The sequence below is a fragment of the Proteiniphilum acetatigenes DSM 18083 genome, from assembly GCF_000380985.1.
GTDB classification, from domain to species: domain Bacteria; phylum Bacteroidota; class Bacteroidia; order Bacteroidales; family Dysgonomonadaceae; genus Proteiniphilum; species Proteiniphilum acetatigenes.
Genome location: NZ_KB905704.1, coordinates 57,672 through 115,342, shown reverse-complemented (window position 1 = coordinate 115,342; position 57,671 = coordinate 57,672). Strand labels below are relative to the sequence as shown.

Sequence of the window (57,671 nt, the reverse complement as noted above, 5' to 3'; positions counted from 1 at the left end):
CGTGAGAAAGGGTTACTTCACGTTGTGTTTTCGGAGAATTGGGAGTACGTCCGGAAACTAACCATGGATTTACACCATAGCATCCGCAGATAAGGATATCTTTGGTACCGTAGAATATCACACCACCACCCTGATCATTTAGGTTCTTACCGGCGGGAACACCTTCAGGACGCATAGGAGTCAAACCTCCGTCGTACCAGGTCACCTCAACTTCGGGCATACCCACTTTGGGCAGGTTGTCGCGTTGCGGGAACACATATTTCACCATCTGTGCATTAGGAGCACAGTCGGTAAGCAACATGGTGGATGATCCCTGTACTTTTGTGGGATATCCCAGGTTCAATCCTTTAAATACCGGGTGAAGGATATGACAAGCCATATCACCCAGAGCGCCGGTTCCGAAGTCCCACCATCCGCGCCAGTTCCATGGATGATAAATTTCATTGAACGGACGTTTTTTAGCCGGGCCGATGAAGAGATCCCAGTTCAAGGTAGAAGGAACTTTATGCGCTTGCTTAGGAGTCATTAATCCTTGCGGCCAGATAGGTCTGTCGGTAAATGCTTCTACTTTCGTTACTTCACCGATCTGCCCGTCTCTGATCCAGTCGATCACCTGCCGAACACCGGGGCCGGAAGAACCCTGGTTACCCATACTGGTAGCCACTTTATGTTTGGCGGCAAGTTTTGTCAACAGACGCGATTCGTACACGCTATGAGTAAGCGGTTTCTGTACATACACATGTTTGCCCATCGTCATAGCGTCTGCGGCAATAATCGCGTGTGTATGGTCGGCAGTAGCCACCACTACACCGTCGATGGATTTACCCAACTCATCATACATCTTCCTGTAGTCGTAATATTTCTTCGCATTGGGATATTTGTCGAATACACGCTTGCTGTATCTCCAGTCTACATCGCAAAGCCCGATGATATTCTCACTCTGGAGCTGGTTCAGGTTAGCATTACCCATCCCTCCAACACCAACACCTACAATGTTGAGTTTATCACTCGGAGCCTTGTACCCCATACTCTTTCCCAGTACCGAAGAAGGTACAACTGTGAGACCGGCTGCTGCAATTGCGCCGGTTTCTAAGAATTTTCTTCTTGAAATTTTTGATGACATAAGTACTTTTTTTGGATTAAATTTTAACGTCTTTGATATTTATTCTCTGGTTATCTCTTCTTTATCCTTATCCCAATACATTGTCCTTCCTTCAAGGTACGCCCGTGTTCCCATATGGGCGGTAATAGCTTCCTCGAATCCCTGATCGATACCGCAAGAGGGTTGTTTACCGTTCCTGATGCAATCGAGCCATTCTTTCAGATGCAGGAAAGTAGTGTTGTAACGCTTTCCACTGATGAATGAATAGAGAAGGCCCCGTTCGGCAAAATATCTCTCGGTGGCGGTCGACACAGCATCTACACTCTGCCCCGGAAGATAGGTATAAAACGGTTCGTCTAATTTCACAATACCCTGGTCGATCTGACTACGATACTGTTCTGACTGAGGGTCCACAGTCACCTTGAGCGTGTTGCCCACTTCCATGGTTGCATCGTGCCCCATGATTTTCCGGCTACGACTGAACTGGTTGGCCAACGTAGCTGAATACAACATGGTGAGTTCCTTATCTCTGAACTCAAATACCGTTTGTAATACATCGGGTACGGTACGGCCGTCCTTAAAGAAATAGACTCCTCCCGAAGAGGTGGCCGATGAGGGAATACCCAGATGAAGGATCTGGTTCATCGCATCATACTCGTGTGTCAGCAGATCGCCGCTCAGGCCGGTACTGTAATCCCACCAGCAGCGCCAGCGGAAAAATCTTTCCAGGCTGAACTTCTCACGGGATTCAGGCCCCACATACTTCAACAATCCTGCCGAAGTCATATAGTCCATATATTCTTTAATCCTGTCCGGATTTCCTTCAAACTGCTGCCAGTCAATGGTTTTTTGATTGGCATCCTTATGGATTGGATAAACCCATGCGCCATTGGGGTCATTGCGGTTGGTACCGGTCTCTACCAGAGAGATTTTCCCCAACAGCCCTCTTTCGATGATCTGCCGTGCCCTCTCGTAAGCTTCTATCTGTCTGTTTTGATGTCCCAACTGAAATACCAGTTGAGGGTTGCTTCTCGCCAAAGAGCGAAGCTCATAAGTTTCGGGAACCGTCCATGTCATCGGCTTCTCCACATAGACATGTTTACCGGCCCTGATAGCATCCATAGCCATGGTACCGTGCCAATGATCAGGCGATGCGATTACCACGGCATCCACATCGGGCGCAGCCAATAATTCCTTATAATGGCGATATCGCCTGGGTTTAGGGCCTAATGTCCCTCCCACTCCCTCTCTGTGGATATTGGCTCCGGCAAGTACAGCCTCTTCACCGTAAGTATCAAAAATATCGCACACCGCAGTAATCACTACCCGCAGATCATCCTGCTCCATAAAATCCTGGTAACGGGTATTCTCCGGGTTTATTTTCGATTGCTGGATCAGACCTTCCACATATTCGGGAGTGGCAAAACCCAACCCCTGTACCAATTGTGTTCCCCTGATACCGAAACCGATGATACCTATCCGGATTGTTTCCGCATCGGGAGAGGGTGGCGAGTAAGGTACCACATCCGTACGGAAACGGGACATCTCCGCTGCGTTACGGTGGGTACTTTCTGCTTTTTTCTTCCTGTAAACCCCATAAGCCATAGCCCCCAATACCGGTACGGAAACTATAGCCTTAAGCGCATCACGGCGACCCTGAGAAACCTCTTTTTCTGATGGAGTCTTATCTTCTTTTTGATTGTTAATCTCTTTTTCTTCTTCCTTCATAAAAATAATAATCTACCTACTTTTACGAAATAGTAAGCTGTCAAAACTAATAGCCCTGGAGGCCGGAAACAACATCAATACTGCTACTGTCACCAATAAAATCAGATTCTTATCAACCCATAGATAAGATCCTTCTGCGGGCAGAATATATTCTGCAAATAATAAAGGAGGGTGTGAGAGGTAGTAGAGCAGCAAAAAGATCATGGCTCCTATATAGCCGATATTCGTAAAAAGCCCTAAAACCAACATCAAGCCAACGATTGTCAATCCCCAGATATTGATAAAATTGACGACTTCAAGCGATGCCGGATTTTCTGCAAGCCGCACGAAAAACGACGCAAACATACCTTTTGAATCCATCAGGTAGCCAAATGCCGACCAGTTCGGGGTAAATACCTTTGCCAAACCCTCATATAAAAAATACCATCCTATCAGAACACGTAAAATAAACAGCGCGTATCGTTGTAATTTGCTATAATGTATTGATTGCATCTCTTATCTGACTAAAAATTTTCACCTCATTCCATAATTCAGGTGTAAAATGCATCTGTAAAAGTAAAACAAATATTTTTGAAAATGAAATTTTATTACAGTAATTGAGTAAAATTAGATATTTTATTTCTAAGAAAGAAAAAATTCCGACATTTGTAACAGATATAAACAAACAAATCGTTTAACCGATTGTTTCTAAAAATATAAAAACTCTGAATGTTAATTTATTGAATATTGAAAAGATGAATCAAAACACCTTTCTGGGCTTGATTGAACAAAGTATTCGCAATCACTGGGAAATGCCGGCCATGACCGACTTCCAGGGTAAGACTTTCTATTACAAGGATTTTGCCTGTGAGATTGACCGGTTACATGACTATTTTAAGGCTGCCGGTATTCAGCGTGGGGATAAAATCTCCATATGCGGTAAAAACTCTGCAAGATGGGCGATCTCCTTTTTTGCCACACTCTCTTATGGTGCCGTGGCGATAAGTATCCTTCACGAGTTCGACAAGGCCAGCGTACAGTTTATCGTGGATCATTCCGATTCAAAGATGTTATTCGTGGACGACAGCATTTGGAACGAAATTGATGAGGAAACCATACCGAAAGTGGAAACCGTTTTTTCCCTCGAAAACTTTTTGTTGCTGAAATCGACTTCAGACAGGTTAAAGCAGTTCGACGCAGATGCTCCGGCCTATTTCGTGAAAAAATATGAAAAAGGCTTTTTTGTGAACGATATTGTTTTCCGCACTGACAAGCCGGAAGAACTGGCTGTGATCAATTATACCTCCGGTACCACCAGTAGCCCCAAGGGGGTGATGTTACCTTACAGAAGCCTGTGGTCGAATACCAAATTTGCCAACGATAACCTCTGGTTCATCCACTCGGGCGACAATATTGTCTGTATGCTGCCGATGGCGCATGCTTACGGCCTCGCTTTCGAGATACTCAACTCCATCTCGATGGGGTGCCATATCCATTTCCTGGGAAAAACTCCTTCGCCGCAAGTATTAATTGAAATGTTTTCCAAAGTAAAACCCAAACTGGTACTGGCCGTCCCTCTTATCATAGAAAAGATCGTCAACCGGAATGTACTCCCGAAACTACAGCAGGGAGCGACAAAGACCCTTATCAAAATACCTCTGCTGAACAGTGTTGTTTATAGTAAGGTACGGGGCTCGATGATCGGGTTCTTCGGCGGAGAACTGGTAGAAGTGGTGATTGGCGGCGCAGCGCTCAATCCCGACGTGGAAAAGTTCTTAAGAAAAATCAGATTCCCTTACACTGTGGGATATGGGATGACCGAATGTGGTCCGCTAATCTCCTACGCCTACTGGACTAAATACAAAGAGCGTTCCTGTGGAAGGGTGGTAGACAGGATGGAGGTGAAGATATATTCGGATGATCCGCAAAATATCGTAGGTGAAATCCTTACCCGGGGCAGCAACCTGATGCTGGGATACTATAAAAACGAAGAGGCCACCAAACAGGTATTCACAGAGGATGGCTGGTTAAAAACCGGAGATTTGGGAACTATGGACAATGACGATTTCATCTTTATCAGAGGACGAAATAAAAATATGATACTGGGTCCTTCCGGACAGAATATCTATCCCGAAGAGATTGAAGAGAAGATCAACAGTTCTCCGTTTGTAGGCGAATCACTGGCTATCAGTGAAGATCAAAAGATCACCGCCCTGATCGTGCCCGACAAAGATGCCTTGAAGGAAAATGGATTGACAGACCAGGATATGAACACCCTGTTCCAACAGGTGATTACAGAGGTGAACAATCAATTGCCTTCATACAGCAAGATTACCTCTTTCCGTCTTCAGGAGGAAGAATTTGAAAAAACGCCCAAACGAAGTATCCGGCGATTCAAATATGTTTAGATTTAGAATTCAAGATTCCAAATTCAAGATTCAAGATTTTTGGAGTCATAGCTTTTAGATAAAAGACACGTGAACCAAGGCATTATAATCCCGGTTCTCGTGTCTGTCTTTTTACGGTTCTTTAATACTCGTTCCAACTCTTGATCTCGAGATCTTCCTGATCCAAATTGCAGAAGGCCGTGATAAAAGCGCTGGCAAGTCGGGCATTGGTGATGAGCGGGATATTAAAATCGACCGCACCACGACGAATGATATATCCGTTGGTAAGCTCCCGTTTCGTGACGTTTTTGGGAATATTGATGATCAGGTCGAACCGCTTGTCAACGATCATCTGCCTGATATTGTTTTCCCCATTCTCGTCCGGCCAGTTCACATCGGTCGCTTTAATTCCGTTTTCTTCCAGAAATTTTTGCGTACCGTGGCTGGCATAGAGATCATAGCCTTTCTCACCCAGCAGCTTGCATGCTTCCAGCAGGTCGACTTTCGACTTCATCTCTCCCGAAGAGATCAGGATACCTTTTTTGGGTATTTTGTATCCTACCGAGAGCATCGACTTGAGGATCGCATCCGAGAAATCTTCCCCGATACATCCCACCTCACCGGTGGAGGACATATCCACTCCCAGGACCGGATCAGTATTCTGCAAACGGGAGAAAGAGAACTGCGACGCTTTTACTCCGATATATTCCAGGTCGAACACCGAGCTGTCGGGTTTGCTGAAAGGCGCACCCAGCATGATGCGGGTAGCGGTATCAATAAAATTGTGTTTCAACACTTTGGAGACAAAGGGGAAAGAGCGGGATGCCCGCAGGTTACACTCAATCACCTTGATCTCGTTATTCTTGGCAAGATACTGGATGTTGAACGGCCCGCTGATATTCAATTCCTTCGCGATTCGCTTGGATATTTTCTTCACTCGGCGCATGGTCTCGAAATAGATCTTCTGCGCGGGGAATACCAGAGTGGCATCGCCCGAATGGACACCGGCAAACTCTACATGTTCCGAAATGGCATATTCCATCACTTCACCCTCACGGGCTACCGCATCGAATTCAATCTCCTTGGCATTCTGTAGGAAGGAAGAGACTACTACGGGATACTCTTTCGATACATTGGCCGCCATTTTCAGGAAAGCATGCATCTGTTCCTTATCGTAACAAACGTTCATGGCAGCCCCCGAAAGCACATAAGAAGGACGGATCAATACGGGGAAGCCCACTTCGTCGATAAAAGCATCGATCTCTTCAAAGCTGGTCATCTCTTTCCAGCGGGGTTGGTCGATTCCCAACTCGTCGAGCATGGCAGAGAACTTATGGCGGTTCTCAGCCCGGTCGATCGACAAAGGAGAGGTACCCAGGATGGATACATTCTGCCGGTACAACTTCATGGCGAGGTTGTTGGGGATCTGTCCCCCTACCGAAACGATCACCCCTTTTGGATTTTCTATATCGATCACGTCAAGTACACGCTCGAACGACAATTCATCGAAATAGAGCCGGTCACACATATCGTAATCGGTCGATACCGTCTCGGGATTATAGTTGATCATTACCGATTCATAGCCCAGTTCGCGGGCAGTCTGCACGGCGTTGACCGAGCACCAGTCGAACTCCACCGACGAGCCGATGCGGTAAGCACCGGACCCCAGCACAATGACGGACTCTTTTTCACTTTTACCGGGTGTAAAAGCTTTATCTGAATCATACGTAAAATATAAATAATTGGTCTTATCAGGATTTTCGGAGGCAACCGTATTGATACGACGAACTAACGGCATTACCTGCAGCGCTTTCCTGTGGTTGCGTACCCTGATCAGATCTTCTTCTAACGTACCCTGCGGATCTTCTACAAACCTTGCGATCTGGAAATCGGAGAAACCAAGGCGTTTTGCTTTTTTGAGTACATCTTCCGGCAAATCTTCAATCTTATTATAGGTCTCAAGGACTTTTGAATAATTATAAATATTTTCCAGTCTCTCCAGGAACCATAGATCGATTTTAGTCAATTCTTCAATCTGTTCGACCGAATATCCTTTTTCAAAAGCATCGGCAATAGCGAAAATACGCATATCGGTCGGTTTTGAAAGTGCCTCTTCCACATTGTCGAAAGTCATTTCCCGATTTCCAACAAAGCCGTGCATCCCCTGCCCGATCATACGTAATCCCTTTTGGATGATCTCTTCGAACGATTGTCCGATGGACATGATCTCACCGACCGATTTCATGGAGGAGCCGATCTCGTGGCTGACGCCGTAGAATTTATTGAGGTCCCAACGAGGGATCTTCACGATCATATAGTCTACCTTTGGAGCTACATAGGCGGAGTTGGGCGTTCCCATCTCCCCTATCTGGTCGAGCGTATACCCCAACGCCAGTTTTGCCGCCACAAAAGCCAGGGGATATCCCGATGCTTTGGAAGCGAGGGCAGATGAGCGGCTCAGACGGGCATTGATCTCGATAATACGGTAATCGTTGGTCTCCGCATTGAAAGCATACTGGATATTGCATTCTCCCACGATGCCGATATGGCGTACCACACGCTGTGCGATATCTTCGAGCATGGCAATCTGCTCTTTGCTGAGTGTGATGATGGGCGCCACTACAATGCTTTCACCGGTATGGATACCCAGCGGGTCGAAGTTTTCCATCGGTACGACCGTGAAGCAGTGGTCGTTCTTGTCGCGGATCACTTCAAACTCAATCTCTTTCCACCCTTTCAGGCTTTCCTCTACCAGTATCTGGTTAGAGAAAGAGAGGGCACTCTTGCACAGCTCTACAAACTCCTCCTGATTCGTGCAGATACCCGAACCTTGTCCGCCTAATGCATATGCCGAACGCACCATAATAGGAAATCCCATCTCCCGGGCTGTCGCCAGCGCGTCTTCCAGACTTTCCACTGCCCGCGATGCAGGTGTTTTGGCATCGATCTCATTCAATTTCTTCACAAACAAATCCCTGTCCTCCGTGATCATGATCGCCTCTACCGACGTTCCCAATACACGTACGCCATATTTATCGAGTATTCCGCTTTGGTATAGCTCGGCGCCACAGTTCAGCGCCGTCTGCCCGCCAAAAGCCAGGAGGATACCATCCGGTTGCTCTTTCCGGATTACCTTCTCTACGAAATAGGGAGTAATTGGCAGGAAGTAAACCCTGTCAGCCACACCTTCCGACGTCTGGATGGTAGCAATATTCGGATTGATCAACACTGTTTCTATTCCCTCTTCACGCATTGCTTTCAAAGCCTGCGAACCGGAATAATCAAATTCTCCCGCTTGTCCGATCTTCAGGGCGCCGGAACCCAATAAAATAACTTTTTTAATTGATTTGTCCATGAATTGAATTATATGATTTTTTTGATTGAATCAGATTGAATCAGATTGAACCAGATTGAACCAGATTGAATCAGATTGAACCAGATTGAACCAGATTGAATCAGATTGAACCAGATTGAATCAGATTGAATTAGATTGATGGAGATTGATGGAGATTGATGTAATGAGTGGTTCATTTGAGTTTACTAAAAGCGAATTTACACATTCATTGTCAATTATCAATTGTCAATTGTCAATTAATTATACTCTCCCCAATGTTTGATTTCTATTTTATCCTGCGATATTCTACAGAAGGCTTTGATAAAGGCACTTGCCAGGCGGGCATTAGTAATAAGCGGGATATTGTAATCTATGGCTCCGCGACGGATCTTATATCCGTTTGTCAACTCCCTCTCGGTAAGGTTTTTAGGAATATTGATGATCAGATCGAATTTCCTTTCGGCAATCATCTCATCCACCTTCAGTTCCGCTCCTTTCTCATCGGGCCAGGCCACATAATGACTTTTGACACCGTTCTCCTCCAGGAATTTCTGCGTCCCACCGGTAGCATACAGGTTGTAACCGTGTTGTTGCAAAAGACGGCAGGCATCCAGCAAGTCGACTTTCGAGCGGGATCCTCCTGAAGAAACCATGATATTTTTCTGCGGAATACGGTAGCCTACTGCCAGCATAGAAGTAAGTAACGCATCATCAAAATGGGTTCCGATAGCTCCTACTTCTCCCGTGGAAGCCATATCTACTCCCAATACGGGGTCAGCTTTCTGTAGCCGGGTAAAAGAGAACTGAGGTGCTTTTATACCCACATAATCGAGTTCGAACGCCGATTTTTCCGGTTTCTCCACCGGAATATCAAGCATCACTTTCGTTGCGAGTTCTATAAAGTTAATTTTCAACACCTTGGATACAAATGGAAATGATCTTGACGCCCTCAGGTTACACTCGATCACCTTGATAGCGTTATCCTTGGCCAGAAACTGAATATTGAACGGTCCGGTAATTTGCAGGGCTCGTGCAATCTCCCGCGTGATCTGTTTAATTCTCCTTACCGTTTGCACATAAATTTTCTGCGGCGGGAACTGAATGGTGGCATCGCCGGAGTGTACACCTGCAAATTCCACATGTTCGGAGATGGCATAGACGATCAGTTCGCCGTTGCATGCTACCGCATCCATCTCTATCTCCTTGGCATTTTCGACAAATTCCGATACTACCACCGGGTATTTGGCCGATACTTCAGTTGCCAGCGTAAGGAAATGTTCCAGTTCCTTTTCGTTGGAACAAACATTCATGGCTGCTCCCGAAAGGACATAGGAAGGGCGTACCAGCAGCGGGAATCCCACTTCTTCGGCAAATTGATGGATATCACTGAGGGTGGTGAGCTCTTTCCAGCGCGGCTGGTCGATACCCAACCGGTCGAGCATGGAAGAGAACTTGTGCCGGTCTTCTGCATTGTCGATACTTTTGGCACCTGTACCCAGAATATTCACACCCGACTGATCCAACCTTACTGCCAGGTTATTGGGGATCTGTCCTCCCACGGAGAGGATGACACCATGCGGATTCTCCAGTTCGATGATATCCATTACCCGTTCGTACGACAACTCATCAAAGTAAAGCCGGTCACACATATCATAATCGGTCGACACCGTTTCGGGATTGTAGTTGATCATCACAGAGCGGAACCCTTCCTTACGGACTGTGTTCAACGCATTGACCGAGCACCAGTCGAATTCCACCGATGAGCCGATACGATAAGCACCCGACCCAAGCACGATGACCGAGCGGTGATCCCCCAGATAATGTACATCATTTTCCGATCCGTTATAAGTGAGATAGAGGTAATTGGTCTGGGCGGGATATTCCGCGGCAAGTGTATCTATCTGTTTCACAAATGGCAGGATACCCAGTTTTTTCCGGTATTCACGTATTTGAATGAAATCATCTTCTTTCATTTTTTCCTTCCGGATAGCCCGTGCCACCTGAAAATCGGAAAATCCCTGTTGTTTGGCTGTTTTCAGTATCTCATCGAACCCGGGATTATTTTCTTTTCCAAGATCAATTGATTCGTCCGTATAATTTTCCAATGTTTCCGCAGTCTTTACGATATTATACAGTTTCTGCAGGAACCAGCGGTCTATTTTTGTCAGGTCATGGATCTGGTCGATAGTATATCCTTTTCTAAATGCCTTGCTGATGACGAAGATGCGCTGGTCGGTCGGCTCCCGGAGCGCTTTGTCTATATCGTCGATCTTCAGTTCCTTGTTCTCCACAAAGCCATGCATTCCTAAACCGGTCATGCGAAGCCCTTTTTGTATGGCTTCTTCAAAGGTGCGGCCGATCGCCATGATCTCACCGACCGATTTCATCGAGGAACCGATCTCTTTGGAAACTCCGCTGAATTTTCCCAGATCCCAGCGGGGTATTTTCACGACGATATAATCGAGTGCCGGTTCAAAGAAGGCACTGGTCGACCGGGTCACCGAATTCTTCAGGTCGAACAGGCCATATCCTAAAGCGAGTTTGGCCGCGACGAATGCCAGCGGATAGCCGGTCGCCTTGGATGCCAGTGCCGACGAACGGCTCAGGCGGGCATTGACCTCGATCACCCGGTAGTCTTCAGAGGCGGGATCGAAAGCGTACTGCACGTTACATTCTCCCACGATACCGATATGACGGACAATCCTGATCGAGAGTTCCCTTAACTTGTGATACTCGGAATTGGTCAGCGTTTGCGAGGGAGCCACCACAATACTCTCGCCGGTATGTATGCCGAGCGGGTCGAAGTTCTCCATGTTACAGACGGTGATACAGTTATCGTACCGGTCACGCACCACTTCATATTCGACCTCTTTCCACCCTTTAAGGGATTTCTCCACCAGAAGTTGGTCGGAGTAGTTGAATGCTTTGGAGGCCAGCGATTTCAGTTCTTCTTCATCGTTACAGAAACCTGAACCCAATCCCCCAAGCGCATAAGCGGCACGTACAATGATGGGATAACCCAGTCGGCTTGCAGCCTGTAAAGCATCTTTGGTTGTAGAGACAGCATAGCTTTGGATAGTTTTCACGTTGATCTGGTCGAGTTTTTTCACGAACAGATCGCGGTCTTCGGTATCCATAATCGACTGTACCGGCGTTCCCAGCACAGCGACATTATATTTTTCAAGCGTACCTGCAGTATATAACTGTACACCACAGTTCAGCGCGGTCTGCCCTCCGAAAGCCAGCAGGATACCATCGGGCCGTTCTTTTTCGATTACCTTCTCTACAAAATAAGGCGTTACCGGCAGGAAATATATCTTATCGGCTGATCCTTCCGAAGTCTGCACTGTGGCTATATTCGGATTGATCAGGATGGTCTCTACACCCTCTTCCCGCAATGCTTTCAGTGCCTGCGAACCGGAGTAGTCGAACTCACCTGCCTCACCGATCTTAAGTGCGCCGGACCCAAGGATAAGCGCCTTTTTTATCTTCAGCCGCCCTTCTCCGGATGAGGGAGTTATATCTTGCATAAATAAATTATTATTCATCATTATTATAGAAGTTGGAAATTAGAAATTAGAAGTTGGAAGTGGAGAAGTCCAGGAAGTGAAGAAATCTTGACTCTTGGTTCTTAATTCCAATATTCATTTTTCAATATTCATTTTTCACTTTTAGTTTTTAGTTTTTAGCTTTTAGTTTTTAGCTTTTAGCTTTCAAATCATCTTCACAAACTCTTCAAAGAAGAAACGTGTATCGGTCGGCCCGCCGGTCGCCTCAGGATGGAACTGCACCGAATAGAAAGGTTTCGTTTTGTGCCGGATTCCTTCGTTGGTACCATCATTCATATTCACGAACCAGGGTTCCCACTCAGCACCCAACTGCGATTCGTCCACTGCATAGCCATGGTTCTGGGAAGTAATATAACAACGGCTACTCCCCACCTTTTGTACCGGTTGGTTATGACTGCGGTGCCCGTATTTCAGTTTGTAGATATTGGCTCCGGCCGCTTTCGACAGCAGTTGGTTCCCCATGCAGATCCCGAAGATAGGTTTCTCTTTCTTCATTGCTTCACGGATATGGGCGACGGTGATTCCGCAATGATCGGGGTTTCCCGGGCCGTTGGAGATCATCACTCCATCGTAGTCGATCCTGTTGAAATCGTAGTCCCATGGAACACGGATCAAACGAACTCCCTGCTTTATCAGTTCCCGTACGATATTCAGTTTGGCACCGCAATCGATCAGGACCACCTTCTTTTCACCCTGCCCATATTCGATCACTTCACGGCAGCTGACTTTGGCTACAAGGTTTTCAGTCTCGGGATCGTAGAAATCCACTTCACCATCTTCCTCATATACTATCTTCCCCAGCATGGATCCTTTTTCCCGGAGCACCTTTGTAAGCAGACGGGTATCGATTCCGCAGATACCGGGCACCCCTTCTTCCTTGAGCCAGTCACCAAGACTTTTCACCGCGTTCCAGTGAGAATGTTCCCGGGAGTAATCCTGCACGATCAAACCGCAGGCGTGGATATGCTCAGACTCAAAAAAATCGGAAATTCCGTCTGTTTCGCTGTGAGCGGGAACTCCGTAATTTCCGATTATAGGATATGTGAGTGTTAAAATTTGTCCTTCGTAGGAGGGGTCTGTCAGGCTCTCGGGATAACCGACCATTGCCGTGTTGAAAACTACCTCTCCCGATGTTGCCTTTTCGGCTCCAAAAGATTGCCCATGAAAAACCATCCCGTTTTCAAGGATCAATCGCACCGGTTTGTATCTGTGCATAGTGCGTTACATTATTTGTAGAGTTGATAATTGTATGATATTAGGACACAAAGTTAGAAAAATTCCGGAAATAATGCAACTAATTCCGTAGTTCCCTTTTTATTTTGTCTGAATTACTTTATTCTGAGGCGGAAGAGTCTGCTGTTATTTCATCTTCTTCCGGATCCGGCTGTAAGCCGAATTCATAGTGCAATAGATCTTTCGCAATACTGACGATATCTCCCGCGATATCGGGCCAGAATCTAAGCCAACAGGGAGAGTCTATGACATAAGATTCAAATTCTGTCAGAAATTTTGTTTGATGATCAGATATCAAACGATCTATATCCTTGGTGAATTGATTAAAATTGAAGGCCAATGCAAACTTATTGGGGATCAATACACTATTTTTCCATTTTTTCTTTTTCCATTGAATATCGAACCCACCCAGAAGCGTGTGAGTCGGAGCCTTAAGCAGAGCGAGAATTTGTAAAACAAACTTTCCGGTAAAACGGACATTTTCCTGTTCAATCAATTGCCGGATTCGATCATCGTCCTGCCAAATAATCTCTGTATCGCCGATCAGCTCTTTATAAGAGTTCCAGTCTTTTTTATTTTCCGTAAAGAGATTTTCTGCAGAAAAGAAATGCTTAAAGGCGCTGATCTTGATTTGCCTGACCCGTTCCCTTGAGATGCCATATCTGATACTCAGTTTCTCAAGGGGTTGGGGTGTATCTTCCTCGAATATGTGAAAACTATGCATGAGAATATCTATGTTTCTGCCAGGATGCAAGGTAATCATCCGCTCAAGAATCCAAAACATGGGCAGATATCCGTATTGGTCATAATAGTTGTATAAAAAATAGTTCCGGAGCCACTCACCCTTTTGGAGTATCATTTCTTCTATCATGAAGAAAATCTCCGGCAGATGAATGATTTTGAAAAATTCATCAATTAGTTTTCTTTTAAAATCAATGGCTTCCGGCAACAAGCGCAGTCCGAGATGCCGGATCTCCAAAAGCGTTTCATCTCCCTGGCACAGGTATTCCTTTACAAACTCCCAAAAACCCACAGCATGCAAGACGTTCTTCAGACGAAGGATAGAGCAGGAAGCAACCAACTGGTTATACTTTATTGTAAGAATATCTATCTGTTTAGAAGATAGATAACCCAACAATTCACCCGAAGAGATTCGTTTTCCTCTAATGGCAAGGTAGAAATCCGTCTCTATCAACTCCTTCACTTCCGCATCCCTGTTGATTACTTCTGCGTCTTCTTCTTTACTCCTCTCTTCTAACTTTTTTATCTGGGAGATATAGCTTTTGCACAACTCCTCCAATTCAAGAGATGTTTTACGACCGGCATTCTTTATTTCCAGAAAAGAACCCTCCTTCTCGTAATAGGAGATGATTTCACGGACTGTAGCCAGGTCTGCAATACTACAGCAATTCAGCGCGCGGATAGATAATTGTCCCGTTTTATAGAGATCGTAAACTGAAATAGCCTGTAACGATTCTTTTAACATAGAACTTTTTCATTAAAACCCAACTTCACATAGTCGGCATGGTAAGTCAAAATATCTATTCTATTTTCGCCTAAATATACACCATTTTTTATAGAGAAAAAAAATCTTTTCTACTTTTTTATGGTTTCTGAAGCAATCCATTTGCGGGGTGTCATATTAAAACGATTTGCCCCAGCTTCATGCAAAAAGGTGTCGAATTCGACACCTTTAAAGGCGGTAGGTAAGGGGTAGAAACTCCCGTATGTGCTTGCAAACGGTACGATAACGGGCAAAAGGACCCTGCGCCGGACTGTAGCCTAGGACTACCCTATTTGGCACCTACAAAACTCAACACTCCTTGTTTGTAAGTCCTTCCGATGGGTATCTCCCGATTCGCTACCATAAGCCGGTTTCTGTTGAGGAATTCAATTTTGTTTTTCTGTACTATAAAAGAACGATGCACCCTGATAAATAAATGGGTGGGAAGTACCTTTTCCATGTTTTTCATCGACTCCAAGGTGATATACGGTCGGCTCCGGTTTCCGGTGTAAATCTTTATGTAATCCCTTAGGCCTTCGATATAAAGGATATCCTTAAAAGGGATGGGAATGATCTGCTGGTCCGACTTCACGAAAATCGCATCTGTCTCAGGAACATTTTTCTGCATCGGAACATTCTTCGTTACAGCTTCAAACCAGTCTTGCGCTTTTTTGCACGTTACCAGAAATTCGTCGAAAGAGACCGGTTTTAACAAATAATCGAAGGCATTTACGCGATATCCCTCCAACGCATACTCTTTAAAAGCCGTGATAAAGACGATCTTTGTGTCAGGCGGCACCAGACGGGCTAATTCCATACCGTTGATATGCGGCATTTGGATATCCAGAAAAATCAAATCTACCTTTTTGTTTACAAGGTCTTGCATCGCCAAAGCGGGATTATTGTATTTTCCCGTCAATAAAAGGCCGGGTGTATCCTGTATATACGATTCCAAAAGGCTCAATGCCAACGGCTCATCGTCAATAATCCAACAGGTCAGTACTTTATTCATGTTTTTTTTTTCAGGTTTCGATGATCAATACGGTTGAATAGATATTATTCTCAATTTCTTTATGCCACATATGGCGGTAAGGATAAATCAGTTCCAGTCTCTTCTTCACTTGTTGCAACCCGATACCGCTACCGCTTTTATCCGACTCGTCCTTCGGAAAATGACTATTGCGGCACAAGAATTCGATCTTACCGTCTTCCTTTTCCGACAAAGAAATATCGATAAAAGAATACTCATCACTACTCACCCCGTGTTTAAAAGCATTTTCTATCAGCGAAATAAAAATAAGCGGAGCGATCATCACCTCACTATTTTCCCTGATATCGAATTTTACGCTGAGATTGGTATTGGCAGGCAAACGCAGACGCATCAGATCAATGTAGTTACCGATAAAATTCACCTCTTCCTTCAATGGCACATACATCTTATTATTCTCATATAACACATATTGCAGTAACCGGCTTAAATCCATAATAGCCGGTTTGACTTTCGGCGAATTGAGTTGTGCCAGTGCGTAGATATTATTCAGCGTATTGAGCAGAAAATGCGGATTTATCTGATTCTTTAAGTTTTTCAATTCGGCTTCTATCATCGCCTGCTGCATTTCTTTCTGCATGGCCTCTATTTTGGTCCATCGGCTGCTCATTTTGATGGCCGTACTCAAAACGACCACCAATGTCAGTAAAATTACATCCCGAAGGATGAAAATCACAATCGGCAACCATCTGTTTTTTTCCATCCTGGGAGGGTCTTCCGGAGGCTTTCCTCCTCCGAATGGTGGCATATCTCCGTGCATATTCACTGAAAAGGAGAATTCATGCCAGAGATGAATGAGCAAAGCTGTTCCCAAAATCAACAGGATATTGATAATAAGAAATTCGTTCTTCCTGTTTTCAAATAAGAGACGATCGATAAGATAGAAGTAATTACTATAAAATACGATCATAAAACAAACCGGAACAGGAAGAAACAAGAGAAAACTCACCCAGGAAAAATCTCCCCGGCTCATAAAAAACAGGGGTAGCCCGAAGATTATGCACCAGGCGGCAATGTGAATAAATATATTGTCTGCTATTTTCGTATAAGGCAGCCAATACTGAGGTTTATCAGGTTTTATCTCCAATTTTGGCTTACCGTCCGGTGTTTCTGTTTTTTTCTGATCCATCTTCTCTAATTTTTACAGTTCCTTATTCATATCGTATTGCTTCGATAGGATCGAGCCTTGCAGCTTTCTTTGCCGGATACCATCCGAAGAAAATACCGGTTATCGAACAAACACCGAATGAGAGCAATACGCTCCACGATTGAATGAATACCGGCCACGAAGCTACCCAGTTTACTGTAAAAGTAGCACCCACGCCCACAAAAATACCAATAATTCCTCCAATTACACTAATCAGGATCGCTTCTATCAGGAATTGCATCAATACATCTTTTCCCCGGGCTCCCACACTCATTCTCAATCCTATTTCACGAGTGCGTTCGGTGACGGAGACATACATGATATTCATAATTCCTATACCTCCTACTACCAGGCTGATGCCGGCTACGCAGGCCAACAGGATCGTCATCAAATCAGAAGTAGTCGTGAGCATCGAACTTAACTCTTCCTGCGAACGTATCTCGAAATCATAATTGTCGGGATTCGATATACCATGATTCTCTGCCAGGATTGCCATGATGCTTTCAACAGCGTCGGGGGTCGCTTCTTCCGAAACAGCCGAACAATAGATCCCCTGTAAATAATTGATAGCTAAGATTCTTTTTTGCACAGCAGTATAAGGAGCCAGTACTATATCGTCCTGATCCATCCCCATTGTGTTATATCCTTTGCTTTCCAGTACCCCGACCACTTCGAAAGGGATAGTGTTGAAACGAATGACCTTGCCGATCGGATCTTCGCCTTTCGTGAATAAATTATCGACAATCGTTTTCCCGATGATGCAGACTTTATTGTTCGTTTCCACATCTTCCCGGGTGAACATGGAGCCGGATTGAATTTTCAACTGACGGATAGTCAGGTACTCAGGGCTTACGCCGTTGATGCTGCTCGGATAATTCTGATTCTGATAAATGAACTGTCCGCTGCTGCTTACATTCGGGGAGACCGCCGAAACATATTCAGCTTTATCCCTTATGTCGAAATAGTCTCTGTTTTTCAGTGTTTCCAGATTGGACATGCTTATGCGTGCTCCACCCTCACCCCGTTCGGAATAAGGATGTATCATGATCATATTCGATCCCATCTCCGATATCTGCTTCCGGATACTTCGTTTGGAGCCTTCTCCTATCGCCAACATGGTAATGACAGATGCTACTCCGATAATAATACCCAGCATAGTCAGCAATGCCCGGACTTTATTTCGGGACAGTGCGACTAATGCTATTTTGAATAAATTCTCTGTATTCATTTGATTTTTCTATTCTTTATGGTGTATCTAACCAATCATCAAATCATCAAATCAGTAAATCATCACATCAACCTACTCCTCTTCTTTGGGCAATTTCTCATAAGCTTCGGCAGCCAACAAGATGTGTCGATTATACGTATCTTCGATGATCCGCCCGTCTTTCAATACGATATTGCGGGTGCTGTAGCGGGCTATATCCTCGTTATGGGTTACGAAAATAATGGTCCTTCCTTCTTGATTCAGTTGCTGGAGCAGTTTCAGGATACTGAACGATGTGCGCGTATCCAGGTTTCCGGTTGCTTCATCGGCGAGGATCACCGCCGGATCATTCACCAATGCCCGGGCTATGGCAACACGTTGCATCTGCCCGCCACTCATCTGGTTACTCTTATGCAACAGGCGATCACCAAGCTCCACCCTCTCCAGCGCATCAACAGCTTTCTGCCGGCGCATGGATGAGGAAATGCCGGGATTATACATCAGCGGAAGTTCCACGTTTTCCACAGCCGTGGTGTTAGCCAGCAGGTTATAACTCTGGAAAACAAATCCTATCTTGGTATTCCTGATCCTGGCGCGCTGGTCTTTGTTCATTTTCTGTACCGAGATGCCGTCGAGCAGGTAAGAGCCTTCGGTAGGGGTATCCAGACAACCCAGAATATTCAGCAGGGTACTTTTCCCGCTTCCCGATTTTCCCATGATGGTAACGAATTCACCTTCCTTGATACTGAACGTTACACCACGTAAGGCATGGACGGTTTCCGCACCTACAATGAAATCGCGACGGATATCCGATATGTTGATGATAACAGGATTATTGTTCATTTTTTCAACTTTTGGAATCATTCGTATTCTGGTTACCTTCTTCCACCTCCGCCTCCACGACGTGGTGGTTGTGCCATGAAAGGACTGGATTCGTTTCCACTATCCGGTGGGGATGTAAGCTTGCGTGCCTGGGTATTCTTTCCTGTAATCACTTTTTCACCTTCGGTCAGGCCCGATATTACTTCAGTATACATATTATTGCTATTGCCTGTTTTTATCTGTCGGCGGACCGGGAAATTATTCTCATCAAGCACCCATACAACCGTATCTTTTTCGCTAATCATCTCATTTCCGGGATTGAAATTAACGGCCTGGGACGGAACGGCAAGTGCATCCGGTTTATCCAGCGTATAGATCGTACAGGTAGCCGTCATGCCCGGTTTCAGCTTCAGTCCACCGTTAGGCGCCTCCACCACAACTTCATAAGTAACGACATTATTGGTAGTCGTAGGTGATAGTCTAACCTGGGTAGTTGTGCCGGTAAACTCTTCATAGGGAAAAGCATCCACGGTGAACATCACCCGTTGTCCGATGGCGATATCACCCATATCCGCTTCATCCACTTCCGCTATTACACGCATCTTGGTAAGATCATTTGCTATAGTGAATAGTGTCGGCGTTTCGAAACTGGCAGCAACGGTCTGGCCTTCTTCTACCTCACGGCTTAAAACAACACCGTCGATGGGAGAATATATTTTCGCGTATCCCAGATTCGTTTCGGCTGTCTGATAGCTGCTTACGCTCACATTATAATCATTCCGGGCTTTTTGATAAGAATATAGCGCCTCTTCGTAATCCGAACTGCTTATCAGTTGTTTTTCATACAATACCTTAAAACGCCCATAATTCTTCTCCTTGTATTCCAGTTCGCTTTTGGCAGTTGCCATCGAACTCTTTGCCGACGACAAGGTTGCCTGTAACACGGTCTGGTCGAGTTCGGCAAGCAATTCACCTTGTGAAACTATGCTATTGTAATCGACATAAATTTTATCGACTCTCCCGCTTACCTGTGTTCCCACATCAATTTTCGTGATAGGTTCCAGTGTTCCGGTACATGTCACCATATTGGATATATCTTGTCTTTCCACACTCTCTGTAAGCCATTCTATTTTATCATTTTTATTATCCTTACAGGAGTAAAAGGATATTATCATAATCCCTGCGAGCAGGATAAAAGCCATAAAAAATAACCTGATACGCCTTTTTGAATTGTTATTCTTTGTCTTCATATGATTTTTTATTTTTTACATTTCAATTACATTAGACTATTTCTACGCTCGGCATAATCAAAGTAAACTTTGCTTCTGCTCTCGCTTAACGAAATAGTTCCCTCAAATCAAGCCCTGATAGTATTCCAGTATTTTAATATTCAGTAAAGCCATATATTTTGCCTGCAGCAATTCCTGTTGAGCCGTTATCAATCTGTTTTTTTCCGTCAACATTTCAATCGTATTCTTGAGGCCCAATGTAAACTGTTCGTTCATCACATCGTAACTCTCCCGGCTATATTTAACTTTCTCTTCGGCCGCAACGAACTGAGCTTGTGAAGCCAGGGTATTTAAATAAGCCGTTTCAATGTCGGCATATAGTTCTTTTCGGATACTTAATTCATTCAATTGTGATGAATAGACATTGATGCCGGCTTTCTCCACGGCGCTTTTGACAGTCCTGTTGGAAAAGATGGGAATGCTGACCGACAATCCGATCACGTTGTTCCAGTTATATTTCAACTGGGAACCGAAAGAATATCCCGAATGATTATAGAGGTTGCCGGTTCCCGTATTTGCCTGTAAACTGACAGTAGGATAAAAACCGGCCTTCGCTTTTTCAATATCCAGTTGCGCATATTCAGTGTTAAGCTCGCTGTTTCTTATTTGTGGCATCACATGTAAAGCCGTCTGATAAATCGTCTGTTTATCGGGGATCAGGGATAATACATCGTCTTCGCCTGGTGGTGTGAGCGTCAAATCCATACTGTCAAGCCTGTCCAGTTCCAGAAGTTGTTTCAATTGTAATTTATAATTCTCCAGGGTGGTTTGGGCATTCACCAAATTGTAATTATCCGCCGCATACTGTGATTCCCATTGAGAAACATCGCTTTTGGCTACCGAACCGACGGATAATTTTATTTTATTGCTCTCCAATTGGGCTTTGCTTAATTCTACAGCATCCTCATAAGCCTTTAGCGCCTCATTGGCATAAAGAATTTGGAGATAGTTTTGTATAATGGCTAATTTGATGTTGTTTTTACTCTCTTCGATTTCCAGATCGGCGATCCGGTTGTTTAATTCGGCCTGTTTGATACCGGTAATGCGAGAACCGCCGTCGAATATAGTCCACGATGCATTCAGGCTGTAACTCCCGGATGCGGAAAGGGAAGATGTTCCGGAAGATGTATCTTCTTGTGAAAACGGGTAATTGGTAAGGTTCTGACCAATAGATGCCGAGAGTGAAGGAAGCATTGCCGCTTTCGCCAGTTTGGTATCGACCAATCCGGTTTCTTTATTGGCTTCACTCTGTTTTATTTGTATATTATTTTCAAGTGCATAATCGATACACGCCTGTAAATCCCATTGCGAGGGTAAGGCTTTTTCTTGCGAATATGCGGCCGGTATTCCTGACAAAAGGAATATTACTACCGTGATACAAACAGAAGCAATATTTGTACTTATTGGAAAGAATGGATAAAAAATGTACCTCATAAATAATCCTTTTTTCAGGCAAAAGTAGCGTCGCCCGACAAGCTCCGAAAAACATTTCGACGAAGGTTGGGTATTTATCGACCAAAAAAAGGAATCACGGTATTAATGACTTTCCGGGAAATACATTTTTTCCCGGAACATCATCAGGATAAGAGGCAAATCACTACAAATCGGTAAAAGACGGTTAAAAATTTGGAGTGTAATGATATTCATGGTGGGATTAAAAAAAAGCTGAAAGCATACACCCTGAAGGGGCTTCTGCTTTCAGCCATAAAGTGTGTGTTTTTAAATCAGAGCTTGCGAGCTCCGTCGCTGATCACTACATCATAGACTTTCGGTTCATGGCCGTACTTGGCTTTGAACTGCGCTTTGGCATCAGCGATAAATGAATCATACAACTCATCCTTTACCAGATTGATGGTACAACCGCCAAAGCCGCCTCCCATCACACGCGAACCGGTTACACCGTGCTCACGGGCCAAATCATTCAGGAAATCAAGCTCTTCACAGCTCACTTCGTAGAGTTTACTCATACCGTGGTGCGTTTCATACATCTTCTGACCGACGGTCTCATAATCGCCTTTTTCCAATGCATCACACACATCGAGTACCCGCTGGGTTTCCTCGATCACATATTTGGCACGCAGATAGTCCTCTTCCGAAATCTCATTCTTTACCTCGTCGAGCATCTCCATAGAAGCATCACGCAGGAACTCCACCTCAGGGTGGCGCTTTGCAATGGTTCTGGCGGCATGTTCGCACGATTCCCGCCGTTTGTTATATGCCGATGAAGCCAGCTCATGTTTTACAACAGTATCAAGCAACACCAGTTTATATCCTTTGGGATCAAACGGGAAGTAGGCATATTCCATCGATTTGGTATCGAGACGGATCAAATTGCCTTTCTTCCCGAAAATGGAAGCAAACTGGTCCATAATACCGCATTTCACACCTACGTAATTGTGTTCGGTGGATTGACCGATACGCGCCAGTTCGAATTTATCGATGCCAAGGTTTAACAGATCGTTCAATGCAAAAGCATAGGTACTTTCCAATGCCGCCGAAGAAGACATCCCGGCACCGAGGGGCACATCGCCCGCAAATACGGTATCGAATCCCTTCACCGTACCACCTCTTTTAATGATCTCACGGCATACGCCAAACAGATACTTGGCCCAACCCTCTTTCGGAAGGTTCCCTTCATTGAGCCCGAACTCGGAACTTTCATCCAGATCGATCGCATAGGCTCTCACTTTATCAGTTCCATTGAACCGGATAGCAGCGATCATACCTTTATCGATAGCGCCGGGGAATACGAAGCTTCCATTATAATCGGTATGCTCCCCTATTAAGTTGATACGTCCCGGTGAGGCATAGACCTCCGGGGATTGGTTGCCGAATTTCTCAGAAAATATTTTTATTACTTCTTCTTTCGTCATTATAATTAATTATTAAAACTCCAAATTATTCTTCTACGGGTGCACTCTGGGAAGCAGTATCGACCGATACTTCTTCATCCGTCACAGAGACACCGGTGGTTACGTTCTTCGAACCGATCAGGGCATAGAACAACAGGTAAGCCAATCCTATGGCAATCACCCAATAGCTTGCCAGATAACTGACAGAATCGGCTATACCACCCTGAATAGCAGGAAGGATACCGCCACCGCAAACCAGGGTCATAAATATTCCCGTAGCGGCCGGTGTGAACTTGCCCAACCCTTCTACTGCCAGGTTGAATATGCTACCCCACATGATGGATGTGCAGAAACCGACCAACACCATAAACATTGCATTAATGGGTATCTGTACTAACCCGAACGAAAGGCCGCCTTCGGAGGTAAACGCCGGGAATGTAACTTCGATGGTTGTCGGCGAGAAGATAGCTGCCAGAATTAACAGCAATCCCACGAATGAAGCGGTAGAAAGCATGGCCTTGCTGGAGATTTTACTCCCCAGGGAAGCTCCGATTAACCTGCCTGCCAACATGAAAAGCCAATAAATCCCGGCCACAAATCCCGCGGTTGTTTTGCCCACGGGGGTGTCGGATAACCATAATATCATTACGCCGGGTGTACCGACTTCAACTCCCACATAAACAAAAATGGCAATGGCGCCCAATATAAAATGCCTGAATTTCATCGCTCCTGACATCAGTGTACCCATTGGTTCTTTTGTCTTTGTCGCATGAGGCTCAGGAATTCTTATGCCCATCAAAACAAAGAATACAACAGCAAAAACACCCATTGCGATGTACATTACCGGAAATACATCACTGATCCTGGCGCTGGTCGCTTCACCGATCAAAATACCCACAAAAGCGGGGGTAAAGGTAGCCATCACGGAGTTGAAGGAACCACCGACCTGGATCAGCTGGTTGCCTTTATTACCTCCGCCGCCCAACGTGTTCAACATGGGATTGACCACGGTATTCAACAGACACATGGAGAAACCGGCAATGAATGCCCCAAGCAGGTAAACAACAAAGGCTGCTCCTTCGGGTGCATGTCCGGAGAGAAATTGTACAAATACCCCTACAAACCCCACGGCAATGGCGATCAGGGCCGTTTTTTTATACCCAACACGTTGTAAAAGCATGCCGCCCGGTATTCCCATCACTGCGTAAGCAATAAAATTGGCTGCATTCCCCAGCAACCCGAGGAAATTGGAAACGCCGAATTGTTCCTTTAATACTTGTCCCATCGGTGCCGCCAGATTGGTAACAAATGAGATCATTCCGAAAAGCGCGATCATCATGATGATTGGCACAATCCGATTCTTGTTCTGATCAGTAGTCGTGTTCATACTTCTTAATTAATTATTAATTGTTGATTTATTAATTGTTAATAGGCTAATACCAATTTATGCTGGTTCTCCGGTCGTAAACCGGTAGGTTGTCCTCGATTCAAAAGTTTCATCCGGCCGCAGGATTACCGAGGGGTAATCCGGTTTGTTGATACTGTCGGGATAATGCTGTGTTTCGAAACAGACAGCCGATCTTGCAGGATAACGCTTCCCATGTTTTCCGGCAAAATTGCCGGTCATCCAATTGCCGGTATATACCTGTATACCGGGTTCGGTTGTATAGATATCCATTTTAATACCTGTTTTCGGAGAAAGGCAGTAACCCGCATAGGCATATTCATCCGCAGCGTTTTTATTCAGAATGAAAGTATGATCGTATCCTTTGCCGAAATGCAGTTGTTCGAAATCATCATCGATCCGCTCTCCAATGGTATGAGGTTCGGTAAAATCAAACGGTGTTCCCTTCACCGGCTCCGGGTCGCCGTAAGGTATAGCCGTGTTGTCGGTAGGCAGATAGCTGTCTGCTTTAAGCATAAGCCAATGGTCACCGACAGAAGGGTCCCCCTGTCCGGAAAGATTGAAATAGGAATGATTGGTGAGATTCAGAATAGTTGTTTTGTCGGTGGTCGCCTTATAATGAATATCTAATGCATTATCGTCCGTCAGAATATAAGTCAATGTCACTGCAAGGTTACCGGGGAAACCCTCTTCAGCATCGGCCGACAAATAGAATAATTCAATACTCTGGTCGGTCAGTTCTTTCACTTCCCACACCACAGCATTGAAGCCCTTAATTCCTCCGTGGAGTGAGTTAGGACCGTTGTTGACTGCCAGTTGGTATTCTTTTCCCTCGAGAGTGAAACGACCTTTGGCGATCCGGTTGGCCGTTCTGCCGCATATGGCGCCAAAATAGGCTTCTTCCGAAGTCAGATATTCATCTATCGTATTATGTCCCAATACAACGTCAACCAATGTTCCGTTTTTATCGGGCACCATCAGCGAAACTATTTTAGCCCCGTAATTGGTGACTGTCAGTTCGCATCCATTCTTGTTTGTCAGAGTGTATAACCCGGTTTGCCTGCCATCTACTGTTTTTTGAAAAGCATCGACAAGCAAACCGGATTTGCCATACAATTTGTTCATGTAATTTTCTGGGTTTAAAATTAAGATATCGATGAAGATTGATTCTTTCTTAAATCTGCTGTAAAATTAGCACCTATTTTCGATGTAACATGAAAAAATTTTGTGTTATATAACATAAAATTTTTAATTATCACATAAATACTTCATCAACTTCTTTTAATTTTTTTGTTACTAAAACTTTATCAATCTTGTTTCCATCTACATCCACAATCTCGAAATGAAGATTATCGTAATCGAACTGATCTCCCACCGCCGGTATCTTATTGATGCATTCAAATACAAAACCGGCTACAGTAGAATAATCGATCTTGTCGAAATCCACAATAAAATCCTCATCCATCTGCGACAATATCTCTATAGGCGCCTCTCCGCTCACCAGAGCAGAATGGTCATCACGCATGAATATGAGCGGATCCGAGAGTTCATCTTCGGTCTCCTCCGGAATGGCACCTACCAGATTCTCGAATATGTCGTGAATAGTGATAATTCCGTCGAGGCTTCCATATTCATCTACCACCACAGCCACAAACTTATGGTTGTTCTTGAAATTTTCAAGTACTTTTTGCGCCAGTTGATTATTAGGGACAATAATAGGCTCCATGATCAGGTCCTCGATCGAAAACAAATCTCCCTTATTGAGCCGTAACAGGAAATCCCTCATGGAGATGGTACCCACAAAGTCATCGATCTCCTTTCTGCAGGCAAGTATCTTACTGTGTTTTGTCTGCAACAGATCCTCAATGATCTCCCCTCTGCTCTTGCTGATATCCACCCATTCCACATCGGTACGGTGTGTCATAAGATGGATAGCCCGTTTATCGGAAAAATAAAAAACCTGCTCGTGGATTATATTTTCTTCTGCATCGATAACTCCCTCATGGGAAGCGGTCTTCAACATAGCCCTCAGTTCCATTTCCGACACCACTTCCACTTTCGGTTTCAAACCTATCAACCGGTTGACAAAGTTAGTCGATACCGACAGCAGTTTTACGAACGGATAGAAAATGATACTCACCACATGAATGGTAGGAGCTACGGCAATTGCCATTTTTTCGGGATTGTTGAGTGCAATGGTCTTTGGCACCAGTTCACCTATCACGATGGAAACATAAGTGATAAGGAACACCACAACCACCATGGAAATACCTTCTGCAAAAGGAGCAATAGCCGGAAACTGCTGAAAGAAAGGCACCAGATAAACAGTAAAAGCCTGCCCACCGTAAGCACCGTTGATAATACCGATCAGGGTAATCCCCACCTGTACCGACGACAGGAAATTACCGGGATCGGAACGTAATTTCAATGCTCGCCGGGCTCCTAACTTACCTTTCTTTCGTTCTGCCTCCAGTTTGTTTTTCTTCGTAGATACGATGGCGATCTCCGACAAGGCAAAGAAACCGTTAAAAAGGATCAGTAAAAGAATGATAATGATATCTATCCACATAGCAGGCTATTTCTGTGATAATCTCACCACAAGGGAGAGGGATAAGTTCCCTCATCGACAAGACTTTTCAATTTTGCCACCACTCCAGGCCGGTCTTCCGCATATGTAACGCCAAACCATCCGGAAGGCGTATCGAGCACTTTTACGGAAGCTTTTCCTGTAACGATGAGGTGATTGACCAGTAACGGTATAAAATACTCTGCTTTGAGATTCCCGGCATTTTCTTTCAGGAATTGCACGAAGTAATCGTCGGAGTATTTAAAATAATCGGGTGTAAAACCCCACATATTCATGGAGACCGGAGTGTTATCGTCAATGGCGACCCATTGGTCGTTTTCATCCTTATAACTTACTTTTCCGTCCACACGCATCACCTGTGTACGTTCCACCACGCCGGTAAGGTTGCGGTCCTCATCGGTTTCACAAACACCACGGGCTACGGTACCGCTTTCCGAAAGGGTATTTCCCACACGGTAACCCACCATACAATATTTGTTTTCACTCTCTCCCAGGGTAGAAAGATAATCGGCCAGCACCTTATAGCTCTCGCGTCCATAAAAATCGTCGGCATTGATCACCGCAAAAGGCTCATTAATTACCTCTTTTCCCATCATCACAGCATGATTGGTACCCCATGGTTTCACTCGGTCGGGATGAGGCGTAAAACCTTCCGGCAATTTATCCAGTTCCTGAAATACCAGTTCTACCGGTATTTTTTTCTCATATTTACTGACGATCTTCTCCCTGAAGTCCTTTTCAAATGACTTACGGATTACAAAGACCAGCTTCCCAAAGCCGGCATTCACCGCGTCGTAAATAGAATAATCCATAATGGTCTCGCCGTTCGGACCCAATCCGTCCAGTTGTTTCAGTCCTCCATAGCGGCTTCCCATTCCTGCTGCCAATACAAATAAAGTTGGTTTCATTTTTTTTAGAATAAAGAGCAAAGAATAAAGTCACATGTCACCTTTTCTTCTTATTAAATGCTCGTTTCATTTATTGATTTATTGATTTGTAGATTTACACTTTTTTCTTTATAAATAACCCGGGATTGCTCACCGATATGCAAATGTAAGATTTTTATCTTAAAATTCATTCACTGTGTTATGGATAAAATCAAATTCCTGCTGAGTTAACTCAAAATCCATTGCTCTGGCATTTTGAACGGACTGCGCAGCGTTACGTGCTCCGGCAAGTGCGATAGTGATTCCGGGCCTTTCCACTGTCCAGCGCAGGACAAGCTGCGACAGAGTTGTACCTTTCTCATCCGCAATGGGTTTTATCTTTTGCAGCAATCTGTTGGTACGTTCTATAAACTCCGGTTGAAAATGCTTATGATTGGCGCGATGGTCGCCTGGCTGGAACTGGTAATCCGGCGTTATTTTGCCTGTGAGCAAACCACGCTCCAGGGGGCTGTAGGCCAGAATAGCCTTGTGATGTTCAATACAATAAGGTAGTGTTTCTTTCTCTATACCCCTATTTACCATACTATACGGTATCTGATTAGATGCAAGTTTCAATGTCTTTTCCGCTTCTGCCATTTGTGCTGCGTCATAGTTGCACACTCCCGCATAACGCACCTTTCCCTGCTCGATCAGTTTTGCCACCGCCTCAAAGGTTTCACTGACGGGTGTAGTGATATCAGGCCAGTGAATCTGATACAGGTCGATGTAGTCTGTACCCAACCGCCGCAGGCTATCCTCGCATTCTTTGATCACACTTTCCTTTCCTGCATATTTGTAAATATCGATATCATTTCCGTCATTATCCTTGCTTGTAAAATTAAAATCACCCTTGGCAAGATTCCATCGCATACCGAATTTAGTGAGTATCTGTACTTTTTCGCGCGGTATCTCTTTAATAGCCTCACCTACAATTTCCTCACTCGTCCCCTGTCCGTAAATGGGGGCAGTATCTATGGAGGTAACTCCAATATCATACGCCGCTCTGATAGCTTCAACAGCATCGTTTCTCTCAGTCTTGCCCCACATCCAACCTCCGGCAGCCCATGCTCCGAATGTGATTACCGAAAGGGACAGATCTGTTTCTCCCAATTTTCTATATTGCATATCGTGAAATATAAATGATAAATAAATTCCGAATATCGCAAAAGTGGATGAATAAACGGGTATTGAAGTTGTGAATTGATGTTAAAGGTCGATTTCAACTGATTTCCATAAATTATCATTCGGTACAGGTGCAGTGACCTGTATCTTTTCTTTGGAAACAGGATGGATAAACGAGATAGTACGTGCATGCAGACTGATGCTCCCGTCCGGATTAGAACGGGCTGCACCATATTTGAGATCTCCCTTGATTGGGCATCCTATTTTGGCTAATTGAACCCGGATCTGATGATGCCTTCCGGTCTCCAGATCTATCTCCAGCAAATAATAATTCTGTGAAGCGGCGATCAGCCGGTAATGCAGTACCGCTTTTTTTGTATGTGGTTTTTCATTGGTATATGCAGTGGATTTGTTAGTCTTTTCATCCTTAATCAGATAGTGCGTCAACTGATCTTCCTCTTTCGGGGGACGATTTCTCACAATGGCCCAATAGGTCTTGTCTACCTCGCCATTGCGAAACATATCGTTAAGCCGCGACAACGCTTTACTGGTCTTTGCAAACACCACCACTCCACTCGTCGGACGGTCGAGCCGGTGCGTCACACCACAAAAAACGTTGCCGGGCTTATTGTACTTCTCTTTCAGATATTCCTTCACCATCTCGGACAACGGCTTATCGCCCGTCTTGTCGCCCTGCACGATCTCACCCGGCGCCTTGTTGACAATAATGATGTGGTTATCCTCGTAAAGAACTGTCATCTAATCAGGTATTCATACCACCACAGACATTAATTACTTGTCCGCTTACATACGAAGAGAGGTCAGAAGCAAGGAAAAGAGCTGCATTCGCAACATCTGCCGGTGTGCCTCCGCGTCGTAACGGAATCTGCTTTGCCCATTCGTTACGTACTTCTTCCGACAACTGTCCGGTCATTTCGGTAATGATGAAGCCAGGAGCAATCGCATTGACACGGATACCGCGTGAACCCAGCTCTTTCGCCATCGATTTCGCGAGTCCGATCATTCCGGCTTTAGACGCAGAATAATTGGCTTGACCAGCGTTCCCCGATACACCTACCACAGAACTCATATTCACAATGCTGCCCGATTTCTGGCGCATCATTATGGGGGTCACCGCATGAATGAAGTTGAATGCCGACTTCAGATTCACATTGATTACCGCATCCCACTGCTGTTCGCTCATCCGCATCATCAAGCCGTCTTTAGTGATACCGGCATTGTTGATCAGGATATCTATGCGGCCAAAATCCTGCATCACCTGCTCAACGACCTTGTGTGTTTCTTCAAAATTGGCAGCATTGGAGGCATAGCCTTTACACTTCACTCCCAAAGAAGCGATTTCGTGCTCGGTAGCTGTACCGACCTCGTCTATAGTCAAGTCCGTAAATGCGATATTCGCACCTTCCGAAGCAAATTTCAATGCGATTGCTTTACCGATACCACGAGCAGCTCCGGTCACTAATGCTGTTTTCCCTTCTAATAGCTTCATACTATATTAATTATTAATTACGAATTACTAATTACCAATTGATTACTAATTACTAATCACTTATCTCTCCACTTCTTCACTTTTCACTTCTCATATACAATCCCTTAAAAAGAATATCAGAAATAATTTCCCTGTCTTCTTTTTTATTATAGTCAAGCCCTAATGTACCCCGGATGGTGGGGACTTCCAGTCCTTTGAAAGCATAATGCAATATTACCGCGGTTTGCTTTACATTCTTCAGTCCGAAGATACCTTTATTACAACCATCCTGAATAATCCCTTCGAGGTAACTGATCTCTTTCCGGTCGAACTCCTTACGGACATTTTCCACCTGCCAGATATCCCTGAAAAAATTAGCACGCAAAGTACCATTGCGTGTAACCACCTCTTTAACGGCGTTCAGGCGGGTAAAAGCCAACAAAATCAGTTTCTCATCGGCAGGGATGTCACGCTTGATTACCTCCTCGAGTCTGTTGTACAGCACATTGAGTTCCGACTCAATAACAGCCTTATAAATATCGTATTTACTGTTGAAATAGGTATAGAGAGTACGTCGGCCACGTTGTGATGCTTCGGCAATATCATTCATCGTTGTATTCTCAACACCTTTCCTGGCGAAAAGCTGCTGGGCTACATCGATTAAATTTTTCCTTGTCTTAGAAATTGCTGAAGCCATAGCATTCTGCACATTTTACGTATGTGTGTGCAAAAATAGCACAAGATTCTAAATTTAGAAAGTAAATAACACAAAAAAAATGAAATAGATATTTAACATCCAAAACATACAGAGAGTAAGGTCGACAATCTATAAGGTAAGTTCAGAAACAAACCTGTTTTATTATTTTTTCGTTTTTATTCTTCCTTTTTATTTAATAGCCTGGCAGCTTCGCACACTTCATTATACCATTCTTCTCCGAATTTCCTGATCAAAGGTTCTTTCAGGAAGCGGTAAAGAGGAACTCCCTCCTTTCTTCCGAGCTTCACAGCCGGCTGACATATTGACCAACGATGATAATTGACAGCCGTGAAATCTCTGTACTCTGTCAATCTTATAGGATAAAGATGGCATGAAACCGGTTTACGGACAGATATCCGTCCCTGCCTGTAAGCATTGTCGATGGCACATTTACACACACCATCGGCATCGAAGTAGGTGAATACACACTCTTTTCCGTTTACAAGGGAGGTAACCAGTTCACTGTCGTAATCGGTATAGGCGATCCCCTGCTTATTGATCACCTCCTGTGCTTTTGGGGAAAGATCATCCCAGATTTCAGACAGAATTCCTTCTATCTCCCGGAATTCCTCTTTTGTAATAGGTGCTCCCGATTCCCCCTCTACACAACATTCTCCCTTGCATTTGCAGAGGTCACAGATAAATTGTTCTTCGAATATATCGTCTGACAAAAGCGTATTTTGAATTTGTATCATTTTTTATTCTATATTGATTCGTCTTTATTTTCTGAATTTATTATCCTTAGTCTTTCCACCTTTCCACGAATTCCTCCGGTGGTATATCCAAAACAAGAGAACGGTACACAATGCACTGGCAGCAGCAACGAGAGCAAACCACCCGTCGACCGGCATCTCCTCTATCTTCCGCATCCACTGGGTGTCGCCCCAGAAATAATGCAGCACAATAATGAAAGCATTATTAATAAAGTGAAACAGAATAGGTACCCACAGATTCCGCGTGTAAAGGAACAGATATCCCAACAGGGCACCCAACAGTAGTCTCGGCAAAAATCCATAAAACTGGAAATGGACTAGACTGAATACCAGTGCCGTGATCCAGACAGCCACATGTCCGTTCGGAAACTTCTCCTGAATAAATTGTTGTAAGGCTCCACGGAAAAACATCTCTTCCGACACTGCTGCAAATCCCGCCACAATAATCAGGTTCAGGATAAGACTTCCGATGGTCTTACCCGATAGCAACAAACCGGTGGTCTCGAGTGCAGCATCTTCCATGGAGCGTAATATCTGCTCCACTTCATGCATAGATGCAGGAAGTTCCATCCCTTTGTTCCATTGTGACAGAAACGAAGCTAAACAGTAAGAGAAGATAAAAGCCAGAACGGCGAATATCATTTTTTCTCCCATCCGGCCGTTGGCGGTCATCTTCAGGTAGCGTGCCGGGGCAGTGTGAGTCAAAACAGCAATAAAATATGCCGGCAAAGCGGTGCCCAACACCGATTGCATTACCGAGCCCACATAAATTGCAGTCACCCCGTTTCCGCCGTCCACTCCCGGTATCATCAGAATAAGATTTGTCAGGATAGCGGCTGTGATTACACCAATCAGCAGAAACAAGAAAAGCCAGGCTATCTTATAGCCGGGTGTGAAGGACGAAAAAAGAGGTTTCATTGCTGCTGTCATTTGAAGTGCAAAGGTAGTACAATAATCCGGTAACAGAATTGCAGCGGGTTCAATAAAATATTTTTTGCAGATTAAAAGAATAACACTAATTTTGCAATCTTATTTTTTAAAATGTTTCAAACGGTTGAATTTTACGCACTTTCAACAAAAAACAATCATTTTCATATATTATAATGAAGTCAACACTGAACAAAACGAACGATGTGAATGGAACCATCGTCATTGAACTGGAAAAAGCAGATTATCAGGAAAAGGTAGATAAATCACTGAATCAATACCGTCAAAGGGCTAATATTCCCGGATTCCGTCAGGGAAAAGTACCCAAAAGCCTTATCCAAAAATTATACGGAAAAGCTATTCTGGTCGACGAAATCAATAAAATCGTTTCCGACGAAATAGGGAATTTCATTCGTGACAATAAACTTAAAGTACTGGGAGAACCTCTGCCGGCAGATAACCTGGACGAAGAGATAGATCTGGAGAAAGACGAAGTACTCAAATTCTCATTTGACGTGGCGCTTACTCCCGAATTCGATCTGAAGCTCGACAAAAGTGTTGAACTGACTTCTTATAAAGTACAACTGGAACCGGAGCTGTTCGAACGGCAGATGGATGCCTATAAACAGAATTACGGTACTTATGCTTCTGTAGAAGAGGAAGCAAAAGATACCGACCTGATCAAAGGTACACTCGTTGAAATGGATGGTGACAAGGAAAAAGAGAACGGCCAGGTAATAGAAAACGCTATCCTGATGCCTTCCTATATTAAGGATGAAGAGACTAAAAACAGCTTTATCGGAGCCAAAGTAGGTGACAGCGTGGTACTCAATCCCAGAAAAGCCTACGACAATAACGAAGCCGAAATAGCATCGCTGCTGCAAACCACTAAAGAAAACGTAGCGGAGATAAATTCTGATTTCCGGTTCGACATTAAAGAGGTGACCCGCTATAAAGAAGCAGAAATGAACCAGGAACTTTTCGACAAAGTATTGGGTGAAGGAGTAGCCACTACGGAAGAAGAGTTCAGAACAAAGGTGGGAGAAGAACTGGTGAAACAATTTAAACCGGACGTCGATCATCTGTTCATTCATGAAGCACGGGATCTCATTGTAAAGATGATGGAAGAAGTAACATTCCCCGACGAACTGTTGAAACGTTGGCTACTCGAAGCGGATGAAAAACGTACAGCCGAAGAGATAGAAGAAGATTTTCCAAAAATTCTGGAAGACCTGAAATTCCATGTGGCAAGACAGAAAATCGTGGAAGAAAACGAGATCAAAGTCGACTTCACAGATATTGAAGCTCTTGCAACAGAAGTGGCAAGAGCACAGTTTGCCCAATATGGAATGACCAACCTGCCGGCAGATGTGCTGCAAAATTATACCAAGAGCCTGCTCGAAAAAGAAGAAACAGTCCGTAACCTGTTCGACAGGGCTACCGAAAACAAACTTATCGACTGGCTAAAAGAAAATGTGACCGTAATTGAAAAAGAGATCTCATCGAAAGATTTCAGCGAATTAATGAGCGGACATATGCATCAACACGGTGAACATACAGAAGAGCACGGTCATGATGAAGATATTGTAGAAGAAATCGTTTCCGACAATAGCGTAACAGAAGAGGCGGCCGACACAGAGCAACCTGTTTCTAACGACACACCTGACACGGAAGAGGGGATGGAGTCAACCGAAAAACCGGCAAAAAAAAGAAAAACATCGACAAAAAAATAAATATCTGCTGAGCAACCTATCGATTGTTTATCAGGATTTTATTTTGTAATTCGATAATTCGTTATAAATTTGTTGTATAATTCTAACACCGGTAAGTGTAGCTGACTGTAAATTTGGCACTCTGTTTGCAGTTGCTTTATTGGTAATAATTAGAATTATAAACATCAAACCAAATTTTATGCATAACGATTTTAGAAAATATGCGGTGAAACATCTGGGCATGAACGGCTCCAGATTGGACAGTTACATGAATATCACCAGCCAGGGAGGATACATCTCCCCCACCATCATCGAGGAACGCCAGCTCAACGTAGCACAGATGGATGTTTTTTCCCGTTTGATGATGGATCGTATTATCTTCCTCGGTACCGCAGTCGACGATTATACAGCCAATGTGATCCAGGCTCAGTTACTCTATCTCGATTCTTCCGACCCGGGAAAAGATATCTCTATCTACATTAACTCACCCGGCGGGTCAGTCTATGCAGGATTGGGTATCTACGACACCATGCAATTCATCTCAAGCGATATATCTACCATTTGTACCGGTATTGCGGCTTCAATGTCAGCCGTATTACTGGTAGCCGGTACCGAGAAAAAACGGTTCGCCCTCAACCATTCACGCGTGATGATCCATCAACCGTTGGGAGGTGTGCAGGGACAAGCCTCGGACATAGAAATTACCGCCCGTGAAATTGCAAAGATCAAACAGGAACTCTACGGCATCATATCTACTCATTCGGGTAAACCTATTGAAGATGTGGCCAGAGACTCCGACCGCGATTTCTGGATGACGGCATCCGAAGCCAAAGAGTATGGTATGGTAGATGACGTCCTGACAAAAAAGAAATAAACAATGGCAAAAAAGGCGAATAGCAGCAATCATTGCAGTTTTTGTGGAAGAAGTGAACAGGAAGTAAATCTGCTCATTTCGGGTATGACCGGCTTTATCTGTGACATGTGCGCCGAACAGGCACACGAAATTGTGAACGACTCGTTCCAAAGCAACAAGAAATCAGACATCGGACTTTCCCTCTCCTCGCTCCCCAAACCGGCACAGATCAAGGAGTTTTTAGATCAGTATGTGATCAAACAGGAGAGTGCAAAGCGTTTTCTGTCGGTATCGGTCTATAACCACTATAAACGCATCCTGCAGAAGAATACCAAAGATGAGGTGGAGATTGAAAAATCGAACATCATTATGGTAGGAGCAACAGGTACAGGAAAAACATTGCTGGCCAGAACTATCGCGAAGATGCTGCAGGTTCCCTTTACTATTGTGGATGCAACTGTGCTTACTGAAGCCGGATATGTGGGAGAGGATATAGAGAGTATTCTCACCCGTCTGCTTCAGGTCGCTGACTATAACGTAAACGCCGCGGAAAGAGGGATTGTTTTTATCGATGAAATCGATAAGATTGCCCGTAAGAGCGACAACCCCTCTATCACCCGCGATGTGAGTGGTGAAGGAGTACAGCAGGGATTACTGAAATTACTCGAGGGCTCGGTGGTAAATGTCCCGCCTCAGGGTGGAAGAAAACATCCGGAACAGAGGATGATCGCCGTAAATACCAAAAATATATTGTTTATTTGCGGAGGTGCCTTCGACGGGATAGAGAAAAAAATCGCCCAACGCCTCAACACACGTGTGGTAGGTTATGCCGCCAGCAATCAAAGTTCGGTAATCGACCGGAATAACCTGATGAAATATATCACTCCGCTCGACCTGAAATCATTCGGGCTGATCCCGGAGATCATCGGGCGACTTCCAGTCCTCACCTATTTAGAGCCGCTCGACCGGGATGCACTGCTGCGCATATTGGTGGAGCCTAAAAATTCGATCATCAAACAATATCAGAAGTTATTTGAGATGGATAACGTAACACTCACTTTCGACCATGAAGCTTACGAATATATCGTCGATAAGGCGATTGAATTTAAACTGGGAGCGCGCGGATTGCGTTCTATCGTAGAAGCTATCATGATTGAGGCGATGTTCACCCTTCCATCTTCCACTGAGAAGAAAAAAATGCACGTCACCCGTGAATATGCTGCTCAACAGTTGGAGAATTCAGATCTCCACCATTTAAGAGTCGCCTGAAACATATTCCATTCACGACATATAGGAATCCCCGGCCGGTGAAAGCCGGTTGCGTGTGAATCAAAAAAACGCATGTTCAGCTTGCGTTTTTTTCATGTGTCTATCCGGCCGTTCATCATCGAATTTATACGGATTTACAGCACAACCACAGATATTCATTTTGTATTACAATAATCTTATTTGGAAATATAAAATACTTTCCTAAATTTGTGCTTGCCTTTCGGAAAAGGCAGATTTGATTACAGAGTGATTTGCTCAATGGAAAAACAAGATTTATTATACAAAGGGTTAAAGAAATATTTCGGATTCGATACTTTTAAAGGTAACCAGGAGGCTATAATCAGAAGTATCTTGTCCGGAAAAGACACTTTTGTATTAATGCCAACCGGTGGCGGAAAATCACTCTGCTACCAGCTCCCTGCGCTACTGATGGAGGGAACGGCGATTGTCATTTCACCGCTTATCGCACTGATGAAAAATCAGGTGGACGCCATGCGTAACCACAGTGAAGAAAACGGTATTGCCCATTTTCTCAACTCCTCCCTCAATAAACAGGAGATAGAAGAGGTAAAAAGAGATGTGCTCTCCGGTAAGACAAAAATGCTCTATGTAGCGCCCGAGTCGCTCACCAAGACCGAAAATGTGGAATTCCTCCGGAATATTCCCATTTCATTTTATGCTGTGGATGAGGCGCATTGTATTTCGGAATGGGGTCATGATTTCCGACCTGAATACCGGCGCATAAGGCCAATCATCAGTGAGATCAGCGTACGCCCTATCATCACTTTAACTGCAACAGCCACACCAAAGGTACAGCACGATATCCAGAAGAATCTCGGAATGACTGACGCGGTAGTATTTAAATCATCTTTTAACCGCCCCAACCTCTATTATGAGATTCGTAATAAGACTGAACAAATAGACAGGGAGATCATTAAATATATTCTCTCCCAGGGCAAAAAATCAGGAATTATCTATTGTCTGAGCAGAAAGAAAGTAGACGATTTTGCAGAGATCCTGCAAGCAAACGATATCAGGGCATTACCTTACCACGCCGGAATGGATGCCGCCACGCGCAGCAATAATCAGGATGCTTTCCTTATGGAGAAGGTGGATGTGATCGTAGCGACTATTGCCTTCGGTATGGGAATCGATAAACCTGATGTACGTTATGTGATCCATTATGATATTCCCAAGAGCCTTGAGGGTTATTATCAGGAAACCGGCCGTGCCGGACGCGATGGGGGTGAGGGAAAATGCATCGCATTCTATTCAGAAAAAGACCTGCAGAAACTGGAGCGTTTCATGCAGGGTAAACCGGTCTCGGAACAGGAGATCGGAAAACAACTGCTGCTGGAAACAGCCGCTTATGCAGAAACATCCGTATGCCGGAGGAAAGTGCTGCTGCACTACTTTGGCGAAGAGTATAACGAACCGAATTGTGAACATTGTGACAATTGTTTAAATCCCAAGAAGAAAGTGGAAGCGAAAGAGTTACTTATTACTGTATTGGAAGCGATTACCGCTCTCAAAGAAAAACAAAAGGCCGATTATCTTATAAATTTCCTTATAGGAAAAGAATCATCTGATATAGAGACGTACGGGCATAATGAATTGGAGGAATTCGGATCGGGTGCCGATGAAGAAGAAAGCACCTGGGAAGTAGTTATCCGTCAGGCACTACTCGATAACTATCTGAAAAAAGATATCGAAAACTACGGTATTCTTAAGATTACCAAGAAGGGGAAAGACTTCTTGAAAAGCCCTGTCTCATTTAAGATAACGAAAGATGATGAAGATGAGGACAACATGACCGATCCGGAAAGTGATGATTCAGATGTGATCTCTGCCGGTGGAAGCGGTGGAGCTGCCGACCCCGTGCTTTTCTCCATGATGAAGGACCTGAGGAAAAAACTGTCGAAAAAACTGAACGTTCCTCCTTATGTTATTTTCCAGCCTTCGTCACTCGAAGCCATGGCCACCTCCTATCCCATTACACTTGAGGAATTGCAAAATATTCCCGGAGTGGGTGCCGGAAAAGCAAAACGTTATGGCAAAGAATTCGTCGATCTGATAAAGAAACACGTGGAGGAAAACGACATTACCCGTCCCGAAGATCTCCGTGTGAAGACGGTCGCCAATAAATCGAAACTCAAAGTATCTATCGTACAGGCCATTGACAGAAAAGTGGCGCTTGACGATTTAGCGGAATCAAAAGGTATTGATTTCAACGAAATGCTGTCGGAAGTAGAAGCCATTGTATATTCGGGTACCAAGATCAATATCGATTATTTCCTCAATGAAGTGATGGATCAGGATGTACTGCAGGATATTTACTCCTATTTCAAAGAGACCGAGACAGATGACCTGGAGAAGGCACAGGAAGAATTGTCAGATTATACAGAAACCGAAATACGCCTGGTTCGCATCAAGTTCTTCTCCGATATGGCGAATTAAGGTGGAAAAGTGGGAAAGAGGGAAGGTCAATAAATGATTAGGGTAATTATAAACTATTTTATACCTAAACCCGTTATTAAAGAAGAAAACTGTGTGCAGAATTATGAAGCGAGCAGTAAATCTAAACATTGTCTTTTCTCTTTATTCTTTACCCCTTATTCTAAATAAAACAAGCGTATGCAATATTTACAACATATAAACAGCCCCGACGATCTGAAAAAACTCAGCATAGAACAACTGGAAACAGTTTGCCGCGAACTGAGGGAATTCATCATCGAGCAGCTTTCCAATAACCCCGGACATTTTGGATCGAGCCTGGGAACTGTAGAGTTGACTGTGGCGCTCCATTACCTCTATAATACTCCCTACGACCGACTCGTATGGGATGTAGGGCATCAGGCCTATAGCCATAAGATACTGACCGGCCGCCGCGACCGGTTTTCAACCAATCGTAAGCTGGGAGGGCTTTCCGGGTTCACCAACCCCAATGAGAGCGAATACGATACTTTTGCCGCCGGCCATGCGTCCACCTCCATCTCGGCAGCGTTGGGTATGGCTGTGGCAGCCAATCTCAGGAAGGAAATGAACCGGCATATCGTTGCCATCATCGGCGATGGATCCATGACCGGCGGATTGGCCTACGAAGGGATCAACAACGCTTGCTCGCAACCCAATAATCTGTTGATCATCCTTAACGACAATGATATGTCGATCGACAACAACGTGGGTGGAATGCAGGATTACCTGGTGAAACTGACCACTTCTGCAAAATACAATAAGGTACGGAACAATATCTACCAGGGTTTCAAAAAACGAAATCTGATTTCGGAAAAAGAAAAGAACCTCGTCCTGCGGTTCAATAACAGCGTCAAATCCCTGATAACCAAAGAGCAGAATCTGTTTGAAGGATTCAATATCCGCTACTTCGGGCCTGTGGATGGGCATGACCTGCCGGGGCTGATCCGTATACTCCGTAATATCAAAGACATGCAGGGGCCGAAGTTGCTCCATATCAAAACCGTCAAAGGTAAAGGATTTAAGCCGGCTGAAAAATCGGCCACCATCTGGCATTCACCGGGTCTTTTCAATAAAGAAACCGGCGAGCGGATCCTGAAGGATAATGAAAACCAACCCCAGCTTTATCAGGATATTTTCGGTCATACTCTGGTGGAGATGGCTGAGAAAAATGAGAAAATCGTGGGAGTGACTCCGGCCATGCCCACCGGCTGTTCCATGACTTTTATGGCAGATAAGTTTCCCGACAGAGCCTTCGACGTCGGTATTGCCGAAGCACATGCCGTAACCTTTTCCGCCGGCATGGCAAAAGAAGGATTGATCCCGTTTTGTAATATTTACTCATCGTTTATGCAACGGGCATACGATCAGGTGATCCATGATGTGGCACTACAAAAACTGAAAGTGATATTCTGCCTCGACAGGGCCGGATTAGTAGGGCCTGACGGTCCTACCCACCATGGCGTATTCGACCTGGCCTACCTGCGTCCTATACCTAATCTGGTAATCTCGGCTCCTTATAACGAACATGAACTGCGCAACCTGATGCACACAGCCGTATATGGAAACGAAGGACCTTTCGCGATCAGGTACCCCCGTGGCCAGGGTGAGATGACCGAATGGAAAAACGAACCCCATATCCTTCCTATCGGTAAAGGGAGAAAACTAAGAAAGGGAAAAGATATAGCCCTCCTCTCCATTGGTGCGATCGGTAATAATGCAGCAAAAGCAATCGACGAGGCTGAAGAATCGGGCATCACTGTAGCCCATTATGATATGGTCTTCCTAAAGCCCATTGATGAGGAGTTATTGCATAAGGTGGCAAGGAAATTCAAATATATCATCACCGTGGAAGATGGGGTCATTAAAGGAGGTCTGGGGAGCGCCGTCCTCGAGTTCCTTGCAGAAAACGACTATACTGATGTTCATCTGCTCCGCGTAGGTATCCCCGATGAATTCGTTACCCACGGATCAGTCAGGGAACTTCAGCAGATCACCGGAATCGATGAAAAGGGTATTCTGGAACATATTATGCGTATGTACAAGGAGACCAGGGGAATTCATGCACATCTACAGCCACCGCATAACAGGATAAACCCTGTTGTACAGATACATAACCGTTGAGATAGAGAATCATTAACCGCAAAAGAGGCAATGAAGATTTTAATAGCAGGTGCGGGCGAAGTCGGAACCCATCTGGCAAAACTTCTAGGACAGGAAAATCACGACATAACACTCATCGATGCCGATAAAGACCGGCTTGCCATTATACGCGACAACACCGATATACTTACCTATATCGGAAATTGCACGTCACTCAAAGATCTTACGGAAGCAGGTGCAGCCAATACCGATCTTTATATCGGTGTAACTCCTGAAGAGTCCAAAAACATTACCTCCTGTATGCTTGCATCCAATTTAGGAACGAAAAGGACGCTTGCGCGTATAGATAATTATGAATACCTGTTACCCAAGAACAAAGAATTCTTTGAGAAGTTGGGGATCCACTCCATGATCTACCCGGAACTGATCGCAGCCCGGGAGATCGCTATGTCGCTTAAAACACCATGGGCCCGCTTCTGGTGGGAGTTATGTAACGGTACGGTGATCCTTGCCGCTGCCAAAGTAAGGGAAAACGCTCCTATTGTAAATACCTATCTGTCCGATCTTACACAGACTAACAAGCGTTTCCACATGGTGGCTATCAAGCGTAATACACACACCCTTATACCTAAAGGAAGCGACCAGATACTCCCTGATGATATTCTGTATTTCACTACGCTCAGGAAACATATAGATTCACTCCCCGAACTGTTCGGAAAAAAATCGTTCGAAACAAAAAAAATCATGTTCATGGGAGGTAGCCGTATCACTATGAGAACAATTCAACAACTCCCGCAGAACATCAGCATAAAGATCATTGAAAGGGATAAGGAACGTGCTCAGATGTTAGTCGAAATGGCTCCATCCAATGTTACTGTTTTTGTGGAAGATGGGAGGAATACCGAATTTCTTCTGCGGGAAAGTATCGCCGATACCGACGCCTTCCTCGCCCTTACCGGTAATTCCGAGGCCAATATTCTGGGATGTATAATGGCTAAACAGTACGGGGTAAAAAGGACAGTGGCCGAAGTAGAGAATATCGATTATATTTCGATGGCGGAACGGTTCGATATCGGAACAGTGATCAATAAGAAGCTGATTGCCGCCAGCAAGATCTATGAATTGTTGCTGAAAGCCGATGCTTCCAATATAAAGAGCCTTACGATTGCCGATGCCAATGTGGGTGAAGTCATAGCCAAGCCCAACTCCAAAGTGACGAAAAAACTGATCAGGAATTTGAACCTGCCCTCTGACATCACTTTCGGAGCGCTTATCAGAAACGGAGAACCCATGCTGGTGGATGGAGATACATTGATCGAACCCTATGATCAGGTAGTGGTGTTTTTTCTCAATAAATCGCTAAAGAGTATCGAGAAACTGTTTAATTAAATTGGCCACGGGCGGATTATGTACTCCATAAGTACAACACGCCTCCAGACAAACGACAAAGCATGCAGAGATTTAACTATCAGTTTGTATTGAATACCATAGGTCTGCTCCTGATAATTGAAGCGATCTTCATGCTCTTTTCCGCATTGGTAGGCGAATATTACAACGAAACTGCCGTAAGAAGTATTTACCTTTCATCGCTTATCAGCTTCGGCTCGGGAATGCTCATCACTTTTTGGGGAAGAAAAAGAAGGCGTACGACGGGTAATATTACCAAACGGGAAGTTTTCCTCACTGTCACGCTCTCCTGGTTGATGATGGCGCTGTTCGGTACACTACCCTACCTCTTCAGTGGAGCCATTCCCTCTTTCACGAATGCATTTTTTGAGAGCATGTGCGGTTTCACCACCACCGGCAGCTCTACACTTGTCAATATAGAAGCATTTCCCAAATCACTCCATTTCTGGCGTAGCTTTACACAATGGATCGGAGGGATCGGGATTATCATCTTCGTCCTCTCGTTTATGCCTATCTTCGGAGGGATCTCAAACCAGTTCTATGAAGCAGAAGCCACAGGTATCGCAGAGGACCAGTTCCGCCCACGTATCAGCGAGATCACCAAGCAGATGGCATTCACCTATCTCGGCCTGACCATTCTCGGATTCTTCTTTCTCTGGGCTGGTCCGATGGATGCGTTCGATGCAGCTTGTCACACACTCACAGCTATCTCCACAGGTGGTTTTTCTACCAAGCAGGCTAGTATTGCTTTTTTCAACTCTCCTTATACGGAATATGTAATCACCTTGCTTATGTTTCTGGGTGGTACCAATTTCCTTCTCATCTCGGCGCTTGTCACACGCTTCAAGACTACTATTATCAGGGATGAAGAGTTCAAATGGTATTTCCTGATTATCATTCTTTTCACTGTAGGGATCACCGCAGGTCTGTTGACTTCAGGGCAGATGCACGATATAGAACAAACTTTCCGGATAGTGCTCTTCCAGGTCGTGGCCGCAGTCACTACCACAGGATTTGCCACAGCCGATTTCCAGTTGTGGGGCTCTGGTTACTGGCTTCTTTTCCTGACGATGATCCTCTTTTGCGGCAGTGAAGGTTCCACTTCGGGCGGCATGAAGATCTCCCGCCTGATAGCACTTTCCAAAAACGCACTATTGGTTTTCAAGCGGCAGGTACATCCCAATGCACTTTATGTGGTGAAAATGAACCGGAAAGTGATCACCGGCGAAACCATGTCTCGTCTATTTGCTTTTGTCTTTCTGTATATCACCCTCACGGTGATCAGTGCTGTAATATTGGGGCTTACAGGAATGAATTTCGAAGAATCGATCGGCGTTTCTCTTTCATCCATCAGTAACTACGGCTTCGGATTAGGCTCGTACGGACCCAGCGGTACGTTCGAATCAGCCACTCCTTTTATGAAATACTATCTCAGTTTTCTTATGCTGATAGGACGTCTTGAGATATTTACCGTACTCTCGTTGTTTATCCCCGGATTCTGGAAAAGGTGATTTCAAATTCAAAATTCAAAAAAGTGGAATCGGAGCCATGTCCGTTCCACTTTCACTAAATAAATTTTCACTTTTAATTTTTCATTCTTAACTCTTTAGAATTAGTTCCTGAAAAAGATCGTATCGTCAATAGCGTCGATAATGATCGGTTTTGTCTTATCCACTTTTCCGGCCAGCAGATCTTTCGAAAGCTGGTTCAGCACCTTGCGCTGGATCAACCGTTTCACGGGACGTGCTCCGAATTCAGGATCAAAACCGGCTACAGAAATACTTCTGACCGCTTCGTCGGTGTACCTCAGTTCGATGCCGTTCTCCGACAACATCTTCCCTACAGCACCGAGTTGGATGCGGACAATCTGTTCGATTTCATCCTCCTTCAGCGGAGCAAACATGATGATATCGTCGATCCGGTTCAAGAATTCCGGACGGATAGTTCTTTTCAGCATATCCATCACCTGATTCCGGGTATTTTCGATGATCTCTTCACGGTTCGAAGGAGTGATCCTTTCAAAATTCTCACGGATCAGATTCGATCCCATGTTAGAGGTCATGATGATAATGGTATTTTTGAAATTCACCACCCTACCCTTGTTGTCGGTCAACCGACCGTCGTCCAGCACCTGCAACAGGATATTAAACACATCCGGATGGGCCTTTTCAATCTCATCGAACAATACCACTGAATAGGGTTTACGGCGGATAGCTTCAGTGAGTTGTCCACCTTCATCATACCCCACATATCCCGGAGGCGCTCCAATCAGCCGGGTAGCACTGAATTTCTCCTGATACTCGCTCATATCGATACGGGTCATCATATTCTCATCATCGAAGAGGTATTCTGCCAGTGCTTTCGCCAACTCCGTCTTACCGACACCCGTCGTGCCCAAGAAGATGAAAGAACCGACAGGACGTTTCGGGTCGCTCAATCCGGCACGGTTACGCCGCACTGCATCAGCCACGGCAGAGATAGCTTCCTCCTGGCCGACGACACGCTTATGAAGTTCTTCTTCGAGATGAAGCAGTTTCTCCCGTTCACTCTGCAGCATCTTACTCACCGGAATACCGGTCCACCGCGATACTACATCGGCAATATCTTCAGCATCCACCTCTTCTTTGATCATGGCACGGCCACCTTGACGTTCATGCAGTTGTTTCTGTAACTCTTCTATCTCATTTTCTTTTTCCTTGATCGTACCATAACGCAATTCGGCCACCTTGCCGTAATCACCTTCACGTTCGGCACGCTCAGCCTCGAATTTGGCATTTTCTATGTCGATCTTATCCTGTTGTATCTTATTGATTATTTCTTTTTCAGACTGCCATTTGGCCTTGTATTCCGATTCTTCAGCCTTCAGGTCTTCAATCTGCCTGGTAAGTAACTCTTCTTTTTGCGTATCATTTTCACGACGTATTGCTTCACGTTCGATCTCCAACTGCTTGATTTTCCGCATGATCTCATCCAGTTCCTCAGGCACAGAGTCCACCTCCATACGCAGTTTGGCTGCTGCCTCGTCCATCAGGTCGATCGCCTTGTCGGGCAGGAAACGATCCGTGATATAACGGCTCGAAAGCTGTACGGCAGCAATAATCGCCTCGTCTTTAATGCGCACCTTATGGTGATTCTCATATCTCTCCTTCAGACCACGAAGGATCGAGATTGTATCCGATTCACTCGGTTCGTCCACCATCACTGTCTGGAAACGGCGTTCCAGGGCTTTATCCTTTTCGAAATACTTCTGGTATTCATCCAGCGTAGTAGCTCCTATGGCACGTAATTCGCCACGTGCGAGGGCCGGCTTCAGTATATTGGCCGCATCCATCGCTCCTTCACTCTTTCCTGCGCCTACCAATGTATGGATCTCATCAATGAAAAGGATGATCTCCCCTTCCGACTTTACCACTTCGTTGATCACCGACTTCAATCGTTCCTCGAATTCTCCCTTGTATTTTGCTCCGGCAATCAGTGCTCCCATATCGAGAGAGTATATCTGCTTGCTCTTGAGATTTTCCGGCACATCACCCCGCACGATACGATATGCCAGCCCTTCGGCAATAGCCGTCTTGCCGGTTCCCGGCTCACCGATCAGGATGGGATTATTCTTGGTACGACGGCTTAGAATTTGCAAGACGCGGCGAATCTCTTCGTCCCTACCGATCACAGGATCGAGTTTACCGTTACGGGCACGTTCGGTAAGGTTTACGGCATATTTACCCAGCGACTGGTAGGTATCTTCCGCCGACTGGCTGGTCACTTTTTCCCCTTTACGCAGCTCCTTTATAGCTGCCTGCAACTGGTTCAGTGATATACCCGCATCTTTCATTATCTGCGATGCGCTGTTCTTTTCATCCAGGATAGCCAACAGCAAGTGCTCCAGAGACACAAACTGATCACCCATCTTGCTGGTAAAATCAATAGCTTTCTGGAAGACTGCATTGGTCTCACGGCTCAGCATCGGATCACCTCCCGATACACGGGGGAACGATTCAATTTCCTTGTCGAGCACTCTCTCCAGGTTTTGAGAATTTACACCCAGTTTCTGGAACAAAAATCCGGTTATATTTTCGCCTACCAGTATCACCCCTTTGAGCAGATGTGCCGGCTCAATCATCTGCTGATTGTTCCCCTGTGCCAGGTCGATAGCCTTTTGTACCGCCTCCTGCGCTCTTATTGTAAAATTATTAAAGTTCATATGATAATTTTTTTAAGTTCACCATCAGAAATCCCCCGTCATGTGAGCACGCAAACCTTTATTCAATAACAAAATAGTAAAGACAAAGTTCTTACAATGACGGTATTCTGAATGTTGAATATCAGAAAATACTGATTTATGGAACTAAAACCCAAGGGGTCAAAATCTTTGCCAAAGCATATAAACTGACTTTTTGGCAGGAGTAGATAATATACTTCAAAGAAAATCCAAAAGGCTTTTTATTTTTGTCTTTGCTTTTTTAATACTATTGTGTATATTTGTGCGTTAGCTGGTATTATAATCAAAATCCCGAATGAAAAGAATATTTTTTCTTTTAATCGCAACCTGTTTAGCAAACGTACTGTTTGCTCAAATTGAGAGTGCAGGCGTAAACGCTTTGGGTAACTACCCAAAAGCAATTGCAGAAATCATCTTTTCAAAAGCCAAAGACCTACCGAATAATGCTCAACTCTCCATTGCCATCGTTCAAAACGGAAAAGCAAATTATTTCGGAGTAGCAAGAGACAACGAAACTATCAAACCTACTGAAAATCAAAGCAAAATATTTGAAATCGGTTCAATCACAAAAGTCTTCACTTCTACCGTTTTAGCTTCATTGGTCGAAGATAAGAAAATCAAACTAACGGACCATATCAATTCTTTCTACCCATTTGACTTTAAAGGCAATATCACAATAACGTTTGAGAGTTTGGCGAACCACACCTCGGGAATAGCTCGTTTGCCTGAAAACTTAGATTTAGCAAACACAACCAACCCATACAAAAGCTATGGTCAAAACGAAATAGAGAAATACTTGAAAAATCTGTTGAAACTTGATAACGAGCCCTTAAAATCGTATGCTTATTCAAATCTAGGAGCAGGATTATTGGGTTATACGTTGGGTATTTCTCAAAAATCCACTTTTGAAGAGTTATTACAAGAGAAAGTTTTTGACAAGTATAGTATGCACAACTCATACACAACTTCTCAAAACTTAAAAAACCGACTTGTAAAAGGATCAGACAAGAAAGGAAATGTCGTGTCTAATTGGGATTTTGATGTTTTATTTGGTGGTGGCGGAATTTTATCAACCACCGAAGATTTGGTGAAATTTGCAACCGCACAATTTGATTCTACAAACAAGGAACTTGAATTGACAAGAAAACCGACTTTCGAGATTAACGAAGGTTTTAAAATCGGCTTAGGTTGGCACATTTTGAAATTAAAAAGCGGCAACGACTTGTATTGGCATAACGGAGGAACAGGAGGATATTCTTCTTCAATGACCATCGATTTAGAAAATGAAACAGCGGTCATAATCCTGTCCAATGTTGCAGAGATAAACAAAACCATTGACGACTTAGGATTTGAATTGATAAACGAAGCGAAAAAAAACACCAACTAACACTGTTGACAACCATTCAAGTCCGGTTGCCCGCATTAATTTTACTTTACACAATTTTTCCAATATAATTGAAAACAATAATTTGAATCGTATATGACAGAAATCATTTTAAATGACGGAAACAGAATACCAATTATAGGTTTTGGAACATACAAATGCGTAGATAAAGAGGGCGTTCAATCAATAAAAAATGCTTTGGCAAAGGGTTACAGGTTGATTGATACGGCCGCCGTTTACAACAATGAAGAAGAAGTCGGGAAAGCAATAAAGGAAAGTGGAATTGACCGAAAAGAAATTATTGTTACCACAAAATTGTACCGGGAAAATTTAGGATATGAAGAAGCAAAAAGGGCTTTTGAAGTGTCGCTCAAAAAACTGGGTTTGACGTATGTTGATTTGTACTTAATACATTGGCCGGCCAACGCAAAGAATTATACCAATTGGCAAAAGGCCAATGCAGATAGTTGGCGTGCCATGGAAGAGTTACAAGCTGAGGGAAGAATAAAATCTATTGGCGTCAGTAATTTCTGGCAGGAACATTTAGAGGCACTTTTTCAAACCGCAAACATCATTCCTGCGGTTAATCAAATTGAATTTCACCCTGGTTATTGGCAACCTGAATTGACCGCGTTTTGTAAAAAGAATGGTATTACTGTTGAGTCCTGGTCACCTTTAGCAAGAGGCAAAGTTTTTGGAAATGAAGTATTAAAAACAATCGCTAAAAAATACAATAAATCAGTCTCTCAAATTTGCTTACGTTGGGTAATTCAACACGAAACGGTTGTAATTCCGAAATCAAATACACTTCAAAGAATTGAAGAAAATATCGATATCTTTGATTTTGCATTATCGGAAGAAGAAATGAAACAAATAAACGCACTTCCGGAAATGGGATTTAGCGGAGAATTACCCAATATATGGCCGGACAGGATTAGGGTAAGCAATTAAAAAGAACTTTTTCGCTATATTTGTGGCCTTCGGCTTAAGTTGAGATATTCTGTTGGAGATCCAAAAAATAGAATGACAAATTAATACGGGATATATGAAACACATTCTTTTATCATTCTTTTTTGTTGCTTTTCTGTCTTGCAACCAAGCAACAAACTCTACAAAAAACTGTTTGCCAAAAGAAAAGGAGAAATCGCTTGTGGCCTTAGGGCAACTTTGGGGTTTTCTAAAATACCACCACCCGATGGTGGCTGAAGGAAAATTGGATTGGGACAAGGAATTGGTAAAAATCATTCCGGCTATTATGAATGTGAAAGATGAGAAGGAATGGAAAATTATTCTGGATAATTGGGTAGATAGCCTGCCAGCAATAGAAGTTACACAAAAAGATACAATTCCATTGTCAAGGGTCAAGGTGAAGGCTGATTACGGAAAACTGTTTGATACAGCATATCTTAATCAAAGAACTATTGATAAATTGCAATTTATTTTAGATAATACGCAAGCCAAAGAAAATCACTTCATTAAATTAAATTATCGCAGGACCTCAAATGAACCGTTTGTAATAATTACCAATGAACCGGCTTATGATGATATGACATTCCCAGAGTTACCATATCGTATTTTGGCGTTATTCAGATATTGGAATATTGTCAATTATTTTTTCCCTTATCGTGATCTATGCGATACAAAATGGTCGGAGGTTTTGCCTGAAATGTTACCTGAATTTGTCTGTGCTGAAAATCAAAAAGAATACACGCTTGCCTGTCTGAAACTTAGTGCCAAAATTGACGATTCACATGGAGGTATCCGGCATAATGACACAACACTATTTTATGAAGTATATGGACGGCGCAAAGTCCCATTTGAAACAAAATTCGTTGAAAACAAATTAATAGTTACATCATTTTCAAATGATTCTGTCGGTATTGAGAAAGAAATTTCAGTTGGAGATATTATTACATCAATCAATGGAGAGAAAGTTGAGACGGTTGTTGAACGCCTATTACCGTACACTCCAGCATCAAATTATGAAGTGAAATTAAGGAATATTGCGATGAGAATTTTGCAGACAAAGTTTAAGTAATGTTTCCATGCCGGGATACTTTTTAATTAGCAACGAATATCCTCTTCCAAGCGATGAAATAGGAAGTTATCCATATAAAGTAGTGGTAATAGTGAATGAATACACGCAAAGTTCGGCTGAAGACCATACTTTTTTCTACTGTCTTGCACCACAGGTCACAATAATAGGCAGTAAAACAGCCGCAGCCAATGGTGCTATATTCTCGTTCCCTCTTCCAGGCGGCATAATAACATCTATGACAGGTATAGGTGTGTATTATCCCGACGGAACCTGTATGCAACGTACTGGAGTCAGGATAGATGAAGAAATAAAACCTACAATAGATGGTATAAAAAAAGGGAAAGATGAACCTTTGGAAAGAGCAATTGAAATTGTGAAAGGAAAATAAATTTAAAAGCATAAGGATTATAATACTACTTTCCAAATGCCTGCAATATCTTCTTTTAACCCTAATTTGACAAACTCCTTAGAAGAGACGATACTAGTGCATATCCGGAGGGGGGACGTCTATCCGTCCTATGAAGAGTATTACTCCGGTACTTTTTTCTCTGATCAGGAACAGGAAAGGACGGTCGGCAAAAAAGCGTACAGGTTCACTGAGAGCTTTCATTGTTCCAAAACCAACGATCATCATTGCTGTTGCTGCCGCCGCCTCAGTACCCTCTTCATTCACCTCCACAAATGTTTTTTGCAGGATATTGGATACCGACATATCCGTATCGGCCATATTTGCAAAGCCACCCTTAAAAATTGACCCCATTCCGGCATTTGTCAACGGTTGATTGAGCGGGAGTTGACATTCTATTCTGAACCGCGGCATTTTCAACCACACTCTCTCCTCCTCCATCTCGTTCACGACAAGATCCCATTTCATGTTACCCAGATGGTCAATTAACTGGTCGATACTCCCATTTTCAGGTGGAAGAATAGCTATCATGCTAAATGCCTCGTTTCCGTATGGCATTTCAACACATTGTAAATATTGATCGGCATAATAAGGCAGGTTGGTAGTCTGCTCCATCATATTTACCCGCCTCTTTATGTTATCACTTTTAGTAAAATCATCCGGTTTAGTTTTCTCCTTATCAAATTTTTTATCCCTTTGCCATTTACTTTTAAAATAGATGGCATTTGTCAGGATCATATCAGCTCCGTACGGATTGACAGCGATATTGTTGATTCTTCCTCTCGTTTTATCGCGACACCAATTGTTGATAATGCCAGTTGCTTTTGGATCATTGAAATCGATCGCTTCTATATCTGCATCAAAATATTTTTTTCCGGTTCCGATAAAAGCCTCTTTCACCTGAAAATTGTTACGGTACCAGATGGCATTGGTAATCGCGATTTCAGTAGTCGGATCAACCTTCAATAATTGCTGTGATATTGTCCGATAATACTCATTGAACTCGGATTCAGGAAGATTGCTTACATTAATCATTTTAGCTATTTCCATACGGGTATTGCCGGAAGATCCATTATAGAGTATCCCTATCACCTGATTAAGGCTAAAAGGGGAAAAGAATGTATTGGCACCCTGCAACTTTGAAACTTCCCTGAACATTTTAAAGCCCAATTCATTGTCAGCATTTGCTTTTTCACGTTGCCGTCCGGTCAAATTCACAGGTTTTGCAGGCTCTATTCCTTTCATCAAATCTCCTTCCTCCATCACAATGTCTATCACTGACCGATTTTCTACAGCAATCTCCCGGCTCTCCAGACCAAGGTAAGAAAATTGTAAAATCGCGCCTTCAGGAACCATCACAGCATATTTTCCATCAATATCTGATACGGTCCCCCTGGTTGTTCCCTTTACAGTAACAGTTCCCCCTATCACTCTTCTGCCTGACGGGTCGGTTATAGTTCCCGAGACTCTCCGCTCCGTTCCTTGTGCATATAAGCAGGAAGTATACATAACAGTCAACAATACACATATGACCGTAACTATTCTAAACGATATTTGATTATTCATCACATTCATTTTACAAATTTAGAATATCAGACTAATTATTCGAACAATATCACTACATTCTTTACGGATATTATTGATGGACAGAATTACTTTTTCAGATCATTTCTCCAACTGCTGTACCGTTTCCACCAACCGTATAAACTCGCGGCGGTAGCCGTTCGGATCATCATTCAATCCTTTACGGGCCAATTCGAGGACTTTTGCATAAGAAGCGTCTTCTTTGAAATCGGAATCGCGCAGCAAGTGACCAAACATGGCGACCGACATAATGAAGTTCAGGTCTCCCGACACCTCTGCATTCATCGCGTTTGCCAATACAGGGACTTCTAATTTACGGCTCGTATCTTCGTCCGGGTTCTTGTAACGAAGTTTCACAGTCAACAACTCGTTGTTGTTGGAGAATTTGGAGGTGGGAGCCTCTTTTTCCGGAGACTGGTATTTCAAAGGATCTATCTTACCTACCGGAGCTTCCACACCGACAGGGACTATTTCATACAGCGCCGTCACTGTATGCCCGGGTCCCAGTTCACCCGCATCTTTGAGGTCGTCATTGAAATCTTCATCTTCAAGCAGCCTGCTTTCGTAACCGATCAGGCGGTAGGCATTGACGAACGCGGGGTTGAATTCCACCTGTATCTTCACGTCTTTTGCCACAGCGTACATCGTACTGCCGAATTCATTCACAAGCACCTTATTGGCCTCCTGCAGATTATCGATATAGGCATGATTGCCATTGCCCTTCTGTGCCAGGATCTGGAGTTTGTTATCCTTGTAATTCCCCATTCCATACCCGAGAACGGTCAGGAAGATACCGCTTTTCCGTTTGGTTTCAATCAACGACTCCAATCCGTCCGTGCTGGAAACACCTACGTTAAAATCACCGTCGGTACATAAGATCACCCGGTTATTCCCGTCTTTCACAAAATTCTTTTCGGCAATCTTGTATGCCAGTTGGATCCCTGCTCCCCCGGCGGTAGAACCACCGGCCTGAAGATTCTCCAGTGCATCGATGATCTTCTGCTTATCGACGCCGCTTGTCGGGGATAATGCTTCACCCGCCGCTCCGGCATAGGTAACGATCGCGACGCGGTCCTGCGGCCGTAGGTTATTCACCAGCAGTTTCATCGATGACTTCACGAGCGGTAATTTATCGGCACTGAACATCGATCCTGAGACATCGATCAAAAAAATAAAATTGCTTGCCGGCAATGTCTCCGAAGGAATTTCCTTTGCTTTCACACCGATACGCAGCAGTCGATGTTCTTTATTCCACGGGCAGACTGTCGTTTCGGTAACGATCTTTACCGGATGGCCATCTGTAGGCTGCGGATAGTCATAACTGAAATAATTGATCATCTCTTCAACCCGTACTGCATCTTTTGGTGGCATCTGTCCCTGATTGATCATGCGGCGGATATTGCCGTAGGAAGCAGCATCCACATCGAGTGAAAAGGTGGAAAGCGGTTGCTTTACAGTCGAAAGAAAACGATTCTCTTTAAAAGACTCATACTCTTCGGTATTGACGTCACGCACAATAACAGGATATGGGAATAGGTACGCTCCGGCTTCCCGGACCGTTCCCCGCACGAGGATACCGGGTGTCCCGCCTCGCACTAATGTAACTGCTGCTCCAACCAGATTTTCCTTTTTCTGTTTTCCAAAAGCCACGACCGTCACCTCTTCCAATAGCGCCACCTCTTGCTGCAAATACACTTCTATCCATTCACTCTCCACTTTCACCTCTTTTGGCTTATAACCGATATACTGAAATTGCAGTATTTTACCTTTTCCGGTCCTGATGCTGAATTCACCATTCATATCCGTAAAAATTCCCTTTTTTGTCCCTTTCTCCATAACGGTGACACCGGACAACGCTAATTTCCCCTGGGCATCATATACCCGTCCCTTCACTTCCATCTCCTGGGCGAAAACCGCTAACGACATAACCACTGCAAGGAGCATCAAACTGATTCTTTTAACTGTTGTCTTCATAACTTTATTCATTTATTGATTTGCAGATTTACTGATTTTACTGATTAAAGGATTCAATTCACTATCACTACTTCCCGACTTGTCGGGCTCATTCAATTATACCTTTCCACTCTTCCACCTTTCCACTTTATAGATACAATTGTGCCCGGAATTCCATAACCGAACGAATAATTTTTTAATTTTGCAAAGTATTTTTTATGAATGAACAGGCAACGAATTGAAAAACAGGCGGAAAATAACGACCCTATCGAACGATGAATTGTTTGCACTTTGCCAGAAAGAAGAACAACCGGTCTGCTTTAGCGAGTTGTACCGCCGCTATATCCCGATGGTATATGGATTATGCCTGAAATATCTTGGTAATGAAAGTGATGCGCAGGATGCCGTGATGGATCTGTTTGAAGAAGTTTCACAGAAAATCAAACGGTATGATATACAGAATTTCCATACATGGCTTTATAGCGTAGCGAAGAATCATTGCCTGCTGCGTTTACGGAAAGCAAAACAATCGTCTTTTGTAAATATTGACGATACAATTATGGAAAACGGCGATTTTTTTACTCTATTAGATAAGGAGAAATCGAATGAAGAAGAATCGGCGTTGATATTCTGTATGAACGAATTGGGGGAAGAACAACGAAAGAGCATCGAATATTTTTATTACGAAAACAAATCGTATGCCGACATCGTTTTCATTACGGGATATACACTCGAAAAAGTGAAAAGTTATATTCAGAACGGAAAGCGGAATTTGAAAAACTGTATTAGGCGGGTATTGAAAATTGAGTAGGCTTTTATTAACGTTCAGTTATAATGCGTAAAGAATTGCAGGCCTGATAAATAAAACCTGCGGAAGGTAACGATAAACAATGTGAATTTAAAAGATTACATACGTGGACAACGGCAGGGGAAGGAAGCCAACCAACTGGAACGTAAAGCCATGGACGATCCTTTTCTGCAGGATGCCATCGACGGGTTCGATTCGGTAGAGGGAGACCATATGGCTGCGACCGAAGACCTGGAAAAACGGGTTTCTTCTCCTCAGAAACGTGTCCATAGACGGTTGTGGTTATGGGCTGCAGCAGCTGTGATCGTATTACTTATCGGTACTCCCCTCCTGCTTGACAGACCCTATACGGAAAAGGAAATACCCATGGCATCCTCCGATATCATTCAACAACGGAAAGAGAATAAAACTCCTTCTCTTCAAAAAGATACGATATTGATCGCCGAACACCCGGAAAAAGAAGAAAAAAACATCTCAAGGGCAACTACTCCGGACCCGGTTCGCAAAGAGACTTCCGGGAAAACCGTTGCATCGACGGTCGCGCCCGTTAAACCGGAGGTCGAAATCATTGAATCGGTCGCTGAAGAAATTGAACCTGTTCCGGATAAAGAGATACGGCTGTCAACCGCTCAGCATGTAAGTGAAAAAACAACTCTCGAAGCACCCTTAAAAGAGATTACAGAAGCATTGGCCGGACGTGCTGCAGGGGTTACAGTGTCACAACAGGAACAGGATAAAACCATACGAATCAGGGGCATATCAAAATCCACTCTACAACCTGACAGACTATTCGTCTCGGGGCGCATAGTGGATGAGACCGGCGAACCGATCCCGGGCGTTACGGTTCATATCCCCAATACCCTCACCGGCACCGTTTCCGATATGGAAGGTAATTTTCAATTATTCATTCCGAAAGACGAACAAAAAGAGCTTATTGCCTCATATATCGGTATGAAAAATTCCAGTATTCCATTAATAGAAAATGCGGGAGATATCATGATGAAAGCCGATGACATGGCGCTGAACGAAGTTGTTATCGTTGCTTTTGGAACACAAAAGAAGGCAACCGTTGTAGGTGCTGTTTCAGCTATAAAAGATACGACAACATTTGGTGAAGAAGAATTCAGGAACTATTTTACCAAAAATTACGATAAAGAAATATGTGCAGGACAAAAAATTATAATTGCTGTCGAATTTTTTATAGATCCGATGGGACGGCCGGCACATATCGACATCAGAGAAAATTCCTGCCCTGCACTGGAAAGCGAAATAAAAAGACTTCTACTGGGTTCTCCGCTCTGGTCGAAAACAAACAGAAAAGTAACCTTACAAATTGAACTGCCTTAATAATCACAGTTTTCGACCACTAAAAGAATCAAAACAACAATAAAACCAGATACCCCGACAAACAATTATCCATGAACAGTTGTTGAATTAAATAGATGTAAATCACAGTATTTCTTCCCGCCAAACGACTGAATGCCAGTCCGAATGGTGTTATGCTTATTTTTCCAACATATTAATCATTCAAACTGATTGACATGATCAGATTTCCATTCCTCGTGCTTTCGGTTTTACTTATCCTCTCGTGTAATAACAAAAAGGAGGAGGTAAAAGAAAAAACATCCGTAATGACCGGTTGTCATAGCACCCAAACAACCGACAATGAGTGGTACACCTCAGGCAAAAAAGCGCCGATGTTCAAAGGATTAGATGGTATCGACTTCAAAATATCAACTAGCAGCGAAGAGGCTCAGGCCTATTTTAATCAGGGAATGATGCTCTCGTATTCATTCAACCATGCGGAAGCAGCAAGATCATTTTATGAAGCCAGCCGCTTAGATTCCACCTGCGCCATGGCATACTGGGGTTATGCCTATGTCCTTGGCCCCAACTATAACGCCGCAATGGAAGAAAATAATTATCAGCCTGCTTACGAAGCGGCGCTCAAAGCTTTATCCCTCTCCAAAAACTGCACTCCCATGGAGATTTCTCTGATCAATGCTTTGGCAACACGGTACGAAGCAAAAGCACCTGACGACAGAAGCTATCTTGATATTGCTTATGCTGAAGCGATGAAAAAAGTTTATGAGCAATATTCTTCCGACCCTGACATTGGTGCTCTTTACGCCGAATCATTAATGGATCTCCATCCCTGGGATCTATATGAAAAGCATACCAAAAAGCCTAAAGCATGGACACCGGAGCTGATTGCCGTACTGGAACACCTGATACAAACCCATCCGATGCATCCGGGAGCGCATCACTTCTATATTCATGCGCTGGAATCCTCCGCTACTCCCGAAAAGGCACTGCCCAGCGCGAGATTACTGGAC

Annotated in this window: 42 protein-coding genes and 1 pseudogene (2 of these 43 cut by a window edge); 15 read left to right on the top strand and 28 right to left on the bottom strand. The window is 44.0% G+C overall.

What is annotated here, in order from left to right:
• The 3 genes in view from F597_RS0116240 to F597_RS0116230 are tightly spaced (at most 39 nt apart) and all read right to left on the bottom strand, a layout consistent with a single transcriptional unit that may run on beyond the window.
• Positions 1–1,123, bottom strand: the 5' portion of a protein-coding gene (locus F597_RS0116240; protein ID WP_019540817.1) for a Gfo/Idh/MocA family protein. The gene continues 347 nt to the left of window position 1, outside the view; only the first 1,123 of its 1,470 coding nucleotides appear in the window; the start codon lies at positions 1,121–1,123; its stop codon lies off the left edge, out of view.
• Between the two features lie 39 nt (positions 1,124–1,162).
• Positions 1,163–2,830, bottom strand: coding sequence for a Gfo/Idh/MocA family protein (locus F597_RS0116235; RefSeq protein WP_019540816.1), 1,668 nt, complete (start codon positions 2,828–2,830; stop codon positions 1,163–1,165).
• Between the two features lie 12 nt (positions 2,831–2,842).
• Positions 2,843–3,322, bottom strand: coding sequence for a DoxX family protein (locus F597_RS0116230; RefSeq protein WP_019540815.1), 480 nt, complete (start codon positions 3,320–3,322; stop codon positions 2,843–2,845).
• Positions 3,323–3,564: 242 nt separating this feature from the next.
• Here F597_RS0116230 and F597_RS0116225 point away from each other — a divergent pair, with 242 nt between their 5' ends.
• Positions 3,565–5,217, top strand: a complete 1,653-nt coding sequence (locus F597_RS0116225) for an AMP-binding protein (RefSeq protein WP_026327545.1) — start codon at positions 3,565–3,567, stop codon at positions 5,215–5,217.
• Positions 5,218–5,338: 121 nt separating this feature from the next.
• Here the strand turns inward: F597_RS0116225 and carB (F597_RS0116220) are convergent, their stop codons facing one another.
• The 22 genes and pseudogenes from carB (F597_RS0116220) to F597_RS21780 form a co-directional block, all read right to left on the bottom strand.
• The gene (gene carB, locus F597_RS0116220; protein ID WP_019540813.1) at positions 5,339–8,551 is read right to left on the bottom strand and encodes a carbamoyl-phosphate synthase (glutamine-hydrolyzing) large subunit; all 3,213 of its coding nucleotides are present in this window, start codon (positions 8,549–8,551) and stop codon (positions 5,339–5,341) included.
• A gap of 236 nt (positions 8,552–8,787) precedes the next feature.
• The gene (gene carB / locus F597_RS0116215) at positions 8,788–12,060 is read right to left on the bottom strand and encodes a carbamoyl-phosphate synthase (glutamine-hydrolyzing) large subunit (RefSeq protein WP_019540812.1); all 3,273 of its coding nucleotides are present in this window, start codon (positions 12,058–12,060) and stop codon (positions 8,788–8,790) included.
• Positions 12,061–12,243: 183 nt separating this feature from the next.
• Positions 12,244–13,314, bottom strand: a complete 1,071-nt coding sequence (gene carA, locus F597_RS0116210) for a glutamine-hydrolyzing carbamoyl-phosphate synthase small subunit (RefSeq protein WP_019540811.1) — start codon at positions 13,312–13,314, stop codon at positions 12,244–12,246.
• Between the two features lie 118 nt (positions 13,315–13,432).
• Positions 13,433–14,818: a DNA-directed RNA polymerase subunit alpha C-terminal domain-containing protein gene (locus F597_RS0116205; RefSeq protein WP_019540810.1), complete on the bottom strand. Its 1,386-nt coding sequence runs from the start codon at positions 14,816–14,818 to the stop codon at positions 13,433–13,435.
• A gap of 213 nt (positions 14,819–15,031) precedes the next feature.
• Positions 15,032–15,118: pseudogene (locus tag F597_RS23160) on the bottom strand (phage integrase SAM-like domain and Arm DNA-binding domain-containing protein); the annotation flags it as partial.
• Between the two features lie 7 nt (positions 15,119–15,125).
• Entirely contained in the window at positions 15,126–15,848 is a 723-nt protein-coding gene (locus F597_RS0116200) for a LytR/AlgR family response regulator transcription factor (protein ID WP_019540809.1), read from the bottom strand.
• A 10-nt stretch (positions 15,849–15,858) separates the two neighbouring features.
• Positions 15,859–17,013, bottom strand: coding sequence for a sensor histidine kinase (locus tag F597_RS0116195; protein ID WP_019540808.1), 1,155 nt, complete (start codon positions 17,011–17,013; stop codon positions 15,859–15,861).
• A gap of 22 nt (positions 17,014–17,035) precedes the next feature.
• A complete protein-coding gene (locus tag F597_RS0116190; protein ID WP_019540807.1) occupies positions 17,036–18,259 on the bottom strand; it encodes an ABC transporter permease in 1,224 nt (407 codons plus the stop codon).
• Between the two features lie 72 nt (positions 18,260–18,331).
• A complete protein-coding gene (locus F597_RS0116185; RefSeq protein ID WP_019540806.1) occupies positions 18,332–19,081 on the bottom strand; it encodes an ABC transporter ATP-binding protein in 750 nt (249 codons plus the stop codon).
• Positions 19,082–19,113: 32 nt separating this feature from the next.
• Positions 19,114–20,310 carry an efflux RND transporter periplasmic adaptor subunit gene (locus F597_RS0116180; RefSeq protein WP_019540805.1) on the bottom strand — a complete coding sequence of 399 codons (1,197 nt, stop codon included), beginning with the start codon at positions 20,308–20,310 and terminating at the stop codon, positions 19,114–19,116.
• 102 nt (positions 20,311–20,412) lie between these two features.
• Positions 20,413–21,783 (bottom strand): TolC family protein, encoded by a 1,371-nt coding sequence (locus F597_RS0116175; protein WP_019540804.1) that lies wholly within the window; start codon positions 21,781–21,783, stop codon positions 20,413–20,415.
• A 290-nt stretch (positions 21,784–22,073) separates the two neighbouring features.
• Positions 22,074–23,222, bottom strand: coding sequence for a galactokinase (galK, locus tag F597_RS0116170; protein WP_019540803.1), 1,149 nt, complete (start codon positions 23,220–23,222; stop codon positions 22,074–22,076).
• A 25-nt stretch (positions 23,223–23,247) separates the two neighbouring features.
• Positions 23,248–24,588: an MFS transporter gene (locus tag F597_RS0116165; protein WP_019540802.1), complete on the bottom strand. Its 1,341-nt coding sequence runs from the start codon at positions 24,586–24,588 to the stop codon at positions 23,248–23,250.
• 57 nt (positions 24,589–24,645) lie between these two features.
• Positions 24,646–25,731, bottom strand: a complete 1,086-nt coding sequence (locus F597_RS0116160) for an aldose epimerase family protein (protein ID WP_019540801.1) — start codon at positions 25,729–25,731, stop codon at positions 24,646–24,648.
• A 130-nt stretch (positions 25,732–25,861) separates the two neighbouring features.
• Positions 25,862–27,175: a hemolysin family protein gene (locus tag F597_RS0116155; protein WP_019540800.1), complete on the bottom strand. Its 1,314-nt coding sequence runs from the start codon at positions 27,173–27,175 to the stop codon at positions 25,862–25,864.
• 23 nt (positions 27,176–27,198) lie between these two features.
• Entirely contained in the window at positions 27,199–28,101 is a 903-nt protein-coding gene (locus F597_RS0116150) for a sugar phosphate nucleotidyltransferase (RefSeq protein WP_019540799.1), read from the bottom strand.
• A gap of 159 nt (positions 28,102–28,260) precedes the next feature.
• Positions 28,261–29,244: an aldo/keto reductase gene (locus F597_RS0116145; RefSeq protein ID WP_026327541.1), complete on the bottom strand. Its 984-nt coding sequence runs from the start codon at positions 29,242–29,244 to the stop codon at positions 28,261–28,263.
• Positions 29,245–29,325: 81 nt separating this feature from the next.
• Positions 29,326–30,000, bottom strand: a complete 675-nt coding sequence (locus F597_RS0116140; RefSeq protein ID WP_019540797.1) for an RluA family pseudouridine synthase — start codon at positions 29,998–30,000, stop codon at positions 29,326–29,328.
• 4 nt (positions 30,001–30,004) lie between these two features.
• Positions 30,005–30,751, bottom strand: coding sequence for a 3-oxoacyl-[acyl-carrier-protein] reductase (gene fabG / locus F597_RS0116135; RefSeq protein WP_019540796.1), 747 nt, complete (start codon positions 30,749–30,751; stop codon positions 30,005–30,007).
• 76 nt (positions 30,752–30,827) lie between these two features.
• Positions 30,828–31,427: a TetR/AcrR family transcriptional regulator gene (locus tag F597_RS0116130; protein ID WP_019540795.1), complete on the bottom strand. Its 600-nt coding sequence runs from the start codon at positions 31,425–31,427 to the stop codon at positions 30,828–30,830.
• A gap of 176 nt (positions 31,428–31,603) precedes the next feature.
• The gene (locus tag F597_RS0116125; RefSeq protein WP_019540794.1) at positions 31,604–32,182 is read right to left on the bottom strand and encodes a DUF3109 family protein; all 579 of its coding nucleotides are present in this window, start codon (positions 32,180–32,182) and stop codon (positions 31,604–31,606) included.
• A 24-nt stretch (positions 32,183–32,206) separates the two neighbouring features.
• Positions 32,207–33,118 (bottom strand): CPBP family intramembrane glutamic endopeptidase, encoded by a 912-nt coding sequence (locus F597_RS21780; protein ID WP_019540793.1) that lies wholly within the window; start codon positions 33,116–33,118, stop codon positions 32,207–32,209.
• A gap of 185 nt (positions 33,119–33,303) precedes the next feature.
• Here F597_RS21780 and tig point away from each other — a divergent pair, with 185 nt between their 5' ends.
• The 7 genes from tig to F597_RS0116085 all read left to right on the top strand — a co-directional run bounded on the left by tig (position 33,304) and on the right by F597_RS0116085 (position 44,454).
• Positions 33,304–34,860 carry a trigger factor gene (tig, locus tag F597_RS0116115; protein WP_019540792.1) on the top strand — a complete coding sequence of 519 codons (1,557 nt, stop codon included), beginning with the start codon at positions 33,304–33,306 and terminating at the stop codon, positions 34,858–34,860.
• Positions 34,861–35,038: 178 nt separating this feature from the next.
• Positions 35,039–35,713 carry an ATP-dependent Clp endopeptidase proteolytic subunit ClpP gene (clpP, locus tag F597_RS0116110; RefSeq protein ID WP_019540791.1) on the top strand — a complete coding sequence of 225 codons (675 nt, stop codon included), beginning with the start codon at positions 35,039–35,041 and terminating at the stop codon, positions 35,711–35,713.
• Between the two features lie 3 nt (positions 35,714–35,716).
• Positions 35,717–36,961, top strand: a complete 1,245-nt coding sequence (gene clpX / locus F597_RS0116105; protein WP_019540790.1) for an ATP-dependent Clp protease ATP-binding subunit ClpX — start codon at positions 35,717–35,719, stop codon at positions 36,959–36,961.
• A gap of 258 nt (positions 36,962–37,219) precedes the next feature.
• Positions 37,220–39,418, top strand: a complete 2,199-nt coding sequence (gene recQ / locus F597_RS0116100) for a DNA helicase RecQ (protein ID WP_019540789.1) — start codon at positions 37,220–37,222, stop codon at positions 39,416–39,418.
• Positions 39,419–39,595: 177 nt separating this feature from the next.
• Positions 39,596–41,557 carry a 1-deoxy-D-xylulose-5-phosphate synthase gene (gene dxs / locus F597_RS0116095; protein ID WP_019540788.1) on the top strand — a complete coding sequence of 654 codons (1,962 nt, stop codon included), beginning with the start codon at positions 39,596–39,598 and terminating at the stop codon, positions 41,555–41,557.
• 30 nt (positions 41,558–41,587) lie between these two features.
• Complete coding sequence (gene trkA, locus F597_RS0116090) at positions 41,588–42,925, top strand: Trk system potassium transporter TrkA (RefSeq protein WP_019540787.1); 1,338 nt, start codon at positions 41,588–41,590, stop codon at positions 42,923–42,925.
• Positions 42,926–42,987: 62 nt separating this feature from the next.
• Positions 42,988–44,454, top strand: a complete 1,467-nt coding sequence (locus F597_RS0116085) for a TrkH family potassium uptake protein (RefSeq protein WP_019540786.1) — start codon at positions 42,988–42,990, stop codon at positions 44,452–44,454.
• 101 nt (positions 44,455–44,555) lie between these two features.
• Here the strand turns inward: F597_RS0116085 and clpB are convergent, their stop codons facing one another.
• Complete coding sequence (clpB, locus tag F597_RS0116080) at positions 44,556–47,144, bottom strand: ATP-dependent chaperone ClpB (protein WP_019540785.1); 2,589 nt, start codon at positions 47,142–47,144, stop codon at positions 44,556–44,558.
• Between the two features lie 313 nt (positions 47,145–47,457).
• Here clpB and F597_RS0116075 point away from each other — a divergent pair, with 313 nt between their 5' ends.
• The 4 genes from F597_RS0116075 to F597_RS0116060 all read left to right on the top strand — a co-directional run bounded on the left by F597_RS0116075 (position 47,458) and on the right by F597_RS0116060 (position 50,972).
• Complete coding sequence (locus F597_RS0116075) at positions 47,458–48,549, top strand: serine hydrolase domain-containing protein (RefSeq protein WP_019540784.1); 1,092 nt, start codon at positions 47,458–47,460, stop codon at positions 48,547–48,549.
• A gap of 93 nt (positions 48,550–48,642) precedes the next feature.
• A complete protein-coding gene (locus F597_RS0116070; protein ID WP_019540783.1) occupies positions 48,643–49,497 on the top strand; it encodes an aldo/keto reductase in 855 nt (284 codons plus the stop codon).
• Positions 49,498–49,591: 94 nt separating this feature from the next.
• Positions 49,592–50,584, top strand: a complete 993-nt coding sequence (locus F597_RS0116065; protein ID WP_026327540.1) for a hypothetical protein — start codon at positions 49,592–49,594, stop codon at positions 50,582–50,584.
• Between the two features lie 7 nt (positions 50,585–50,591).
• Entirely contained in the window at positions 50,592–50,972 is a 381-nt protein-coding gene (locus tag F597_RS0116060) for a S41 family peptidase (RefSeq protein WP_026327539.1), read from the top strand.
• 93 nt (positions 50,973–51,065) lie between these two features.
• Here F597_RS0116060 and F597_RS0116055 read toward each other — a convergent pair whose 3' ends face one another.
• The gene (locus tag F597_RS0116055) at positions 51,066–52,556 is read right to left on the bottom strand and encodes a serpin family protein (RefSeq protein ID WP_169337993.1); all 1,491 of its coding nucleotides are present in this window, start codon (positions 52,554–52,556) and stop codon (positions 51,066–51,068) included.
• A gap of 99 nt (positions 52,557–52,655) precedes the next feature.
• The gene (locus F597_RS0116050; RefSeq protein ID WP_026327538.1) at positions 52,656–54,548 is read right to left on the bottom strand and encodes a vWA domain-containing protein; all 1,893 of its coding nucleotides are present in this window, start codon (positions 54,546–54,548) and stop codon (positions 52,656–52,658) included.
• A 217-nt stretch (positions 54,549–54,765) separates the two neighbouring features.
• On the opposite strand from F597_RS0116050, the gene F597_RS0116045 reads away from it, so the two are divergent.
• From F597_RS0116045 to F597_RS0116035, 3 genes are all read left to right on the top strand, one after another.
• On the top strand, positions 54,766–55,338 hold the full coding sequence (locus F597_RS0116045) for an RNA polymerase sigma factor (RefSeq protein ID WP_044060401.1): 573 nt from the start codon (positions 54,766–54,768) through the stop codon (positions 55,336–55,338).
• Positions 55,339–55,419: 81 nt separating this feature from the next.
• Positions 55,420–56,682, top strand: a complete 1,263-nt coding sequence (locus F597_RS0116040; protein ID WP_019540779.1) for a carboxypeptidase-like regulatory domain-containing protein — start codon at positions 55,420–55,422, stop codon at positions 56,680–56,682.
• Positions 56,683–56,876: 194 nt separating this feature from the next.
• Positions 56,877–57,671, top strand: the 5' portion of a protein-coding gene (locus F597_RS0116035; protein WP_019540778.1) for a tetratricopeptide repeat protein. Its footprint extends 927 nt past the window's final position; 795 of the gene's 1,722 nt are visible here — the first part of the coding sequence; its start codon is at positions 56,877–56,879; its stop codon lies beyond the right edge, outside the window.

What these genes read in the sequence shown, in the direction of transcription:
- F597_RS0116235 (WP_019540816.1), bottom strand. Translation starts at nt 2,830, where the DNA reads ATGAAGGAAGAAGAAAAAGAGATTAACAATCAAAAAGAAGATAAGACT.
- F597_RS0116230 (WP_019540815.1), bottom strand. Translation starts at nt 3,322, where the DNA reads ATGCAATCAATACATTATAGCAAATTACAACGATACGCGCTGTTTATT.
- F597_RS0116225 (WP_026327545.1), top strand. Translation starts at nt 3,565, where the DNA reads ATGAATCAAAACACCTTTCTGGGCTTGATTGAACAAAGTATTCGCAAT.
- carB (WP_019540813.1), bottom strand. Translation starts at nt 8,551, where the DNA reads ATGGACAAATCAATTAAAAAAGTTATTTTATTGGGTTCCGGCGCCCTG.
- carB (WP_019540812.1), bottom strand. Translation starts at nt 12,060, where the DNA reads ATGCAAGATATAACTCCCTCATCCGGAGAAGGGCGGCTGAAGATAAAA.
- carA (WP_019540811.1), bottom strand. Translation starts at nt 13,314, where the DNA reads ATGCACAGATACAAACCGGTGCGATTGATCCTTGAAAACGGGATGGTT.
- F597_RS0116205 (WP_019540810.1), bottom strand. Translation starts at nt 14,818, where the DNA reads ATGTTAAAAGAATCGTTACAGGCTATTTCAGTTTACGATCTCTATAAA.
- F597_RS0116200 (WP_019540809.1), bottom strand. Translation starts at nt 15,848, where the DNA reads ATGAATAAAGTACTGACCTGTTGGATTATTGACGATGAGCCGTTGGCA.
- F597_RS0116195 (WP_019540808.1), bottom strand. Translation starts at nt 17,013, where the DNA reads ATGGATCAGAAAAAAACAGAAACACCGGACGGTAAGCCAAAATTGGAG.
- F597_RS0116190 (WP_019540807.1), bottom strand. Translation starts at nt 18,259, where the DNA reads ATGAATACAGAGAATTTATTCAAAATAGCATTAGTCGCACTGTCCCGA.
- F597_RS0116185 (WP_019540806.1), bottom strand. Translation starts at nt 19,081, where the DNA reads ATGAACAATAATCCTGTTATCATCAACATATCGGATATCCGTCGCGAT.
- F597_RS0116180 (WP_019540805.1), bottom strand. Translation starts at nt 20,310, where the DNA reads ATGAAGACAAAGAATAACAATTCAAAAAGGCGTATCAGGTTATTTTTT.
- F597_RS0116175 (WP_019540804.1), bottom strand. Translation starts at nt 21,783, where the DNA reads ATGAGGTACATTTTTTATCCATTCTTTCCAATAAGTACAAATATTGCT.
- galK (WP_019540803.1), bottom strand. Translation starts at nt 23,222, where the DNA reads ATGACGAAAGAAGAAGTAATAAAAATATTTTCTGAGAAATTCGGCAAC.
- F597_RS0116165 (WP_019540802.1), bottom strand. Translation starts at nt 24,588, where the DNA reads ATGAACACGACTACTGATCAGAACAAGAATCGGATTGTGCCAATCATC.
- F597_RS0116160 (WP_019540801.1), bottom strand. Translation starts at nt 25,731, where the DNA reads ATGAACAAATTGTATGGCAAATCCGGTTTGCTTGTCGATGCTTTTCAA.
- F597_RS0116155 (WP_019540800.1), bottom strand. Translation starts at nt 27,175, where the DNA reads ATGTGGATAGATATCATTATCATTCTTTTACTGATCCTTTTTAACGGT.
- F597_RS0116150 (WP_019540799.1), bottom strand. Translation starts at nt 28,101, where the DNA reads ATGAAACCAACTTTATTTGTATTGGCAGCAGGAATGGGAAGCCGCTAT.
- F597_RS0116145 (WP_026327541.1), bottom strand. Translation starts at nt 29,244, where the DNA reads ATGCAATATAGAAAATTGGGAGAAACAGATCTGTCCCTTTCGGTAATC.
- F597_RS0116140 (WP_019540797.1), bottom strand. Translation starts at nt 30,000, where the DNA reads ATGACAGTTCTTTACGAGGATAACCACATCATTATTGTCAACAAGGCG.
- fabG (WP_019540796.1), bottom strand. Translation starts at nt 30,751, where the DNA reads ATGAAGCTATTAGAAGGGAAAACAGCATTAGTGACCGGAGCTGCTCGT.
- F597_RS0116130 (WP_019540795.1), bottom strand. Translation starts at nt 31,427, where the DNA reads ATGGCTTCAGCAATTTCTAAGACAAGGAAAAATTTAATCGATGTAGCC.
- F597_RS0116125 (WP_019540794.1), bottom strand. Translation starts at nt 32,182, where the DNA reads ATGATACAAATTCAAAATACGCTTTTGTCAGACGATATATTCGAAGAA.
- F597_RS21780 (WP_019540793.1), bottom strand. Translation starts at nt 33,118, where the DNA reads ATGAAACCTCTTTTTTCGTCCTTCACACCCGGCTATAAGATAGCCTGG.
- tig (WP_019540792.1), top strand. Translation starts at nt 33,304, where the DNA reads ATGAAGTCAACACTGAACAAAACGAACGATGTGAATGGAACCATCGTC.
- clpP (WP_019540791.1), top strand. Translation starts at nt 35,039, where the DNA reads ATGCATAACGATTTTAGAAAATATGCGGTGAAACATCTGGGCATGAAC.
- clpX (WP_019540790.1), top strand. Translation starts at nt 35,717, where the DNA reads ATGGCAAAAAAGGCGAATAGCAGCAATCATTGCAGTTTTTGTGGAAGA.
- recQ (WP_019540789.1), top strand. Translation starts at nt 37,220, where the DNA reads ATGGAAAAACAAGATTTATTATACAAAGGGTTAAAGAAATATTTCGGA.
- dxs (WP_019540788.1), top strand. Translation starts at nt 39,596, where the DNA reads ATGCAATATTTACAACATATAAACAGCCCCGACGATCTGAAAAAACTC.
- trkA (WP_019540787.1), top strand. Translation starts at nt 41,588, where the DNA reads ATGAAGATTTTAATAGCAGGTGCGGGCGAAGTCGGAACCCATCTGGCA.
- F597_RS0116085 (WP_019540786.1), top strand. Translation starts at nt 42,988, where the DNA reads ATGCAGAGATTTAACTATCAGTTTGTATTGAATACCATAGGTCTGCTC.
- clpB (WP_019540785.1), bottom strand. Translation starts at nt 47,144, where the DNA reads ATGAACTTTAATAATTTTACAATAAGAGCGCAGGAGGCGGTACAAAAG.
- F597_RS0116075 (WP_019540784.1), top strand. Translation starts at nt 47,458, where the DNA reads ATGAAAAGAATATTTTTTCTTTTAATCGCAACCTGTTTAGCAAACGTA.
- F597_RS0116070 (WP_019540783.1), top strand. Translation starts at nt 48,643, where the DNA reads ATGACAGAAATCATTTTAAATGACGGAAACAGAATACCAATTATAGGT.
- F597_RS0116065 (WP_026327540.1), top strand. Translation starts at nt 49,592, where the DNA reads ATGAAACACATTCTTTTATCATTCTTTTTTGTTGCTTTTCTGTCTTGC.
- F597_RS0116060 (WP_026327539.1), top strand. Translation starts at nt 50,592, where the DNA reads ATGCCGGGATACTTTTTAATTAGCAACGAATATCCTCTTCCAAGCGAT.
- F597_RS0116055 (WP_169337993.1), bottom strand. Translation starts at nt 52,556, where the DNA reads ATGAATAATCAAATATCGTTTAGAATAGTTACGGTCATATGTGTATTG.
- F597_RS0116050 (WP_026327538.1), bottom strand. Translation starts at nt 54,548, where the DNA reads ATGAAGACAACAGTTAAAAGAATCAGTTTGATGCTCCTTGCAGTGGTT.